This is a genomic window from Amycolatopsis sp. lyj-23, assembly GCF_046549135.1.
Lineage (GTDB): Bacteria > Actinomycetota > Actinomycetes > Mycobacteriales > Pseudonocardiaceae > Amycolatopsis.
On record NZ_JAJPWN010000019.1, the window covers coordinates 1 to 57671 of the forward strand.

The window sequence follows — 57671 nt, forward strand, 5'->3', positions numbered from 1 at the left end:
TCATCGGTGTTCAGAATGATCGTCCCGCCGTGCGGGACATCACCGAGGTTCGCCTTCAACGCCGCCGGGTTCATCGCCACCAGCACGTCCGGCCGGTCGCCGGGGGTGAGGATGTCGTAGTCCGCGAAGTGCACCTGGAAGCTCGAGACGCCGGGGATGGTGCCCTGCGGCGCCCGGATCTCGGCGGGGAAGTTCGGCATCGTCGACAGGTCGTTGCCGAACGCGGCGGCTTCGGACGTGAACCGATCGCCGGTCAGCTGCATGCCGTCACCCGAGTCGCCCGCGAACCGGATGACCACCCGGTCCAGCTTGCTGATCTCGGTCGGCCTGGTTGCGGCGAGCGAGCCGTGGCCAGCGCCGTTGCCGTTCGCACTCGTGCTCATGGGTCAGGGATTCCCTCTCTCCCGACGGTACGGCTTCCGTTCGCCTGCCGGTGCCGCGGCTGCGCTCACCAGGTCTACTCCCGAGGTTAGCTCGCCCTCAACACCGATGTTGGTAGTGTTCCGGGTACTGGACGACCTCATCGGTGCTCTTCAATCCCTCTCCGCAGGTACGCCGGATACCTGTAACCGATGGTAACGGGTACTCGCCGGACTGCGTTGTGATGCGTGTCTCCCGGCAGGTTAGAGCCTCCCGCTTGAGTCACGGCCGAGAACGGATTCGGTCCCGCACCAGGGAAAGCCGCTCGGCGAACTCCGGAGACGCCAGCGAGGCCAGCTGCGGGGTGATCTCGACGTCGACGGCGGCACGGTGCTCGGCCAGCCCCGCGGTGGTGCGGAGGCTGCGTTTGGTGGCGATCAACGCCTCGCGCGGCGCGGCGACAGCGGGGTGAGCCAGCTCACGCGCGGCGGTCAGCAGCTCGTCATGGCCGCCGTCGACCACGCGCAGCGCGAGCCCGGCGCGCACGGCCGCCTCGGCGTCGAGCGGCTGCCCGAACAACGTCATCGCGGCGGCCTGCTGCGGGCCGGCCAGCCGCTGCGTCATCCACGTCATCCCGCCGCCCGGGTGCAGCCCGAGTTCGAGGAACCGCGCGATGAACTTCGCCCGCGGACCGGCCAGCCGGACGTCGGCGGCGAGCGCGAGGTTCAGCCCGGCCCCGACGGCCGCCCCGCCGACGGCGGCGATCGTCGGCAACGCGCACCGCGCCACCGCGAGGAAGCCTTCGTAGATGGCCCGCAAGCCGGCTTCGTCTGCCGCGGCGAGCGCGGAGAGGTCGGCCCCGGCGCAGAAAGCGGGCGGCGTCCCGGTGACGACGACGGCGTGCACGGACTCGTCCCGTTCGGCGGCCTCGACAGCGGCGGCGAGCTGCGCGGAGAGGTCGAGGGTCAGCGCGTTCCGGCTGCCGGGCGCGTCGACGGTGAGGAGGGCGACGCCGCCGTCGTGCTCGCTGACGATGCTGTCGGTCATGCGGCTCAGCCTGGCACGCGCGGGTGATGGGCCGGGATGCGGGCGGCCCGGCTACCGCGCCGCGCGGCGGAACAGCCGGTTCGCCCAGTGCGCGGCCCGGCGGGACCCGGCCAGGACGCTGTCGAGCCGGTCGCCGTCGACGTCGTGGGGGAGCTCCGTGCGGGCCTGCAGCCAGCCGTCGCGGCGGGCCGCTCCGCCGTCGCTGGAGTACACCCTGGTGGCGCCGGCCTGCCGCAGCCGCGCCAGCACCCGCCGGTCGTACGCGCCGAACGGCAGGGAGTACCGCCGGACCGGCCGCCCGCACAGGTCGCCGAGCAGCTGCGGTGCGTCGCGCAGCTCGCGGCCGGCGTGCAGGTCGTCGAGCCGGCGCCAGTCGCGCGGCTCCCAGCCGTGGGAGCCGATCTCCATGCCGGCGCGCACGAGTTCGCGCAGCCCGTCGCGGTCGAGGTAGCCGCGCTGGCCGAGCCGGCCGGCCAGCGGGAAGAACTCCGCGGTCAAGCCGCGGTCGGCCAGCCGGGGCAGCACGATCTCGACGTCGGAGTCGTTGCCGTCGTCGAAGGTGAGGCGGACGTCTTCGTGCTCCGCGGCCACGTCGAGGACGCGCTCGAACTGCTCGACGGTCAGCCAGCGTTCGTCCTCACCGGGGTCGAGCTGGCGCGCCGGCCGGCCGACCCCGTGCATCGCGAGGATCACCGTCACCACTCCCACCGCCTGCCACCGCGAGTAGTCGATTTGTTACTTCGATTAATCGCGGTGGCAAACGGGTGAGTTACACGATTTTGCCGTTATTTAGCCTTTGCGGATCTCCAGCGTGCAGCACTTGGGGCCGCCGCCGGCTTTCCGCAGCTCAGAGATGTCGACGTAGACCGGCTCGTAACCGCGGGCCTCGAGAAGTTCACCCAGTCGAGTGGCCTCGACGGGCAGCACGACGTTGCGGCCGTCGGAGACGCCGTTGAGGCCGAAACACTCGGCGTCTTCCTTCGTCGCGAGCACCGCGTCCGGGAACACCCGCTCCAGCACGCGGCGCGAGCCGGCCGAGAAGGCCTCGGGGTAGTAGACGATCTGCGCCCGCGTCGAGTCCGTCGCCTCGGCGAGGACGAACAGGGCCGTGTCGAGGTGGTAGTAGCGCGGGTCGACCAGCTGCAGCGAGACGACCGGGACGCCGAGGACCTCCTGCGCCTCGGCGTGCGCGGCCGGGTCCGTGCGGAAGCCGGTGCCGGCCAGCAGCAGGGAGCCGGTCCAGGCGAAGTCGCCCTCGGCTTCGTTGATCTTCTCCGGCATGGTGATGTCGCGGTAGCCGTGCTCGACGAACCAACGGCGGAAGTGCTCGGCCTCGGCGGCGCGCTGCGGGGCGCGGAACCGCGAGCCGAGCACGCGGCCGTCGACGACGGTGCCGGAGTTGGCGGCGAAGACCATGTCGGGCAGGCCGGGCTGGGGCTCGATCTCCTCGACGGTGTGGCCGAGGCGGCGGTAGGTGTCGCGCAGCTCGGTCCACTGCGCGACGGCGACGTCCGCGCTGACCGGCTGGGTCGGGTCCATCCAGGGGTTGATCACGTAGTCCACCGCGAAGAAGCGCGGCGGGCACATGAGGTATCGACGGGTGGTCGGTACGCGCATCGCCTGCATGAGTGCAGGGTAAGGGGCGCCTAATTCCGCAATCAATCGCTGTTCGCTGCGCGTATCTGTGCTAGATGTTGCGTGTGAACACCATCGACCAGCGAATCGTTTCGTGTCTCGTGGCGAACGCACGATCGAGCTACGCGGAGATCGGCAAGGTCGTCGGCCTGTCCGCGCCGGCGGTGAAGCGGCGGGTCGACCGGCTGCTCGAAACGGGCATCCTCCGCGGCTTCACGGCGGTGGTCGACCCGGAGGCCCTCGGCTGGGGCACGGAGGCGTTCGTCGAGGTCACGTGCCAGGGCAACATCACGCCGGCCCGCATCCGGGCCCGGCTCGAGCCCCTGCCGGAGGTGGTGGCCGCGTACACGGTCTCGGGCGCGGCGGACGCGATCGTCCACCTCCGGGCCGCGGACATCCACCACCTGGAGACGGCGCTGGAGCGGCTGCGCGGGCTGGAGATCGTGGACCGGACGGTGTCGACCGTGGTGCTCTCGCGGTTGCTGGAGCGGCCGCCGACCCCGGAGCAGTGAGCGTCCCGGCGAGCGGGACACCGCCCGAACCGGTTCCGGCCCCGCCGCCGCGGTGAGCAGCGTTTTCGTCAACTCCGGCCACCTGATGGGAAATTCCCGGACCCGGAGGTCTTGAACGCGCCCGTGCGCCGGTGCATCCTGGTGCCCCGCCGCCCGTAAGGAAAGTTTCCTAACTAAAGGGAGCACCAGGAATGCGGAAACTGATCCTGCTCGCGACGCTCGCGCTGGCCGCGGCCGTGACGCCGTCGGCCCTCGCGTCGGCTTCGCCCGCCCCGGCCAGCGCGTCGGCCACCGCCCCGGCCGCCGTCGAAGCCGCCCCCACCGCGGCCGAGCTGCTCGCGAAGACCACCAGCTGCAACCAGATCTCGAACGGCAAGTACAAGACCGACGAAGACGTTTCGAGCAAAACGGTCGCGATCTGCGACGCCAACGGCGCGGTGTTCTGGAAAGCCGACATGGACATCGACTGCGACGGCCAGCGCAGCACGCAGTGCAACGAGAACACCGACTGCTGCTACCAGGACGACACCGCGTTCCACCAGTCCGACGGCAAGCCGCTCAACGCCGCGAAGCTGCCCTACATCGTCGTGCCGAGCTCCAGCAGCATCTGGAAGTACTCCTCGTCCGGCCTCAAGGGCGGCGGCTCCTGCGCGGTGATCTACAACGGCAAGGTCGAGTACGCGGTCATCGGGGACACCGGGCCGTCGCAGATCATCGGCGAAGCCTCCTACGCGACGGCGAAGGACCTCGGGATCAACCCCGACCCGTCCAACGGCGGCACCGACTCGGGTGTCACGTACATCTGCTTCAAGAACTCGACCGTTTCGCCCATCGAGAACCACTCCAACGCGGTGAGCAAGGGGCAAAGCCTCGCCACCACCTTCGTGAACAACAACTGACACCGATTTTCGGTTCGGCGGCGGACCGTGGTTCTCGGCCACGGCCCGCCGCCGGATCGAGACCCGATTTTCACCTCGATCCCTTGCGTCTCACGGCCGTTTCACGCCGTCCCCCGTTCGCCAGGCCCGCGGTAACGATCCAAGGTCGCCCGCCGACCAACTTGAGGGTCGCGCGGAATAGCGGAGGTTTTGGCGTGAAGATCAGTGTCTTCGGGCTCGGTTACGTCGGCTGTGTCTCCGCCGCGTGCCTGGCGGGGCAGGGACACCGGGTGGTCGGCGTGGACGTCAACCCGGTGAAGATCGACCTGATCACCCAGGGCAAGGCCCCGGTGGTCGAGGAGCGGATCGGCGAGCTGACCGCCGACGTCGTCGCGAGCGGCGCGCTGAGAGCCACCACCGACGTCGCCGAAGCCGTCGCCGACAGCGAGATCTCGCTCGTGTGCGTCGGGACGCCGTCGGCGCCGAACGGCAGCCTCTCCACGGTCTACCTCGAGCGCGTGGCCGAGGAGATCGGTGAGGCGCTCGCGAAGAAGAGCGAGCGGCACACCGTCGTCTTCCGCAGCACCATGCTGCCCGGCACCTGCCTCGACCTGCTGGTCCCGATCCTGGAGAAGTCCTCCGGCCGCACCGCCGGGGTCGACTTCGGCGTCGCGGTGAACCCCGAGTTCCTGCGCGAGGGCACCAGCGTCCGTGACTTCTTCGACCCGCCGAAGACGGTGATCGGCGAGATCGACACCGCCAGCGGGGACGCCGTCGCCGGGCTGTACGAGGGGCTGCCCGGCCCGGTGTTCCGCGTGCCGATCCCGGTCGCGGAGATGACGAAGTACGCCGACAACTCCTTCCACGGCCTGAAGATCGGGTTCGCGAACGAGCTCGGCGCGATCTGCCGGGCGCTCGGCCTCGACTCGCACCAGGTGATCGACGTCTTCCTCGCCGACACCAAGCTCAACATCAGCCCGGCCTACCTCAAGCCCGGGTTCGCCTTCGGCGGGTCGTGCCTGCCGAAGGACCTGCGCGGGCTGGTCTACGCCGCGCACCGCAACGACGTCAGCGTGCCGATCCTGTCGCACGTGCTCACGTCGAACGCCGACCACCTGCAGCGGGCGTTCGACCTGGTCGCGCGCACCGGCAAGCGCAAGGTCGGGCTGTTCGGGCTGTCCTTCAAGCCGGGCACCGACGACCTGCGCGAGTCCCCGCTGGTCGAGCTGGCCGAGAAGCTGCTCGGCAAGGGCTACGACCTGAAGATCTACGACGCCAACGTCAGCCTCTCGCGGCTGATGGGCGCCAACCGCGAGTACATCGAGAGCCGGCTGCCGCACCTCGGCCAGCTGCTCGCCGGGTCCGTCGAAGAAGTCGTGAACCACGCCGACGTCCTGCTCGTGGGCACCAAAGACCCGGACGTGCTGGCGGCCCTGCCGCACGGTGGCGACCGGGCGATCGTCGACCTCGTCCGCCTGCCCGACGCCGCCGAGCGTCGCCTTGAAGAGGGATACGCCGGCCTTGCCTGGTAAAGCGCTCATCCTCGTCGAGAACCTCTCCGTCCCCTTCGACCGCCGGGTCTGGCAGGAGTCCACGACCCTGCGCGACGCCGGGTGGGAAGTCCACGTGATCTGCCCGCAGGGTACGAAACGCGACACCGAGGCCGAAGCCGTCGTCGACGGCGTCCACATCCACCGCTACCCGCTCCAGGCGGCGACCGGCGGTCCCGCCGGCTACCTGCAGGAGTACGGCAGCGCGCTGTGGCACACGCTGCGGCTGGCCCGCAAGGTCGGGCCGGTCGACGTCGTGCACGCCTGCAACCCGCCGGACCTGCTGTACCTGGTCGCGAAGTACCTGAAGCGCTCGGGCGCGAAGTTCATCTTCGACCAGCACGACCTGTGCCCGGAGCTGTACCTCTCGCGGTTCGACCGCGGGCAGGACCTGCTCTACCGCGGCGTCTGCGCGCTGGAACGCGCCACCTACCGCGCCGCCGACGTCGTGATCTCGACGAACGAGAGCTACAAGCAGGTCGCGCGGATCCGCGGCGGCAAGCGGCCCGAGGACGTCTTCGTGGTGCGCAGCGCCCCGGTCGTCGAGCGGTTCCACGAGGTTCCGGCCGAGCCGGAGCTGAAGAAGGGCAAGCCGTACCTGCTCGCCTACCTCGGCGTGATGGGCCCGCAGGACGGCGTCGACTACGCCCTGCGCGCGCTGGCGAAGCTGCGTGACGAGGTCGGCCGCACCGACTGGCACGCGGTGTTCGTCGGCTCCGGCGACGCGTTCGACGACATGGTGGCGCTGTCGGCGAAGCTCGGGTTGGCCAACCAGGTCGAGTTCACCGGCCGGATCTCCGACGAGGACCTGGTCCGCTACCTGTCCACCGCCGACGTCTGCCTGTCGCCGGACCCGCTCAACCCGCTCAACGACGTCTCCACGATGAACAAGGTCATGGAGTACATGGCGATGAGCAAGCCGATCGTCTCGTTCGAGCTGCGGGAGGCGCGGGTCTCCGCCGGGGAGGCGGCCGTCTACGCCCCGGCGAACGACGAATCGGCGTTCGCGAAGCTCGTCGCGCAGCTGCTCGACGACCCGGAGGAGCGGATCCGGATGGGCAAGCTCGGCCAGGCCCGGGTCGCCGGACCGCTCTCGTGGGAGAACTCGGCGAAGGCGCTGCTCGCTGCGTATGAGCACGCTGTGAAGTCATGATCGCCGTTCGGTCAAGAACCCACCGAACGTGTAACCAATGCTCCCGGTCTTGCGACGGTTGGGGTAACCGGCCGATCAACTGAACCCGTTCGGCGTACCCGGCTCAGGAATGGAGACCTGCCGTTGAGTGACGACACGGTGCGCCTGGCCCTGGTCGGGCAGGTCCTGCGACGGCGGTGGCGGCTGCTGGCCGCCCTCGCCGTCCTGGGCGCGCTGGTCGGCGCCGGAGCGTCGATCCTGTTCTCGCCCGGCTACAAGACGACCTCGGGTGTCCTGCTCCAGGGTCCGCGCCAGGCCGACGAGCTGCTGACCCAGGCCGAGATCGCGACCTCGTCGGTCGTCCTCGACCGCGCCGCGGCCGTGCTGCCGTGGCACCCCAGCGGCGCCGACCTGAAGAAGCAGGTCAGCGCGACGGTGGCGCAGAGCAACGTCGTGACGATCACCGTCTCCGCCGACACCGCCGAACACGCCCAGCAGCTCGCCGACCAGGTCGCGCAGCAGTACGTCAAGTACTCCGTGCAGCTGGCGACCAACTCCGCCGACGCCTCCGTCCAGCTCGCGCAGGAGCAGCGCGAGTCGCTGCGCCAGCAGGTCAAGCTGACCACGGACAAGATCAGCGACCTCGCCAAGAACGTCGGCGGCGGCCTGACCGTGGAGAGCGTGCAGGTCCGGACCCAGCTCGAAGGCCTGAAGACGTCGCTGGAGCAGGCGATCAACGACCTGAACCAGGCCGACCTAGCCACCGGCGTCGGCAACACCGTGGTGCTCGGGCCGTCCCAGCGGCCGACGTCGCCGGCCGCGCCGACGATGACGCACTTCGTCGCCGGGGGCGCGGTGCTGTTCTTCCTCGCCGGCGTGTTCGGCCACCTGTTCAGCGCCCGCACCGACCGGCGGCTGCGGGGCGAGCCGGAGATCGCCTCGGCGCTCGGGGCGCCGATCCTCGCCGGCGTCGACGTCACCACCCCGCAGGGCGACCGCGTCCCGGCGACCGGTTTCCTCGGCAAGGTGCGGCACCTGCTCGGCGGCGACCGGCCGTGGGTGCTGCCACCGGTCGCGACCTCGGCCGACGAGGTCAACCGCGACATCCGCTACCGCCGGGTGCTGGCCCGGCTGGCCACCGGCCCGGCCGACGTCCTGCTGCTGGTGGCCGACGACGACGAGACCGGCCGCCTGGCCGCCGCGCAGCTCGCCGCGCTGGCCGACCGGCTGTCCGTGCCGCTGCGGATCTTCGAGTTCTCGGCTGACCGGCCGACGGTGCCGGACGCCACGTCGAGCTCCGGCGTCCTGGTCGTGCTCGGCGCCGGCACGCGCACCGCGTGGCAGCTCGTCCGGCTCGCCGAAGCCTGCGCCGACGGCAAGCAGGAGATCGTCGGCGCGGTCCTCACCCACCCCGTCCGGCCCGCGCCGGAGAGACCCGGACCCGCGGCGGAAGCCCCCGAGAAAGCCCTGGCAGGTTCGGCGTGACGACTTCTCCCGAAACCCCGGCCGCGCCGCTCGTCGACCTCCAGCGGCTGTTCGTCGCGATCCGCCGCCGCAAGCGGATCTGGCTGGCCACCGGGCTGCTCGGGCTCATCGTGGGTGCGGCGCTCGCGTTCGTGCTGCCGGCCCCGCCGACCGCCGTCGCCAAGGTCATCGTGGTCCACCAGGACGACTCGCCGACCGACAGCGGCACGCTGATGCGCACCGACGTCGCCGTGCTGCAGACGACGCAGATCGCCGAAGCCGCGCTGAAGAAGGTGCGCAGCACCGACTCGCCCGAAGACTTCATGAAGAACTACGCGGGTCTCGGGCTGACCAACAACGTCCTGCAGATCACCGTCAAGGCCAAGACCGACCAGGACGCCGTGGCGCGGGCCCAGGCGCTGGCCGAGACGTTCATCGCCGACCACGTCAAGCGCAGCCAGGCGGCCGCGGCCGCCCAGTCGCAGGCCATCCTCGACCAGCGCAAGAACGCCCAGGACGAACTGGGCAAGGTCGAACAGCAGATCGTCGAGGAGGAGGGCAAGGGCCGCGAGGCCAGCCAGCCCACGCTGGAGAACCTCTACAGCCGCCGGGCCGCGCTCACCGCGCAGATCTCCGACTTCACCTCGCGCGCCCAGCAGGCCGGCATCGGCAGCCCGCAGGTCGCCGCGGGGACCCAGGTCGTCGACGCGGCCCGCGTGCTGCCCAGGGCCGTCCTCAAGACCACCGCGACCAACGCCGGCATCGGGTTCGCGCTCGGCCTGGCCCTCGGGCTCGCGTTCGTCGCCGTCGGCGCGGTCTCGCGGGACCGGCCGGTGCTGCGCCGCGAGATCTCGACCCACCTCGGCGCGTCCGTCATCGCCCAGCTGCCGTCGAAGCTGCGCGGCCCGGCGCGGCTGTGGCGGCGCTCGCGCGCGGTCTCCGAACGCAAGCGCGTCGCCACGACGCTGGTCCGCCTCGTCAAGCAGGACCCGCGCGAGGTTTCGCTGCTGGAGCTCGGCGCCGCGGACGTCGCCGCCGCCCTCGTCCTGGACATCGCCGAAGAGCTGGCCGCCGAGGGCGCCGCGAGCGTCGTCGACGACCTGCCGGGCGAGAACGTCCGCAAGCTGGCGCAGGAAACCGGGAGCGACGTCCCCGTGGTCGGCGCCGGTGACCCGCCGGCGAAGCCCGGAGAACACCGCGTCGGTGCCGGCACGGTGTCGCCGGGCACGGCGTGGACCGATCTGGAGCACCTCGGCCAGGAGACCGTGCTGGTCGTGAAGGCCGGGCACGCGAACACGCTGTGGCTGCACACGGTCGCGCGGCAGCTGGCCGACCAGGAGATCCCGGTCATCGGCATCGTGCTGGTCGACCCGGACCCGCGGGACAAGTCCGACGGCACGCTGTGGGACGGCCTGCACACGGCCTTGCGCGGCCGCCCGGCGCCGCCGGCCCCGGCCGAGCGCGAAGACCACCTGGACGAGCTGGTCGCCCGCGTCGCCGAGCGCGTCGCCACCGAGCAGCCGACGCGCCGGTTCACCCCGGTCCGGCCGGTGCTCCCGCCCGCGCTCACGACCCCGAGGCCTCCGGCTTCGCCCCTCCCGCCACCCGGCGGCGTGAGCGTCCCGGACCACCTGAACGCGCCGACGAAGAAGTTCGCCCCGGTCAAGCCGCCGAAGCGGCCGACGCCGTTCAAGCGCGACCACGCCGAACCGAGCCACAAGGGCGAACTCGACGCCGGCCTCGGACCCGAAAAGAGCACTGTGCCAACCGGGGCTTCGCCCCGAACCGGGGGCTCCGCCACCCAGACCCCCGAAAAGAGTGCGTGAGTCTCCTGACCCGCGCCGCGACCGAAGGGGAACGCACCCGAGATGTGCGGCATCGCAGGCACCTACCTCTGGCCGGACGGCGGGCCGCTCACCGACCGGCTGACCAAGACGCTGGCCCACCGCGGCCCGGACGGTTCCGGCCGGTACGAGCACCGCGCCGGCCCCGGTGAAGTCCACCTGGGACACCGGCGGCTCTCGATCATCGACCTGTCCGAGACCGGCGCGCAGCCGATGGTCCTCGACGGGCTCGCGCTGAGCTACAACGGCGAGCTCTACAACGCACCCGAACTGCGGGCCGAGCTCGAATCCGCGGGCGTGCGCTTCCGCGGGACGTCCGACACCGAAGTGCTGCTGCAGGCCTGGCGGCGCTGGGGCACCGACTGCCTGCCCAAGCTGCGCGGGATGTTCGCCTTCGCGCTCTTCGAGGAGGGCACCGGCGAGCTGTTCCTGGTCCGCGACCAGCTGGGCATCAAGCCGCTGTTCTTCGTGCAGCGGAACGGCGGGGTGGCGTTCGCTTCCGAGCTCAAGGCACTCGCCGGCGAGCTGGGCGGATCGCTGCAGGTCGACAACGCGGCCCTGATCGCGTCGCTGCTCTACTACTGGGTGCCGGACAGCCGGTGCGCCTACCAGGGCGCGGAGAAGCTGCAGCCGGGTACGTGGCTGCGCTGCCGCCCGGACGGCCAGGTCGACCGCGGCCGCTTCTGGTCGCTGCGGGAGGTCGCCGAGGAGGGCGCGGCCTTCGACGGCGAGGTCGACCTGCACTCCGTCATCGCGGAGTCGACGGCCAAGCACCTGCTCTCGGACGTCCCGGTGGCGACGTTCCTTTCGGGCGGCCTGGACTCCAGCTACCTGACGGCGCTGGCCGCGCGGTCGCAGCCCGGGATCTCCGCCTACACCATCGGGTTCCGGGCCGAGGACGCCAAGTTCGAGGCCATGCCGGACGACCTCAAGTACGCCCGGATCGTCGCCCGGCAGTTCGGCGTCGACCTGCACGAGATCGAGATCGCGCCGCAGGTGCTCGACCTGCTGCCGAAGATGACCTACCACCTCGACGAGCCGATCGGCGACCCGGCGGCGATCAACTCGTTCCTCATCTGCTCGGCCGCGCGCGAGGCCGGCGTCAAGGTGATGCTGTCCGGGATGGGCGCCGACGAGCTGTTCGCCGGGTACCGCAAGCACCTGGCGAACCTGATCGCCCTGCGCTACCACAAGGTGCCGGGCGCGGTCCGGCGTCCGGTCGAGTCCGTTGTGGACCGGCTGCCGGTGGCGTCGGCCAAGCGCGGGTACCGGTCGGTGCGGTTCGCCAAGCGGTTCCTGTCCTTCGCCGGCCTGCCCGAGGAGACGGCGTTCCGGCGCAGCTACACGATGTACGACCGCGCGGAGCTGCTCTCGCTGGTCAACCCGGACTTGGCTTCTTCCGTGGACGACGTCCTGACCGAGCACGCGGACACCTATAACGATCAGGCACTGGACGACTTCGTCAACCGCATGTGCCTGGCCGATTCGCGGATGTTCCTGCCGGGGCTCAACCTGACCTACACGGACCGCTCGACGATGGCGGCGTCCACCGAGGTGCGGACGCCCTTCGTCGACGTCGAGGTCGTGCGCGCGGCGTTCAAGATCCCCGGCAACAAGAAGATCGTCGGCCGCGTGGGGAAGGTCGCGCTGAAGAACGCGGCGCTGAACATCTTGCCCAGCGAGATCGTGCACCGGCCGAAGGGCCTGTTCAGCGCGCCGCTGCGGGCCTGGATGAGCCGCGACCTGGCGCCGCTGGTGCGCGAAGTCGTCAACGAAGGCGTGCTGGTTTCGTCGGGCTTCCTGCAGCGCGAGGCGCTGCAGCGCATGGTCGCCGAGGACGCCGCCGGCCAGGAAGACCGCGGCAAGCACCTCTGGCACGTCTTGACCCTCGAGTATTGGTACCGGAACGCGATGTCTGGAGCGGGAGCGAAGTGAAGCAGGTAGTCCAGAACTACAAGAGCGGGGAACTGGCGCTCCTCGAGGTCCCCGAGCCCGCCTGCAAGCCGGGTGGCGTGCTGGTGCGGACGGTGTACTCGCTGATCTCGACCGGCACCGAGATGATGAAGGTGTCCGAGGCCAGCATGTCGCTGGTGGGCAAGGCGAAGGCCCGGCCCGACCAGGTCGCGAAGGTCATGCAGAGCGTGGCCACGAACGGCCTGTCGGCCACCTACCGCAAGGTGACGTCCAAACTGGACTCCTACACCCCGCTCGGCTACTCGCTGTGCGGCGTCGTCGAGCAGGTCGGCGAGGGCATCACCGACGTCGCGGTGGGCGACCTGGTGGCCTGCGCGGGCAACGAGCACGCGCTGCACGCCGAGCTGAACTGGGTGCCGAAGAACCTCTACTCGCCGGTGCCCGCCGGCGTCGACCCACGGCACGCGGCGTTCGGCACCGTCGGGTCCATCGCGATGCAGGGCGTCCGCCGCGGCGAGCCGCAGATCGGCGACGTCGCCCTGGTCATCGGCCTCGGCCTGATCGGCCAGCTCGTCGTGCAGCTGCTGACGTCGTCCGGCGTGCGCGTCGTCGGCGTCGACCCCGACCCGGAGCGCTGCAAGCTCGCCGAGAGCCTCGGCGCGCTGACCTGCGCGCACCCGGCGTCCGGCATCGTCGACACGGCGGTGGACGAGCTGACCCACGGCGCGGGCGTCGACCAGACGTACCTCGCCGCCGGCGGCAACACGAACGACCCGGTGGAGCTGGCCGCGAAGCTCTCACGCGACCGCGGCCGCGTGATCGACATCGGCAAGTGCAAGCTCGACCTGCCGTGGAACGCCTACTACGAGAAGGAACTGGACGTCCGGTTCTCCCGGTCGTACGGGCCGGGCCGCTACGACCCGTCGTACGAGCTCGAAGGGCGTGACTACCCGATCGGCCAGGTCCGCTGGACCGAGCGCCGCAACCTCGAGTGCGTCCTCGACCTGATCGCGCGCGACCGCCTGGACGTCGAGCCGCTGATCACGCACGTCTCGGACTTCTCGGACGCGGTTTCGACGTACCAGTCCTTGAACGACGGCGCTTTGAAGGCCGTGGCGGTGCTGTTCCGCTACCCGGACGCGGTCGCCCGGACGGAGCCGGTCGTGACGTCGGCGCGGGTCGCGGTGGCGTCTTCGCCGGCCGCCGCGCTGCCCGCGGGACAGCCGGTGCGCCTGGGCTTCATCGGGGCGGGCAACTACGCGTCGTCGATGCTGCTGCCGCACCTGGTGGAGCGCGCGGACGTGCAGCTCGAGCACGTCGCGACGACGTCGGCGCTGTCCGGTGCGAACGCCAAGCGCAAGTTCGGTTTCGCGGAAGCGTCGACCGACATCGACAACGTCCTCGGCGACTCGGCGATCGACGCGGTGTTCGTGGTGACGCGGCACAGCTCGCACGCGGAGCTGACCCGCCAGGCGCTGCTGGCGGGCAAGACGGTGTTCGTGGAGAAGCCGCTGGCGCTGTCCCCTGCGGAGCTGCAGAAGGTCCTGGACGCGATCGAGGAGTCCGGCAACGACCGGCTGCAGGTCGGCTTCAACCGCCGGTTCGCCCCGCTGCTGCACGAGGCCCGCGAGCAGTTCGGCCCGCGCGTCGGCCCGGCGAGCGTCCGCTACCTGGTCAACGCCGGCCGCCTCGACCACGGCAGCTGGTACAACCAGACGGCCTCCGAGGGATCCCGGTTCGTCGGCGAGGGCGGCCACTTCATCGACACGGTGAGCTGGCTGCTCGACGCCGACCCGGTCTCGGTGTTCGCGACGGGGGACCTCCAGGTGACCCTCGGCTACGCGGACGGCTCGACTGCGGTGATCACCTACGCCGAGACCGGCTCGTCCGGCTTCCCGAAGGAGACCCTGGACCTGGTGGCCGACGGCAAGGTCCTGAAGTTCGACGACTTCGTCCGAGCCTCGGTGTACGCCCGCAAGAAGTGGGCGAGTTCGCGCATCCCGAAGGGCCGCGACAAGGGCCAGGCGGCGGAGGTCAACGCGTTCCTGGACGCGGTCCGCACGGGCGGCCCGATGCCGATCTCGATCGCCTCGCTGGCCGCGACGACGCTGGCGACCCTGGCCGCCCAGGCGAGTGTCGCGAACGCGGGCCCGGTGCGGATCGAGCTGCCGCAGAAGGCGGGTGCCCCGGCATGACGGGGATGGTGCCGCTCCGGTCGGCCGCGCCGCACCGAGGTTCGCGCGGCGCTGCCCCGGCGCTGCGGGCGGCGGGTTTGGGCATGTCGAGCGCCGCCTCGGTTGCGGGCCGGCGTTGTTCGGCGGTGCCGGGCGCCGCCTGGAGCCGGCCGGAGCTGCCGTCGTCGGCGGGAGGCTGGCCGTGATGGGGCCCGGCTGGTACCTGCGCCGGCTGTCCCGGATGGGGCCGGCGGAGGTCGTCGGCCGTGCTCGGCACGCCGTCGTGCAGCGGCAGTGGCGGTCCGCGCTACCGACGCCGCCCGACTGGCCTGCGCACCCGCGCTTCACCGCGACGCTGCCCGCCGGCGTGGTGGGAAAGGTGTCCGGCGAGGCGGTTTCGCGGCTCCTGGCCACGGCCGACGAGCTGATGGCCGGCCGCGCGGAGTTCTTCGGCGTCGAGCGCACGGATTTCGCGGCGCCCGACTGGTTCCTCGACCCGAAGACCGGGCGCCGGGCGCCCTCGGACGTGTACGCGTTCGACGTCCCGTACCGGTCGGAGGACACGGTCGGCGACATCAAGCAGATCTGGGAGCCGTCGCGCCACCAGCACCTGACCGTGCTGGCGGCGGCTTACGCGGTGACCGGCTCGCCGGCCTACGCCGAGCGCGTCGCCGAGCACCTGCGGTCGTGGTGGGCGGCGAACCCGCCGTTGCGCGGGCCGCACTGGGTGAGCGGCATCGAGCTGGGCATCCGGCTCCTGTCGTGGGTCTGGACGCGCCGGCTGCTCGACGGCTGGCCGGGCGCGGCCGAGCTGTTCGAGCAGAACCCGGACTTCCAGCTCCAGCTGTGGCACCACCAGAACTGGCTGGCGACGCTGCGCAGCCACGGTTCGTCGGCGAACAACCACGTGATCGCGGAGGACGCCGGGCTGCTGGCCGCGGCGTGCGCGTTCGGCTGGTTCCCGGAGTCGGCGGCCTGGCGAGCCGCGGCGATGCGTTCGCTGGACGTCCAGCTGGGGTGCAACACGTTCGCGAGCGGCCTCAACGCCGAACTGGCGTCCGAGTACCACGGCCTGGTGCTGGAACTCGGCCTGGCGGCGGCGATCGAGGCCGACGCGGCCGGCACGCCGGTACCGGATTCGACCTGGGACGTCCTGCTCCGCATGACCGACGCCCTGGCGTCCATTGTGGACAATAGGCTGCGCCCGCCTCGCCAGGGCGACGCCGACGACGGCTTCGGCCTGATCGTCGACGGGACTTCGACCGACCGCTGGGCGTCCCTGCTGGCGTCGGGCGAGGCGCTGTTCGGCCGCCCGGACTGGTGGCCACCGGTCCCCGGCGACGACGTGCGGACCCCGCTGCTGGCGTCCTTGGTGTCGCGCACCCCGCGCGCTTCGGGCGTCCGCCCCGGCCGCCGCCCGGCGCACCTGCGTGACGCGGGCATGACGATCCTGCGTTCGGGCCCGGTGTGGGTCCGCTGCGACGGAGGGCCGCACGGGTTCCTGTCGATCGCGGCGCACGCGCACGCGGACGCGCTTTCGCTGGAGGTACGCCACGACGGCGTCGACGTGCTGGCCGACCCGGGTACGTTCTGCTACCACGGCGAGCCGCAGTGGCGGTCGTACTTCCGGTCGACCCTGGGGCATAACACGCTCGAGCTGGCCGGCCGCGACCAGTCGGTGTCGGGTGGCCCGTTCCTGTGGACCCGCCACGCGGTGACGAAGGTCCTGGAGGTGCACACCCCGGACAACGGCCCGGCCCGCTGGTCGGCCGCCCACGACGGCTACGCCCCGGCGGTCCACCGCCGCACGGTCGAGCTGGACGGAGCGGTGCTGAAGATCGTGGACGAGGTCCTGGGCGAGGAGACGTCGGGCGAGGCCCGCTTGGCGTTCCACTTCGGCCCATCGGTGACGGTGATGCTCGACGGCACCACGGCCCGCCTCCGCTGGCCGGCCGCGCTCGAGCCGCCGGCCACCGACGGCGACCCCGCCGCGGCCGGTGCCCCTGTCGAAGGGGCGGACCGCTCGGGTCTCGCGACCGACGGTCGCGGTGCCGCTGGTTCCGTCGCCGAGGTGGCGGGTGGCTCCAGCCGTGCGGCCGACTTCCCTGCCACCGGGAGCGCGGGGCGGCTCAGTCCCGCGGCCGGTGCCCCAGTTGCCACGGGGGCAGGCCACCCGGGCCGTGCGGCCGGGGGCGGGCGTGCGGCTTCTGTCGCCGATCCGCTTGTCGGGCGGGTTTCCGGTTCGCTCGCCGGTGCTGTGCGCACCGCCGTCATGGAGTTGCCCACCGGGCTTTCGTGGAGCGTGCACCGCGGTGATACCGAACCGCCGCTCGGCTGGTACTCCGCGGGCTTCGGGCGCAAAGAACCCGCCACCACCCTTGTCGGCTCCGGGACGCCCGGACACCTCACCACCCTGCTCCGCTTCAGTTAGGACCCGCCCGTGACAGCCCGCCGCTTCCGACTTCGCCGTTCCGTTCCGCTGCTCGGCGTCCTGCTCACGGTCGCGGCGTGCTCGACCGGGCCGGACACCGGGGGCGGGGCCGCCCAGGCGACCGCGGCCGCCAGCGGGTCGGTCGCCGCCGTCTGCGACAAGCAGCCTGCCGGGCCCGCCGCCGCGCCGGCGGGTGCCGTCGTCGTCGACCCGGCCGTGCCGGGGGACCTGGCGTCGAAGACGCGTTCGGCGGGCTCCGGGACGACGTTCTGGCTCAAGCCCGGCAAGCACGTCCTCGGCGACGACAAGTACGACCAGGTCTCGCCCAAGGACGGCGACGTCTACATCGGCGCACCCGGCGCGGTCGTCGACGGCCGGAAGATCAACCAGTACGCCTTCACCGGGCACGCGGCGAACGTCAAGATCACCTACCTGACCGTCCAGGGCTTCGCGGCCCCGCACGACGAAGGCGTGGTCAACCACGACTCCGGCGACGGCTGGGTGATCGAGCACTCGACCATCCAGGACAACGACGGCGCCGGGCTCATGGCGGGCGCGCGCCAGCAGGTGCGCGGCAACTGCCTGCGCCGCAACGGCCAGTACGGGATGAACGCCTACTCCGGCGCCACGCCGATCACCGCGCTCGTCGTCGAGGGCAACGAGATCGCCGGCAACAACACCGGCAACTGGGAAGCGAAGATCGAGGGCTGCGGCTGCAGCGGCGGCGTCAAGTTCTGGGCCGTGAACGGCGCCGACATCCGCGGCAACTGGGTGCACGACAACCACGGCACCGGGCTGTGGGCCGACACGAACAACAACGACTTCCTCATCGAGGGCAACCTCATCGAGAACAACGACAGCGCCGCGCTGATCTACGAGATCAGCTACAACGCCGTCATCCGCGACAACACGATCCGCAAGAACAACTGGGTCGACGGCCGCCGGTACGCCGACAAGAGCGACAACTTCCCGACGTCGGCGGTCTACATCTCCGAGTCCGGTGGCGAGCCCCGGATCAAGGCCCGCACCGCGAAGATCGACATCTCCCGCAACTACCTGGAGAACAACTGGTCCGGGATCACGCTCTGGGAGAACGCCGACCGGTTCTGCAACAGCCCCGCCAACACCTCCTCGGGCGACTGCACCCGGCTGGTCCCGGGCGTCAAGCAGTGCTCGGCCCCGGCGATCACCAGCGGCCCGCTCCTGGCCGACTGCCGCTGGAAGACCCAGCACGTCGACATCCACGACAACAAGTTCGTCCTCGACCCGGCGGTCGTGGGCTGCCAGGCCTCGTGCGGCCGGATGGGCCTGCTGTCGAACTTCGGCAGCTACCCGGACTGGTCGCCCTACCGCGGCGACGTGGTCCAGGAAGCGATCACGTTCAAGCAGGACAATCGCTGGCACGACAACAGCTACTCGGGTCCGTGGACCTTCATCGCCCACTCCGCCGACCGCGTCCTCGAGATCGGCGAGTGGGAAGGCGCGCCGTACTCGCAGGACAGCGGCAGCACGTTCACCGCGCAGGGCGGGGGCTGACATGGCGGCACACCCCGGAACGGCAGGCATCCGCGGCGACGCCGCGCCCGAACCCGCGTCCTCGACCCCGAAGTGGGCGGGCGTGGCGTGGGCCCTGCTGATCCTCAACACGCTCGGCTCGACCGGCGCGAAGACGGTCCTGCCGCTGCCGCGGTCGGTCAGCCAGCTGGTCACCATGGGCTCGCTGATGACGGCGTTCGTGATCGCGCTGGCGCTCAACAAGCACCTGCGGATCCGCCCGAGCGCGTACCTGCTGCTGCTGACGGCGCTGCTGGCGACGAGCATCCTCTCCAGCGCCGACCTGAAGGAGGGCGCCGGCGCGTTGTTCCGGTGCTTCCGGCTCACGGTGTTCGTCTCCACGCTCTGGCTGCTGACCCGCTGGTGGGACGGCGGGTTCAGCTTCGTCCGGTACCACATCCGCACGTACGCGGTCGTGCTCGCGTCGGTGGCGGTCGGCCTGGTGATCTCGCCCGGCAACGCGATGCCGGAGGAGTACGGCGGCCGGCTCTCGGGCGCGATCTGGCCACTGACCCCGCCGCAGATCGGCCAGTACGCGGCCGTCATCTCCGGGCTCACGCTCCTCCTCTGGTTCGGGCGCCGCACCACCTGGCGCAGCGCGCTGGTGATCGTGGTGCCGGTGCTGGGGCTGTTGATGCTCACGCACACCCGGACGGCGACGCTGGGTCTCATCGCCGGCCTCGCGGTGGCCTTCCTGTCGATGGTGCTGACCAGCGCCCGCGCCCGGAAGGTGTTCGCGTGGACGGTCGGTGTCGGCGGGCTCGCCGGCGTGGTGCTCGCGGGGGCGCTGCAGACGTGGTTCCTCCGCGGCCAGAGCGCGGACAACTTCTCCAGCCTGACCGGCCGCGCGAAGGTGTGGGACGCCCTGCTGGAGGCCCCGCGCTCGACGGCGGAGTACATCTTCGGGGTCGGGCTCACCGACAAGTCTTACGACGGCCTCCCGATCGACAACAGCTGGCTCGCGATCTACCACGAGCAGGGTTTCGTCGGGATCGCGCTGGTGGCGGGGTTCCTCCTGACGTTGGCGGTGGTGGCCGTGCTGCGGCCACCGTCATTGGCTCGCGCGTGCGCGATCTTCTTGATCACCTACTGCGTTTCGGCCTCCTACACCGAAGCGGGGCTCGGCGACGCGTCGCCGTACCTGCTGCACCTGGCGCTCGCCGCGTCGCTGCTGGTCCGCGGGGTGCCGCAGTCCGACGAACAAGCATTCATCCCGGCGAAGGGGGCAGACGTGCGAGGTGCAGGCGCGTGAAGGTGCTCGTGGTGCACAACCGATACCGCTCCGAGCAGCCGAGCGGCGAGAACAACGTCGTCGACGCCGAGGTGACGCTGCTCGCCGAGGGCGGTCACCAGGTGTCGTTGTTCGAACGCCGCAGCGACGACATCGCCGCGATGCCGCTGCCCCGCAAGGCCGCGGTGCCGCTGATGGTGCCGTGGAACTCGGCGGTCCGGAAAGAACTCGCCGGCCGGCTGCGAGCGTGGCGCCCGGACGTCGTGCACATCCACAACACGTTCCCGCTGCTGTCGCCGTCGGTGGTCGCCGCGTGCGCGGACGCGGGCGTGCCCGCGGTCGCGACGCTGCACAACTACACGATGGTCTGCCCACCCGGCACGCTCCACCGCGACGGCCGCATCTGCACCGAGTGCGTCGGCGGTGCACCGCTGCCGGCGGTGCAGCACGGCTGCTACCGCGGTTCGAGCGCGGCCACGCTCCCGATGGCGGCGAGCATGGTCGCCAACCGGCGCCGGTGGTGGACGGGCGTTTCCCGGTTCTTCTGCATTTCGGCGGCTCAACGTGACCTCCTGGTGTCGGCCGGCATGCCCGGCGAGCGGATGGCGGTGAAGCACAACTTCGTCACCGACCCCGGCGTCCGCCGCACCGGCGAGGGCAAGCACGTGCTGTTCCTCGGCCGCGTCACCGAGGAAAAGGGTGTCGGCCTGCTGATGCGGGCGTGGGAGCGTCTGGACGGCGCCCTCGGTCTCCCGCTGGTCATCGCGGGTACGGGTCCGATGCAGGACGAGGTCGCGGCCTGGGCCGCGGGCCGCCCCGACGTCTCGTACGTGGGTCTCCAGAACAAGGCGGAGTGCCGCGCGCTGACGGCCGACGCGGTCGCGGTGGTCGCGCCGTCGACGTGGCTTGAGGCCTTCGGCCTGGTGGTGGTCGAGGCGATGGCCGCCGGGGTGCCGACGGTCGCGGCCGCGCACGGAGCGTTCCCCGAGCTGGTCGACGACGGTGTCACCGGCCTCCTGCACGTGCCGAACGACGAGGCTTCGCTCGCCGACCGCCTCCGCGCGGTCGTCGGCGACCGCAACCGCGACATGGGCGACGCCGCCCGCGTCCGGTACGAAAAGGACTTCACCCCGGCGGTCGGCCTCGACCGGTTGATCGCCGGGTACGAGGCGGCGATCGGGGCGTGAGGCAGCTGGTCCGGATGGCGCCCCCGGCCCTGCCGGCCGTGGTGCGCCCGCCACTGGCGATGACGGCTGCGCTGGCGACGGCGGTGCTGGTCGCGCTCGGCATCCTGCACTTCCGCGACTCGAGCCTGACCGGCATCGACGCGGCACTCCTCCCTTCGATCGACGGGGTCCGGCCGCCGTGGCGGTACGTCGCCCTGGTCTTCGACTTCGGCGGTGAGCCGGTGGGGTCGGTGATCCTGATCGCTCTCCTTTCGGTGGTGTGCTGGTTGCTGCACCGCGTCCGGACGGCCGTGCTGACGGTGCTGGGCGTCGTCGTGACGGTGGCGGTGACGACGGGGTTGAAGCCGCTGGCCGGCCGCACCATCCACGGCGAGTTCCTGTCGTACCCGAGCGGTCACACCGCCATGGCGACGGCGCTCGCGCTGGTCATCGCCTTCCTGCTCATCGAACGGCTCGCGCTGGGGCGCGCGGCCGCGGTTTCGCTCACGCTGGGGTTGGCGTTGGTGGCCGGTGTGGCGATGGGGTGGGCGGAGGTCGCGTTGGGCGCGCACTACCCGACGGATGCTGTGGGTGGGTTTTGCGCGGCGCTGGCTGCGGTTCCGGCGACTGCTTGGGCGTTGGACAGGGTGGCCGACCGGCTCTGAGCGGGCGGGTGGTCAGTTCCCTGCCGGAGGAGTTGCTCGCCACGGTGGCCGGGGCGCCGACCCGGCCGCGCGGGCGCCGGGGGTGGTCGGGGCAGCTGACCTGGCTCGCTGCTGGGCTGGTTCGGGCCGGGTATCGCTGGCGGCTCGGAGGCCTGGGCTCGTTGATGAGCCGGTCCGTACCGGGGATCGTCGACGGCCCGAAGACCCGGGCTTGTCGCTGGGCTGGGTCGGGCCGGGCGGGAGTCGCCGGCGGCTCGGAGACCCGGGCTTGTTGCTGAGCCCGTCCGCACCGGAAATCGCCGGCGGCTCGGAGGCCTGAACTCGCCGCTGAGCCGGTTCGGACCCGGGCTCGCCGACCGCTCGGAGACCTGGCTCGCTGCTGAACCGGCTGGGGAATCGAATCCCGGGCGGTGTCGGTCCGGGCCGGATCCGTTCGTCGGTGGGGGACCTACCTGTGAAGGAGACCCCCATGGTCCAGGATCTGATCGCCGCCGAGCGGCGGGAGCTGGCCGCGTTGCTCGATGAGCTGCCGCCGTCCGCGTGGACAGCGGCGACCCTCTGCGCCGGCTGGCGGGTGGCCGACGTGGTGGCCCACATGACCATGCCGTTCCGGTTCTCCACCGGGCGGTTCGTGCGAGAGCTGGTGAAGTCGGGCGGGCGCTTCAACGCCATGGCCGACCGCGTCGCCCGGCGGGAGGCTGCCGAGTTCTCCCGCGCGGCGCTCATCGCCTCGCTGCGCGACAACGCCGACCACCCGTGGCGGCCGCCGGGCGGCGGTGCCGAGGGTGCGCTGAGCCACGACGTGATCCACGGTCTCGACATCACGACCGCCCTGCAGCTGGACCGCCGGGTGCCGCTCGAACGCCTGGAAGTCATCTTCGCCGCCATGAAACCGAAGCAGGTCAAGTACTTCGGCACCGACCTGAGCGGGGTCGCCCTGCGCGCCGATGATCTCGACTGGTCGTACGGCACCGGTACGCCGCTCACCGGGGCGGCCCAGGACCTTCTCCTCGTGCTCTGCAATCGGCGGTTGCCCGCCGGGCGTCTTCGGGGTGAGCCGAGCACGCGGTTCACCATGGTCTGAACGGCTCGTCCGATGTGGACGGTGGAGTGCGTCGAAGCGGTCATGTCTCCGACGGTACCGAACATGCGTGCGAACGCCATCGCTGAACCGGGTGATCCGGTTGCTGTCCGAAATTCTCCGTTCGCAATTTTTCCTTTGTGTGCCAGGAGAAATCGTGGTGATCGGTCCGGCCTGCCTCAAAAACTGTCGGACCCCGTCGGCAAGCTCGTGATCAGCAGCCGGCGGGCCCACCGCCGAACGAAGAGCACTCGTCCTGCGAGTACGGCTTTGCCCGCCAGCCCGCAGCGTCGACCGTCATGGAGGTGTCATGCACCACGAAAGTCCACGGCCCGGAGTAGGAGTTGTCGTGCCACCGGTTCGCCTGGTGGAAGGTGATGGCTTCTTCGATCACCGTTCCCTTGTAGGGCGACCAGTCCGGGAACGTCCCGAAGTTGGACAGCAGGGCCATCCGCCCGCACGAGGTCTGGCAGCCGACGCGGCCGGCGTCGAACCGGAAGGTGTTCCCGTGGATCTCCACCCGCTGCGTCTTCCAGCGGCAGTCGTCGTACGCCGGGGCCTTCTCGATCGTGCCCGCGGCGCACGAAGACTTGGCCGCCGCCTTGGTGCAGTAGCCCGTCGAGGTGTTCGCCGGGCTGTTGCAGAAGCGGTCCGCGTTCTCCCACAACGTGATCCCGGCCCAGTTGTCCTCGAACGTGTTTTCGCTGATGTCGACGGCCGACGTCCGGGCCGGTACGCGCGGATCGCCGCCCGACTCCGACAGGTACACCGTCGCCACCGGGAAGTTGTCGCCGCGCGTCGCGAACGCGCGGCCCTGCACCAGCGTGTTGCCGCGGAACGCGTTGCCGCGCAGCACGAGGTTGTAGCTGGTCTCGTAGAACAGCGCCTCGGCGTCGTTGGCCTCGAACAGGTTGTCCTCGACCAGGAAGTCGTTGTTGTCCGTGTCGGCCCACAGCCCGGCGCCGTGGTTGCCGTGGACCCAGTTGCCGTGGATGTCGGCGCCGTTGACGGCCCAGAACTTGGCGCCGCCGCTGCACCCGCAGCCCGGCACCTTGGTTTCCCAGTCGCCGGTGTTGTTGCCGGTGATCTCGTTGCCCTCCAGCACGAGCCCGGTGATCCCGTCGCCCGCTTGGTAGGCGTTGAGCCCGTACTGGCCGTTGTCGCGCAGGCAGCTGTGCCGCACGACCTGGCCGGCGCCGGCCATCAGCCCCGCGCCGGCGTTGTCCTCGATGGTGGTGTTCTCGATCAGCCAGCCGTTGCCCGAGTCGTGGTTGACCACACCCTGGTCCTGCAAGGCGGCGAACCCGCGGATGGTGAGGCCGCGGATCTGGACCTTGCTCGCCTGCTGGGTGAAGGCCGCGCGGTTGACGCCGCGGCCGTCGACGACCGCGCCCGGCGCGCCGAGGTAGACGTCGCCGTCCTTGGGGGCGACCTGGCCGTACTCGTCCTTGCCGAGCGTGTGGGTGCCGGGCCGGAGCCAGAACGTCGTGCCGGCCGGGCTCGCGGCCGTCTTGGCCGAGAGGTCGCCGTCGACGCCCGGATCGACGGCGACGGCTCCGGGCGGCGGGGACGCGTACTCCGCGGGTTGGTGGTCGCACACCGGCCCCGGCCCGTCCGCACCGCGCGCGAGCCCGGGGCACGCCACGGCGAAGAGGAGCGAGCAAGCAGCGACCATTACCACACGAGATCTGCCCATGGCAGGAAGTTACGCACGAACGGGCCGGAAAACAGTCACCCTCAAGTGTCCTCATCGGACCCAACGGGTGAATCCGGCCCGATCGCGGGGGGATCAGGCGTATTTGCGGAACACGGGCTGCACCGGGCGGCCGCCCATCCACGGCGTCGGGTCGTTGGCGTCGAGCGCCTTCCGGTACACCGTGCAGGCCTGGGCGACGACGTCGATGGTCTTGTCGATGTCCGCTTCGGTGAGCGCCGCGCTGACCACGAAGGACGGTCCGAGCACCCCGCCGCTGATCAGCTCGCGCAGGAACAGCGTCCGGTACGGCTGCGACGGGCGGCGGTGCTCGTCCAGCGTGCCGAAGACCAGGTTGCTGGCGCGGCCGCGGACGACCACGTGGTCCTCGACGCCGATCCCGGCCGCCACTTCGCGGACGCCGGCGGCGAGCCGGTCACCGAGGGCGTGCAGGCGGCCGATGACGTCCTCTTCGTGGTAGACGTCCATGACCGCCATCGCGGCGGCCAGCGAGTGGGTCTCCGCGCCGTGCGTGGTGGAGAGCAGGAACACCCGCTCGCGGCCGGTGCGCAGGCCGCCGATCTCCATCAGCTCCCGCTTGCCCGCCAGTGCCGACACCGCGAAGCCGTTGCCGAGCGCCTTGCCGAACGTCGAAAGGTCCGGCGTGACGCCGTAGAGGCCTTGCGCGCCGTGGGCGGACCAGCGGAAGCCGGTGATCATTTCGTCGAAGATCAGGACCACGCCGTGCCGGGTGGTGAGCTCGCGCAGGCCCTGCAGGTACCCCGGCGGCGGTTCCACCGCCGCGGCCGCCTCCAGGATCATGCACGCGATCTCACCCTCGTGGCGCTGCAGCAGCTCCTCCGCGGCCTGCAGGTCGCCGTACGGGAAGGACACCGTCGCTTCCGTCGTCTCGTCCGGGATGCCCGCGTTCATCGGCGTGGTGCCGATGAACCAGTCGTCGGTCGAGAAGAAGGCGTGGTCGGCGCACTTGGCGACGAGCTTGCGGCCGGTGGCGGCGCGGGCCAGCCGCACCGCGGCCGTCGTCGCGTCCGAGCCGTTCTTGGTGAACTTCACCATGTCGGCCGTCGGCACGTTCTCGAGGAACCGCTCGGCGGCCTCGGCCTCGATGATCGACGGGCGGATGAAGTTGCTGCCCTTCTCCAGCTCGCCGCGCACCGCTTCGATGACGCGCGGGTGGGCGTGGCCGAGGCTCACCGCTCTCAGCCCGGCGCCGTACTCGACGTACTCGTTGCCGTCCACGTCCCAGACGTGCCCGCCGCGGCCGTGGGAGATGACCGGGGCCATCCCTTCGGGATACTGGTCAGAGCCTTTGGCGTAGGTGTGCGCACCGCCGGGGATCACCCGGTGCAGCCGCTCGTCCGCCTGCGTGGAGCGGGGCAGGTTCGTTCCCATGTCCTGGCTCACCTCGTTGGTTTCAACGCCTCTCGGAGAGAGGGCGCCCGTTCGTCCCGGTCACTGACCATTGTGACCGGCAACGGCCAGGGAATGTCCAATTCAGGGTCTTTGTACGAAATCGTAATGTCTTCTTCAGGATCGTGTGGCCGATCGATACGGTACGAAACGTCCGAGGGATCCGTGAGTGACTGGAAGCCGTGCGCGCACCCCGCGGGGATGTACACGGAAACCTGGGTATCACCGGACAGTTCGAAGGTTTTCACATTCCGGTACGTCGGCGAATCCGGTCGGAGATCCACGACGACGTCGAAGATCGCACCGTGGGAACACCGCACCAGCTTCGCCTCGCCGGCCCCGCCGCGCAGGTGCATGCCGCGCAGGACTCCCTTGCGGGACCGGGAAAGGCTGTCCTGGGCGAAGCCGTCCGGGTCGATGCCCACCGACGCGACGACGTCGCGGTCGAACGTCCGGCTGAAGAAGCCGCGCCGGTCCGCGTGCGGAGTGGGTTCGAACAAGTACGCGCCGTCGATCTCGGGCACCGGAACGGCCTTCATCGCGCACCCCCGAAGAGGGCCGCCGAAAGGGCGGCGAACTGGTCCTTGAGGCGCTGCGCGTTCATCTCGTTCCGTTCCAGGAGCGTCTGGCGAAGTTCTGCCGAACGGTTCTCGAGTTCGGTGAATTGTTCGACGAGCCGGTCGAAGCTGACGGTCTTCGCGCGCTGGGTGAAGCCGTCGAGGCCCATCTCCGCCATGAGGACGTCGTTCTTCGGCGCGTAGCCGATCGCCACGGTCGGTTTCGCGACCTTCAGGGCGCAGAGCACGTTGTGGTAGCGCGTGGCCACCACGCTGTCCACCGCGGCCATCTCGTGCATCAGCTCGTCCAGGGTCTCCGCCGAAGCCGCCGTCACCAGCGGGGAAGCGGTCTTCTCGATGATTTCGTCGACGACCTGCCGGTCGATCCGGTCGCCGATGAACAGCCGGACGGGTCTGTCCTGGTCAACGAGCCACGCGACGAAACGGTTCATCGTGTCCACGTAGTGGCGGTAGATGCGGTCGGCGTCGGCCCGGTCGTCGTTGCCGCCGTAGTAGGCCATCACGCCGACGCCGACGGTGCCCGGTGTGCCGTCGGCGGCCGGGGTGGGAAGGGAGAACGCGAGGTCGGGGTAGACGTGGTCGGCACTCGTGTCGACGCCCATGGCGCGCATGGCGTCACGCGAGATGTCGTCGCGGTAGGAGCGGTAGGCGGCGAGCCGGCCGGACCAGCGGACCAGCGTCCGCGTGGCCCGGGCGCTGATGTGGTTCGCGCCGACGCAGACGAGCGCCACTTTGGTGCCGAAGAGGCGACCGGTGGCGGAGAGGAGGAAGAGCGAATACGGAAACCCCCAGGGACGCAGCGGCAGCGTCGCTTCGAGCACGCCCATGCCGGGCACGATGACGACGTCCTGCTCGCGGACCCAGGCCGCGGTGCGGGCGATGTCCACCAGCTTGCCGAAGCCCTTGAGGGCGACCGAACGCAGGCCGGACGCCGTCTCGTACTCGGACTGGTTCCAGTGCAGCGGCGTCGCGTCGAGGCCGTACCGCTCGCGGACGATCTCCGGGCCGCCGACCAGGGCGCTCAGCTTCGCGTCCGGGTACTCGGCGCGCAGGTAGCCGAGCACGGCTTCGAGGGAACCGTCGTTGCCGAGGTTCCCCGAGCCGAGCAGCCCGAACACGCCGACGCGTGGCGCACGCTTCACGCGAGCCTGCCTTCCCGGCCGGCCACGATCTCGTTGACCGTGGCGACGTCCGAGGCGGTCGGCGCGCGGTCCTCGACGCGCTCGCCGTGGCCGGAGCGGGCCCGGTTGGTCAGCCACGCGCCGAGGTGGCCGAAGCACTCGCGCTTGTCGGCGGCCGAGATCGGCGCGCGGCGGATCAGGTCCGCGAACCCGTAGACGTACTCGCCGAGCAGGCGGACGGTGGGATTCCGGAGCCGGTTCGCGCGCCGCGGGTCCAGATTCGCGCACCGGCTCCGGATGGTCGGGTTGGCCCGTTCCGCGCGGCCCGGGTGGTCGCGGCGGAAGTAGAGCAGCTCGGGCACCTGGTAGAACGGGCCGTGCAGGGCCATCTCGGCCGAGTACGTCCGGTCGGCGTGGTGGTAGCTGTCGAGCGGCTTGACGCGGCGGAGGACGTCGGCGCGGATGACGCCGTAGAAGTCGTCGCCGCCGGGCTCGAAGAGGATGCTGCGGAACCGGTCCGGCGCGTGCCGGGAGCCGGTGTCCAACGTGTACTCGAGCGGCTGGACGATGCGGCCGTCGCCGTCGATGATCGCCTGGTCGCAGTGGGCGAGGATGACGTCCGGGCGCTCGTCGAGGGCTTCGACGCACCGCTTGAGCAGGTCGCGGGCGTAGAGGTCGTCGTGGGAGACCCACTTGAACAGCTCGGTGCGGGAGACGTCGAACACGAAGTTGTGGTTCGGTGTCGCGCCGATGTTCTTGGGCTGGCGGACGTAGCGGATCCGCGAGTCCTTGTCGGCGTAGCGGCGGCAGATCTCGTCGGTGCCGTCGGTCGAGGCGTTGTCCGAGATGATGAGCTCGAAGTCCTCGAAGGTCTGGCCGAGCAGGGCGTCCAGCGACTCGGCGAGGTACTCCTCGCCGTTGTACACCGGGAGGCCGAGGCTCAGCCGCGGGACGGTGGTCATGGAGTCCTCATTCCTTGATCGGCTCTTTGATCGGCTCGAACACCACGGTGGGCTCGTCGGCCCCCGGCGGCACGTACTCGCGCAGCCCGAGCCGCAACTGGAACCACCAGACGACGGAACCGCTGAGGGTGGCCGTCGCGACGCCCCACGCGGACCCCGCCGCGCCGCCGAGGAAGGCGCCGGCGATGCCGAAGGTGACGTAGAACAGGGAGGCGATCAGCTGCGAACGCAGGCTGCGGGGTGCGGCACCGAGCGCCCGGAGGCCGGCCGCCGCCCCCGTGGCGAAGCTCGCGCCGACCACGGCGAGGGTCACCGGCAGGATCAGCGGGGACGCCGAGTCCCACACCGAACCCATCACCCAGCGGCCGGCGCGGTCGGGCACCAGGAGCAGCAGGCCGAGGCCCCAGCACAGGGCGGCGCCCGCCTGACCGCCGCCGAGGATCATGCAGAAGTGCTTCAGCCGGTGCGGCGCCCGCTGGAGCACCCGCGCGCCCTCGGCGACGGTGACCAGGGACAGCCCCATGAGCAGGGCCAGGAACGGGCCGAGGAGCTGCTCGGCCCCGCGGACCGCGCCGACGGCGGTGATCCCGGCGATGGCGCCGAGGCCGTACGCCCGCAGCTGCGACGCGCCGCTGTTGCTGACGTTCTCGACGAGGTACCGGACGCTCAGGTCGCGCTGGGAGCGGAGCCAGCCGGCCAGTTCGCGCGGGTGCGGGAGGATCCCGGTCTGGAACCAGCCGTAGACCGCGGCGAGCGCGGCCGCGATGCCCCAGGCCAGCACGAACGCGACGACCGTGCCGACCCGGCCGGCGACGAACAGGGCCGGGACCAGTGCGATGCCGCAGACGAGGTCGTTGAGGAACGCCCTCTTGCCCTCGCCGCGCGCGAAGAACGCGAAGCGCCAGGCGTCCTGCAGCAGCAGGCCCGGCAGGACGACGGCGAGCGCGACGAAGGCGTTGCCGAGCGGGCCGCCCGCGGCCAGCCCGGCCACGAGGCTGATCAGCCCGGTCACGCAGCCGACGCCGATCGCGGTGCCGGACGCGCTCGCCACGCCCGCCCGCCAGCGGTCCTCCGGCACGGCGCTGAACCGGACCATCAGGGGGTCGGTGGCGAGGCCGCGCGAGATGTTGAGCACCACGCCGTAGGTGACCCAGGCGAGGCTGAAGATGCCGAACGCGAACGTGCCGAGCGAGCGGGCCACGTACAGGCCGACGGCGAAGTTGGTCAGGCTGGACACGGCCTGGTCGCCGAGGCCCCAGCTCAGCCGTCCGGCCATCGCGCGAACCGCGCCCGACCGGAAGATCGAGCGCGGTGCACGGCGGTGGTTGGCCACGTCGTTCACTCCTTGACCAGACCGGCGTCGAGGAGCGCCCGGGCCGCGACGTCGACGATGTCGAACGGCAGCCCGGCGCGCTCGGCGATGTCGAGCAGGCTGTGGGAGCCGTCGGAGAGGTTGAGCACCCACAGCATCGCCATCTGGGCCTGCTTGGCGTCGCTGCGGCCGCCGAGCGAGTCGTACAGCCCGCGCTTGCCGAGCTGCGGCTCGCCGTACGGGCTGAGGTTGACGTACCGGCGGTTGCGGTCCAGGACGCCGAAGGCGTCGCGAAGCGCGCCGAGCGTGTCCTCCATGGCCGCGGGTGAGACGAAACCCGGGTTGTCGGCGGAGGTGTGGTACTCGGGGTAGCCGGCGTACGGCGTCCGCGTCAGGGACCCGACGCCGAGGTTGAAGCCCGGCGAGCAGAACTGGCGCTCGTCGTAGCCGTACGGCGAGAAGTCGACGACGCGATGCTCGCGCGAGCGCAGCACGTGCTGCATCACGCGGTCGATCTCGGCGTCGTCGCGGCGGGACTTCTTGTACGTCAACGCGCCCGGGTCGCCCGCGCACGCCAGCACCAGCCCGTGCTTCACCTTCTCGATCCGGGAGGCGTTGCGGGCCAGCCAGGTGATCGAGCCGATCGTGCCCGGCATGAACAGGAAGCGGTAGGTGTAATGAGGGTCGACGAGCTGCTGGGCCAGCGAGACAGCCACCGCGATGCCGGCGAGGTTGTCGTTCGCCAGCGACGGGTGGCACACGTGGCAGGACACGATGACCTCGTCGGTGACGCGGCCCGGGACGACGTGCTCGCCGTAGGTCAGCGAACCGTCGGCCAACGTCGAGTCGATGACGACGTCGTAGTCGCCGTCCGGGAGCGCGTCGAGCTTCTCCTGCGCGAGGCAGAAACCCCAGGCCGGGGCGTAGTAGCTGGTCCGGTAGGGCACCCACGACGGCTGGTCGGGCAGCGTGTGCAGGTGCTCCCGCAGCTCGCTCAGCGGCATCCGCTGCCGCACCGGGACGCTGTACCCGACGACGTGCAGGTTCAGCTCCTGGAAGTCGATCACGCGCGAGCCGTCAGGAGCAGCGACGTACGCGTCCCGGATGTTCCACTCCTGCGGGATCGTCCAGTCCAGCACCGCGGTGCCGGTCGGGACCTCGTGGCGTTCCAGAGAGATGTGCTCGCCGATGATGTCCAGGGTCTGCCGCACGCCGTCGCCGGTGATGCTGCGGCAGATCGGGTACAGCCGCTCGACCAGTGCGTGCAGTTCCGCCCCGGTCCGCAGCTGCGGGGCCGCCACTACCGCCGCCGCAGGGTGTCGTCGACGCGGCCGGCTTCGCCCTCGCTCTTCAGCCAGGCCAGCCGGGTGAACAGCTGCTGGAACGACTCCCGGGTGAGCCCGAACTTGCGGTAGGCCTCGATGAGCTCGACCGCGCCGTCCTTGACCGACCACTCGCAGGCGAAGCCGGGGATCGCCGACCGGAAGCGCGAGAAGTCGACGCGGTAGGAGCGCGGGTCGGCGCCCGCTTCGCCGGTGATGTTCAGCGTCGAGCCCGGCACGGCCTCGACGACCTCCTGGGCGATCTCGGCGACGGTGACGTTGTTGTCCTCGGTGCCGATGTTGAACGCCTTGTTGTGCACGGCCTCCTTCGGCGCCGTCAAGGCGGCCGTGAACGCGCGCGCGATGTCCTGGGCGTGCACCAGCGGCCGCCACGGCGTGCCGTCCGACAGCACCAGCACCTCGCCGGACAGGTGCGCGTGCGCGGTCAGGTTGTTCAGCACGATGTCGCCACGCAGGCGCGGCGAGTAGCCGAACGCCGTCGCGTTGCGCATGTACACCGGCGTGAAGTCGTCGTCGGCGAGCTCGTGGACGTCGGCCTCGACGCGCACCTTCGACTCCGCGTACGGCGTCACCGGCCGCAGCGGGGCGTCCTCATCGACGAGGTTGTCACCGCCGGCGCCGTACACCGAGCAGGTCGACGCGTAGAGGTACCGCTGCACGCCGGCGTCCTTCGCCAGCTTCGCGAGCTTCACCGACGCGTGGTGGTTGATGTCGTACGTCAGCTCCGGCGCGAGCGAGCCCAGCGGGTCGTTCGACAGCGCGGCCAGGTGGATCACCGCGTCGAACCCGGAGACGTGCTCAGCGGTGACGTCCCGCAGGTCGACGACGTGCCCGGCCGGGTCGGCGGGAGCGGGCCCGAGCAGGCAGTCCTCGAACAGCCCGGAGTCCAGGCCGGTGACTTCGTGGCCGGCGGCGGCGAGCACCGGGGCCATCACCGTCCCCAGGTAGCCCTTGTGCCCCGTCAGCAACACCCGCATCGGATTCAGCCCTTCAGATCGAGAGTGAGTTTCTTGACGAAAAACGCTTCGGCGTACCTCGCGGCGGCTTCGATCCCGCGGATCCGGGCCAGCCCCAGGAAGGCCTCGCGGTCGTACCAGGGCCGGTGCCGCTGCGACGCGTAGTGCTCCTGCAACAGCCGGACCTTCGCTTCGGCGATCTCGTCGGACAGCGGCTGGTACACCGACGGGCGGCCGAGGTCGCCGTCCCACTTGACGATCTCGTAGCCGAGCGCCAGGTGGTCGCGGAACGCCGTCGGGACCAGCTTCGCGAGACCGCGGTGGTCCTGGTGGGCGTCGTCGGTGCGCGGGGCCAGGATGACGTCCGGGTCGGTCCGCCGCCGCAGGTCCTCCAGCGCGTTCTTGGCCTCTTCCCAGTGGGCCGGGAAGCGGCCGTCCGGCAGCTTCAGCACCGTGACGTCGACGTGCGCGCCCGGGCAGAACGCCGCCAGCGCCGCCCGCTCCTCGTCCTCGCGGGGCGTGCCGCCGCCGGAGAGGACCAGGGCGTCGACCCGCAGGCCCGGCCGCGACTCGCACAGCGTCAGCAGCGTGCCGCCGGCGCCGATCGCGATGTCGTCGCAGTGCGCGCCGAGTGCGACGACGCCGGTGAGCCGGTCCGGCCGGAGCCCGATCACGCGGTGCTCACGGCTGCGCGCTCCCACAGCGCCCAGGGCCGGTCGCCGTGGCTGTAGGCGTAGTCCAGCGCCGCCCGCTCCTTGACCGTGTCGGTCGGCTTCCAGAACCCGCGGTACGGGTAGGCGAGCAAGCGGCCGCGCTTGGCCAGCTCGCCGCAGCCGTCGGCGACCAGATCACCGTTCTCGGGGATGTGGTCGAACACTTCCTGCCGCAGCACGAAGTAGCCGCCGTTTTCCCACAGCGGCATTTCGCTCACCGCGGTGATCGAGCCGACCTTGCCGCCTTCGTCCATTTCGACGCAGTGGAACGAGGACTGCGGCGGCACGACCATCATCGACGCGCCCGAGTCGGAGTTCGAGAACCGCTCGATCATGTCGGGCAGCGGGACGTCGGAAAGGACGTCGGCGTAGTTCGCGAGGAACATCTCGTCGCCGTCGAGGTACGAGCGCACCCGGCGCAGCCGCTCGCCGATCGGCGACTCGATGCCGGTCTGCACGAAGGTGATCGTCCAGTCCGCGATGTCGGTGGACAGCAGTTCCGCCTGCCCGTTGCGGAGGACGAAGTCGTTGGAGATGGTTTCCTGGTAGTCCAGGAAGAAGTTCTTGATGTGCGCCGCGCCGTAGCCGAGGCACAGGATGAATTCGGTGTGGCCGAAATGCGCGTAGTACCGCATCACGTGCCAGATGAGCGGTCTCGGACCGACCATCGCCATCGGCTTCGGGACGTCGTCGGCCGCGCCGTTGCGCATCCGCATCCCGTAGCCACCGCAGAACAGAACGACCTTCACGTCACTGCACCTCGACGATTTCCAAGTGGGGAATCGGGAACACGAGCTTGCCGCCCCACGACCCGATGTAGGAGAGCTGTCCGGTCAGTTCCTCCCGGAGGTTCCACGGGAGGACGAGCACGTAGTCGGGCCGGTCCGCTTCGATCCGTTCCGGCGGCAGCACCGGGATGCGCGTGCCCGGGGTGAACCGGCCGTGCTTGTACGGGTTGCGGTCGACCGTGTACTGCAGCAGGTCCGTCCGGATGCCGCAGTGGTTCAGCAGGGTGTTGCCCTTGCCCGGGGCGCCGTAGCCGACGACGGTCTTGCCTTCGCCCCGCGCCTCGATGAGGAACTTCAGCAGGTCCAGCCGCACGCGGGTGACGCGCTCGGCGAACTCGGTGTACCCGGACAGCTCGTGCAGCCCGGCGGCCTTCTCGCGCTCCAGCACGTCGGTCATCCGCTCGCTGGGCTCGCCCGCCACCTCGTCGGGACGCGCCCAGAGCCGGATCGACCCGCCGTGCGTCGGGACGAGTTCGACGTCGACCACGGTGAGGCCGCCGGTCGCCAGCGCCCGGCGGGCGGATTCGACCGTGTAGTACTGGAAGTGCTCGTGGTAGATCGTGTCGTACTGGTTCTTCTCGATCAGCGTGAGCAGGTGCTGGACCTCGATGGAGACCCAGCCGTCGTCGGCCACCAAGGCGCGCAGGCCCTTGGTGAAGCCGAGGACGTCCGGGATGTGCGCGTAGACGTTGTTCGCGGCCACGAGGTCGGCCGGCCCGTGCTCCTCGCGCACCTGCCGTCCGGTCTCCTCGGAAAGGAAGGCCGTCAGGGTGGGCACGCCGGCGTCGCGCGCCGCCTGCCCGACGTTCACCGAAGGTTCCACGCCCAGACACCGGATGCCGTGCCCGACGACGTGCTTGAGCAGGTACCCGTCGTTGCTCGCGACCTCGACGACGAACGACTTCTCGCCCAGCCCGAGCCGCTCGACCGCGCCGTCGACGAAGCGCTTCGCGTGCTCGACCCACGACGTCGAGAAGGACGAGAAGTACGCGTACTCGGTGAAGGTGTCGTCGGGGTCGATCAGCGGCGGGATCTGGGCGAGCCAGCAGTCGGTGCACACCTTCAGGTGGAGCGGGAAGGTGGCTTCCGGTTCGTCGAGTTGCTCCGCCGTCAAAAATCGCTCACACGGGGGAGTCGCACCGAGGTCGACGACGCCGGCCGTGTTTGTCGAACCGCAGAGTCGACATGTGGTCATCTACCAGGCTCCTTGGCTCGCGGTCGCGATGTGCACCTGACACGTCGACCGGCGCCGGGAGGTCGTTACAGCGACGCGGGAGCCGGTGGTGGACCGATTCGGAACCGCAACCTGAACGGAGCAACTGTGGCGGGGATCACCTACCGTACCCGTCCGAACCCGTAACGTCCACAGTGGACCTGCTCTTAGGCTGGCGAGATGACTTCGGATCCGGCTCCCCGCCTGAGCGGCCTCTCGGGCGTGGTGCTGACCGTCCGCTTCCTCACCGAGCTGGCGCTGCTCGGCGGCCTGGCCCTGGCGGGCACCCCGCTCGGCAGCGGCGTCGCGCTGGCGGTGGTGGACGCGGTGCTGCTGCCGGCGGCGGCCGCCGCGCTCTGGGGCCTGTTCGTCGCGCCCCGAGCCCGCCGCCGCCTGCCGGAACCGGCCCGTTTCCTGCTGGAATTCGCGCTCTTCGCGGGGGCCGGGGCGGTGCTGGCGCTGGTGGGCTGGTTGGTCGCGGGCATCGCGCTCGCCGTCGTGGGAATCGGCGTAGCCGCCTTGACCCGGGTGGTCGCAAAGGACGGCTGAACGCGGGCGAGCCCTCCCCGCCGTCCGGCGGAGAGGGCTCCGGCGAAGAGCGGGTCAGCCGATCTTCTCGGCGGCCGGGATGACGTCGGTGGCGAACTTCTCCAGCACCTCGGGCCGGTGCACGTGCGGCACGACCCCGAGCGCGACCTGGATGCCGAGCCCGTTCAGCCGCTCCAGCTCGGCCACCAGCTCGCCGGCCTTTTCGCCGTGCTCGCCGACGTCCAGGATGTGGTAGACGGTCTTGACGATCGAGTCGTAGTCGCGGCCCTCGTTCTCGCAGTGCTGCCGCAGCACGTCGAGCTTGCGCTCCAGATCCGGCCCGTTGAAGAGGTTGCACGCGTCGGCGTACTTCGCGACGAGCTTCAGCGTCTTCTTCTCGCCGCCGCCCCCGATCATGATGAGCGGACGCGGCCGCTGCAGCGCCTGGGGCACGTTCAGCAGCCGTTCGGCGTCGAAGTGCTTGCTCTTGAACGGCGCGTCGCCCTCAGCCCACATCTGCAGCACGTACTGGAGGTTCTCCTCCAGCAGTTCGAACCGCTCGCTCACGGACGGGAACGGGAAGCCGAGCCCGCGGGACTCCTCTTCGTTCCAGCCCGCGCCGATGCCGAGGATCGCGCGGCCGCCCGAGAGCACGTCCAGCGTCGTGATCGCCTTGGCCAGCAGGCCGGGGTGGCGGTAGAGGACGCGGTGACGACGGTGAGCAGCTTGGCGCGCTCGGTGTGCGCGGCGATGAAGCCGAGGGTGGTGTACGCCTCGAGCATGTCGTTTTCGGTCGGGCCGACGGCGCCGATCTGGAAGAAGTGGTCCATCACGGCGATGGAGTCGAAGCCCGCCTGGTCGCCCGCGCGGACGACGGCGGCGAGGTCGGCGCCGAGCGCGGATGCACCGTTCGGCCAGGTGAAGTCCGGGATTTGCAGTCCGAGTTTCATGCTTCCCGACCGTATACCTGGAGTGGCACCGGGTCAGAAGTCGCGGACGAAGAAGACCCGGCCGTGGAGCGGGTCGGTCACCCACACCGTGCGCGTCCGCTGGTCGACGGCGACGTCGCCGGGGTTCACGCCCAGCGACAGCTCGCCGCTCAGCGTGCCCGCCGTCCCGTCGACGCGGGTGAGCCCGTTCTGCCCGCCGTTGGTGTAGACCGTGTTCGTGCCCTGGTGCACCGCCAGCGCGGAGGATTCGCTGCGCAGCAGCACGGTCTTGCGCTCGGTGCGCGTGGCGGCGTCCACAATGGACATGTGGTGGATGCCGGAGTTCGCCACGTACACCGTTCCGCTCGCGTGGTGCACGGCCACGTCCGTCGGGTTGCGCCCGACCTTCACGGAAGCGACGAACTTCCCGCTGTCGATCGAGAACACCTCGACCGAATCGGTGGCGGCGCTCGCGCAGTAGGCCAGCTTGCGGCCGGGGTCGACGCCGATCCCGGCGAACCCCGGCTTCGGGCCCGGGACGAGCGCCGCCAAGGTGCAACTCGCGCCGTCGAGCACGGCGAGCGTCCCGGTGGTGCCGCTGGCCGCGTAGACGCGGCCGGCCGGCTCGTCGACCGCCAGCGCCGAGGCGCCCGCCCCGGCGCCGACCACGCTGACCAGGTCGTGGGTGCGCGTGTCGAGGACCACCACCGTGCCCGCCGGCGGGTTGGCGACGTAGATCCGGCCCGCCTCCGGGTCGATCGCGACGTCGCCGGGTTCGCCACCGATGTCGATCACGTCGGCGACCGAAGCGCCGCGCGGGTCCACCGCGGTGACCGTCCCGGCCTGGGCGTCGGTGACGTACCCGAGGCCGGTGACCGGGTTCACGGCGACCGCGGCCGGGCTGCCGCCGACGTCGACCGAGCGGACGCCCTCGGCGCGCGCCGCGCGGGGGAGGACGAGGGCGCCGGCACCCGCCGTGACCAGCGCGAACAGGGTTCGCCGACGTAGCTGGCGAGCTCCCATCGGCGCCTCCGCTCGTGATCTTTCCCCGGTCGAGCGTAACTCCCGCCATCCTCACGTGAAGGAACTTCGCGTCGCCCGATCGCGTTGTTTCCACTGGGTAAACCCACTCGGGACAGCGGACGGAGGCGAGCGCACGTGCACGGGCACCAGAACGGACTCAAGACGGCATTGCTGCTCGGCCTGCTGTCGGCGATCATCGTCGCGATCAGCGGGCTGTTCGGCCGCGGCGCACTGGTCATCGGGCTGGTCGTCGCCCTCGGGATGAACGCGTTCGCCTACTTCAACTCCGACAAGCTGGCGCTGCGGGCCATGCGGGCGCGGCCGGTGTCGGAGGTGGAGCAGCCCGCGATGTACCGGATCGTGCGCGAGCTCGCGCAGGTCGCACGGCAGCCGATGCCGCAGCTGTACATCAGCCCGACCGTCGCCCCCAACGCGTTCGCGACCGGCCGCAGCCCCCGGCACGCGGCGGTGTGCTGCACCACCGGCATCCTCGACCTGCTCGACGAGCGGGAGCTGCGGGCCGTGCTGGGCCACGAGCTGTCGCACGTCTACAACCGCGACATCCTGATCTCGTGCGTGGCCGGCGCGCTGGCCAGCCTGATCAGCGTGCTCGCGAACATCGCGCTGTTCTTCGGCGGCAACAACCGCGACGGGAACCCGCTGCTCAGCCTGCTGCTGGTGTTCGTCGGGCCGATCGCGGCGGCCGTCATCCGGATGGGCGTGAGCCGGTCGCGGGAGTACCAGGCCGACGCGTCCGGCGCGGAGCTGACCGGCGACCCGCTGGGCCTGGCCTCGGCGTTGCGGAAGCTGGACGCCGGGACGCGGGCGCGGCCGCTGGTCGCCGAGCCGCAGCTGGTGTCGCAGTCGCACCTGATGATCGCGAACCCGTTTCGCCCCGGCGAGGGGCTGAGCAGGCTGTTCTCGACCCACCCGCCGATCTCCGACCGCATCGCGCGGCTCGAGGAGATGGCCCGGCGCCCGTTCTAGGCCGACGCTCCCGCCGCCACGGCGACGGCCTTCACGTAGTCGCCGTAGCCGGACTTCGCCAGCTTCTCGCCCAGCGCGTAGCACTCGTCGGCGTCGATGAAGTTCATCCGCAGCGCGATCTCCTCGAGGCAGGCGATGCGCACGCCGGTGCGGTGCTCCAGCACCTGCACGAACTGGCCGGCTTCGAGCAGCGAGTCGTGCGTGCCGGTGTCGAGCCAGGCGAACCCGCGGCTGAGCTCGACCAGCGTCGCGCGGTCCCGGCGCAGGTAGGTCAGGTTGACGTCGGTGATCTCGAGCTCACCCCGCGTCGACGGCTTCAGCGCGCGGGCGATGTCGACGACCTCGTTGTCGTAGAAGTACAGGCCGGTGATCGCCTTGTTCGAGCGCGGCTTGAGCGGCTTCTCCTCGATGGTGAGCAGCTTGCCCGCCGCGTCGACCTCGCCGACGCCGTAGCGCTCGGGGTCCTTGACCGGGTAGCCGAACAGGACGCAGCCGTCGAGCTCGCGCACGGCCTGTTGCAGGCGGCTGGAGAAGCCCTGGCCGTAGAAGATGTTGTCGCCGAGGACGAGCGCCACGTCGTCGTCGCCGATGAAGTCCGCGCCGATCACGAAGGCCTCGGCCAGCCCGTTCGGGCTCGGCTGCTCGGCGTAGGAGAACGAGACGCCGAACTGGTCGCCGTTGCCCAGCAGCCTGCGGAACATCGGCAGGTCGGTGGGGGTGGAGATGACGAGGATCTCGCGGATCCCGGCCAGCATCAGCACCGAGATCGGGTAGTACACCATCGGCTTGTCGTAGACCGGCAGCAGCTGCTTGGACACCGCCTGGGTGATCGGGTGCAGGCGTGTCCCGCTGCCTCCGGCCAGCACGATGCCCTTCATGGACGGCCTCCCTCACGACGTGGCTCGAGACCTCCTCACCCTACGGGCCGCCCGTCGCCGGCGGATCCCTTACCGAAGTAGGCCTTGCACCCGGCGTCGTCCTCGGTGGCGATCTCGAGCACGTTCCGGCCGTCGTCGACCGGCAGCAGCGTCGAGGAGTAGTTGGGGCAGAAGTAGTTGGCGACGCCGTTGATGTGGACGGGCGCGGGCAGTTCGTACCAGTGGCCGCGGCCGAAGTCATCGTTGGCCAGCAGCACCTGGCCGTTCCCCGGCTGCGGCACGCCGTTGGCGTCGGTGTAGATCTGCCCGACCATGACGATCCGCACGCCGTTCGGGCCGCCGGGGAACAGGGTGATCGTCTGTGCGTGCTGGAAGTAGTTGCCGGTGGCGGTGTCGACGCGGGTGCCGGGGTCGGCGGGGTCGCCCCAGTTGGCGCCGTCGCCGGAGATCTTGAAGTACGGGTCGCAGTAGCGGTCGCGGAAGTTGCAGATCTCGTAGGCGAAGTAGTACCGGCCGTCCGGCAGCCGCCGGATGACCGGCATGCCGGGGCGGACGCGGTCCGGCGGGATCGCCACGGTGAGCTGCTTGGTGCCCCACGTCACGCCGTCGGTCGAAGCGACCCGGTTGAGCACCTGCGCGTACTTCGGCGCCTGCGTCTCGTCGGCGAAGTGGAGCCAGAGGGTGCCGCCGGCGTCCACGGTGAACTCGGGTTCCCACATGCCGTCGAAGTTGTGCGACCGCGCCGCCTCGGACAGGAAGCTCCAGGAGCGGCCGCCGTCCTTGCTGGCCCAGACGCGGATCCCGATGCGGCGCTGCGGCCCGGCGTCCTGCCGGTAGGAGGCGGCCCACAGCAGTGTGCCCGCGCGGAGCCTGCCGATGCGCTGCGGCAGTTCGTAGACGGTGCCGCAGCACATGCCGGACCGGCCCTCGGGGTCGCGGATCGCGCCGATCCGGTGGAACGACTCGCCCTCGTCGGTGCTCTCCAGGACGGGTGTGAACTTGCCTTCGGCGTCTTCGCTGGTCAGGGTGGCGATGATGCGGCCGCGGCCGTGGTCGAGGCGGATCAGGCGCGGGTACGCACCGAAGCCGGGGATGAGCTGACGGCGTTCGGCGGCGCGCGCCGGCGTCAGCAGCGAGGCGACGGCGGTGAGCGTCAGCACGAAGACCAGCCAGCGGCGCAACCCGACCCCCTCCACGCGGTGACCGCGCGATTACAACACGGCCGGGCGCCGCTCACGGGACGCATTCACGCGTTCGGGTAACGCCGGCGCTGCCGGGGCCGAAAGAGCACCCGAGGGGGAACAGTGAAGATGCGGCTGGGGTTGCTGGTGGTCCTGGTGTGGGCGTCGGCGTGCGCGCCGCCGACCGGCTACGGGACGATCGTCGCGGATCCGCCGTCTTCGGCGGCGGCGCCTCCGACGGCGCCCGCGGCCCCGCGGGACGTGCCGCCGGAGACGCACACGGGCACGGAGAGCGGCGAGTTCGAGACCACGTGGCCGGCGGACCAGCTGGGCTTCTTCACGTTCGAGTGCCCGAAGTGCACGTCCAACGTGATCATCGACACCGACGGCGGCGACCACGGCCTGGTGAACGCGATCGGCGCGTACCGGGGCACGAAGTGGTTCAACACGGACCCGCGTCGCCCGGTGAGGCGGGTGACGGTCCACGCGAACGCCCCCTGGACGGCGACGATCGCGGACCACCGCAGCATCCCGGCGGCGTCGAGTGGCGTGGAGGCATCGGGCCGCGGCGACGCGGTCCTGCAGCTCCCGGCGGGGGTGACGCGGGTCAGGTTCACGGCCGAGACGCGCGGCAACGTGGGGCTGTGGGTGCTGTCGCCGGAGAACCGCGACCTGATCCTCAACCAGATCGGCGACGCGGCGGTGGAGCGGGAGGTCCGCGGGCCGGCGTTGCTGCAGGTGGAGGGGTACGAGGCGAGCTGGAGGCTGACCCCGTCGTGAGCGGGCACCCGGTTGTCGGGTGCCCGCGGCGGCGTCACCGGTAGTTGGTGAACTGCAGCGCGATCTCGAAGTCCTTGCCCTTCAGCAGGGCGATGACCTCCTGCAACTGGTCCTTCTTCTTGCCCGACACCCGCAGCTGGTCGCCCTGGATCTGGGCCTGGACGCCCTTGGGGCCTTCGTCGCGGATGAACTTCGCGATCTGCTTCGCCTTGTCCGAAGCGATGCCCTGGAGGATCTTGCCGGAGATCTTGTAGATCTTGCCCGACAGCGCCGGCTCGCCCGCTTCGAACGCCTTCAGGGAGATGCTGCGCTTGATCAGCTTCTCCTTGAACACCTCGACCGCCGCGAGCGCGCGCTCTTCGGTCTCGGACTCGATCGTGAGCGCTTCCTCGCCGGCCCAGTTGATCGTCGTGCCGGTGCCGCGGAAGTCGAACCGCGTGCCCAGCTCCTTGCTCGCCTGGTTGAGCGCGTTGTCCACCTCCTGGCGGTCGACCTTGCTCACGACGTCGAAAGAGGGATCCGCCACGTGTCCTCACACCTCGTACTCGCTTGTCAGTGGCCTCCCAGCCTAGCCCCTGCCGGGGGACGGGTATCCCGGTTGACCCCTGCTCGGGGGCGCCGGGTAAGCTTTCCCCCGGCCGGGACGACCGGCCCTGGCGGGTTACCCGAGTGGCCAAAGGGGACTGGCTGTAAACCAGTTGGCATTGCCTACGGGGGTTCGAATCCCTCACCCGCCACCGCAGTGAAGCAGCCCTCCGGCGCAAGCCGGGGGGCTGCTTTGCGTATGCGGGTCGCGCGCGGACGGCCCAACCGCTTAGCCGATTCGGTGTGGTCAATTCTGCAGCCCATCGCGCTCCGTATTTCTGGCCGGAGAGAATTGATTTCCGAATTCTGGACGGCCGTATAGGACCCGCTGGTCACCTATGCGCCGGATGGGCGATTTCGACTACTCGTCCCGGCAAACCCGCACGTCGGAGGACTCTGCTCGCCGGATCGGGGCAACGAACGCTGGGCCTTTCGATCGGTTTCCGGAATCACTCGTAACGCATTTCTTGAGCGACTCGACCCCAGTCTCGGGATGCAGGGCTGCCGGGGGTTCCACCGAGTCGTTGGAGGCACAACCATGTCCATTCCCGTGACGACGCGGCCCGTCCGCGAGGAGCTGGTGCGGGTGCAGTACGCCGAGCCCGCGCTCGTTGCCGGCTACGCGGACGACCACGCCGGATGGGGACCCACCGCGCGCTACCACCATTCGCGGCGCTACGCGATCGACCAGGTGCTGGCCGGCTGCTCCGGTGGCGACCTGCTCGACGTCGGCTGCGGGCCCGGGATGATGGTGCGGCACCTGCTCGACACCCGGCCCGGCGACTTCCGCATCACCGCGTGCGACCAGTCGCCTGCCATGATCGACGCCGTGGCCGCGCGGGCCGGCGACGGCGTCGAGCTGGCCGTGGGCGACATCCAGGAGATGCCCTTCGGCGACCGGCGGTTCGACGTCGTCCTCGCCATGGGCGTTCTCGAATACACCGACGCCGCGCAGGCCCTGCAGGAAGTCGCCCGCGTCACGCGGCCCGGCGGGCTCGTCGTGACGACGATGCTCAACCCGCGCAGCCCGTACCGGCTCTTCGAATGGGGTGTCTTCTGGCCCGCGCGCCGCACCCTCGGCGCGTTGGAACGGCTCGTCGGCGTCCCGCCGTCCAGACGGCACGGCGCCCGCCGCACCGGGATCGTCGCGCTGACCCCGCGGCGCCTGCGGGAACTGCTGTGGCGCGCCGGCCTGCAGCCGGGCGAGGTCATCGCCTACGACGTCACCGCGTCCGTGCCGCCGGTCGACCGGCTGGTCCGGCGCCGGGACCGCTCGTGGCGCGAGCGTCCGGAATCGACGATCGCGCGCGGGGCGAAGCGGTGGCTCGGCACCGGCTACCTCGTCGCCGCCCGGCGGGTCGGCGCGTAGGGGAACGGCCGGTTTCCCCCGCGGGAGGGGGAAACCGGCCGTCCGGCGGCGGCCCTGGAGGGTTACGCCGCCTGGGAAACCGGCGTCGAAGCCGGGGTCAGTGCGAGGTCGAGGACCTCGCGGACGTTCGCCACCGCGTGCACGTCCAGCTGGGCCAGCACCTCGGCCGGGACGTCGTCGAGGTCCGGCTCGTTGCGCTGCGGGATGATCACCGTCTTCATCCCCGCCCGGTGCGCGGCCAGCAGCTTCTGCTTGACGCCGCCGATCGGCAGGACGCGTCCGGTCAGGGACACCTCGCCGGTCATCGCGACGTCGGCGCGAACCACGCGGCCGGAGAGCAGCGACGCCAGCGCCGTCGTCATCGTGACGCCGGCCGACGGGCCGTCCTTCGGGACCGCGCCCGCCGGGACGTGCACGTGGATGCCGCGCTTGCGCAGGTCGCCCACCGGCAGCTCCAGCTCCGCGCCGTGCGAGCGCAGGTAGGACAGCGCGATCTGCACCGACTCCTTCATCACGTCGCCGAGCTGGCCGGTCAGCTGCAGCCCGGACGCGCCGGACTCCTCGTCGGCCAGCGACGCCTCGATGTAGAGGACGTCACCGCCCGTGCCGGTCACTGCCAGGCCGGTGGCCACGCCCGGGGTCGCCGTGCGCTGCGTCGACGCCGGCAGCGACGACTCCGGGATGTGCCGCGGGCGGCCGAGGTAGGTCTCCAGATCACCCGCGTCGATCGACAGCGGCAGCGCCACCTCGTCCAGCGCCACCTTGGTCGCGACCTTCCGCAGCACCTTCGCGATCGTCCGGTTCGCGTCGCGCACGCCCGCCTCGCGGGTGTACTCGGCGGCGATCCGGCTGAACGCGGCGTCCGTCAGGACGACGTCCGAAGCGCCCAGCCCGGCGCGCTCCAGCTCACGGGGGAGCAGGTGGTCGCGGGCGATGGTGACCTTCTCGTGCTCGGTGTAGCCGTCCAGCGTGACGAGCTCCATGCGGTCCAGCAGCGGGCCGGGGATGGTCTCCAGCGCGTTGGCCGTCGCCAGGAACACGACGTCGGACAGGTCCAGCTCTACCTCGAGGTAGTGGTCGCGGAACGTGTGGTTCTGCTCCGGGTCCAGCACTTCGAGCAGCGCGGCGGTCGGGTCGCCGCGGTAGTCCGCGCCGACCTTGTCGATCTCGTCGAGCAGCACGACCGGGTTCATCGAGCCGGCTTCCTTGATGGCGCGGACGATCCGGCCGGGCAGCGCGCCGACGTAGGTGCGGCGGTGGCCGCGGATCTCGGCCTCGTCGCGGATGCCGCCGAGGGCGACCCGGACGAACTTGCGGCCCATGGCCTTCGCGACGGACTCACCCAGCGACGTCTTGCCGACCCCGGGAGGGCCCGCGAGGGCGAGCACCGCGCCCGAACGACGGCCGCCGACCGGGCCGAGGCCCGACTCCGCACGGCGCTTCCGGACGGCCAAGTACTCGATGATGCGTTCCTTGACGTCGTCGAGGCCCGCGTGGTCGGCGTCGAGCACCGCCCGCGCGGCCGCGATGTCGTAGACGTCCTCGGTGCGCTCGTTCCAGGGCAGCTCCAGGACGGTGTCCAGCCAGGTGCGGATCCAGCCGCCCTCGGGGGACTGCTCGGACGTGCGGTCCAGCTTGTCCACTTCGGCCAGCGCGGCCTTCTTGACGGCGTCGGGCAGTTCGGCGGCCTCGACGCGGGCGCGGTAGTCCGTCTCGTCGGCGGTGCCGTCGAGCTCGCCGAGCTCCTTGCGGATGGCTTCGAGCTGGCGGCGCAGCAGGAACTCCTTCTGCTGCTTCTCCATGCCCTCGGCGACGTCCTTGCGGATCGTGTCGGTCACCTCGAGCTCGGCCAGGTACTCCTTGCTCCACTCGAGCGCCTTCTCCAGCCGCGCGGTGACGTCCAAAGTGGACAGCAGCTCGAGCTTCTGCTCGGTGGACAGGTACGGCGCGTTGCCGGACAGGTCGGCGACCGCGGAGGGCTCCTCGACCTGCTGGACGGCGTCGATCAGCTGCCAGCCGCCGCGCTGCTGGAGGATCGAGATGACGACGGCCTTGTACTCGGCCGCCAGCTTCGCGGTCTGGTCGTTGGTGGTCTCGGGGGCGTCTTCGGCGTGCACCCAGCGGGCGGCGCCGGGACCGTCGGCGATCCGGCCGACGACCGCGCGGGCGGTGCCGCGCAGCAGGGCGGCGGCCTTGCCGCCGGGCACGCGGCCGATGCGCTCGACCGTGGCGACGGTGCCGAACTCGGCGTACTCGCCGTGGACGCGCGGGACGATCAGCACCTCGGCCTTGGTGGCCGCGGAGGACCGGATGCCGGGGAAGGACGCCTGGGTCGGCGTCTTGGCCTGGGCGGACTCCACCGCGGCCCGCGTCTCGGTGTCGGTCAGGTCGAGCGGGACGACCATGCCCGGCAGCACGACGTCGTCATCGAGCGGGAGCACGGGCAGGAGGCGGGTGTCGGACATGTGCACTCCTCGGATAGTTGAGTCTGCCTAGCTCAACTCTCCGATGGGTGCGTTTGTTTCCGATGGTGCGTTCGCCCAGAGCGATCGGGGAAAGTGCAGGTCAGGCGGGTTTCTCCGCGACGGCGCACCACGCGAAGGGCCGCGCCTCCGCTTCGAGGGCGTTGATTTTCCGGTCCGGCCGCCAGTCCGGCAGGTGCACGATCCCCGGTTCGAGGAGCCGCCAGTCCCCGAAGAGCGGCTCGATCTCCTCGCGGTTGCGGAGCCAGACCGGGTTGCTCGTCTTCCGGTACTGCTCGACGAACCAGCGCAGCCCCTCCAGGTACGGGCCGTCGCCGTCGCCCTCGCTCATCTGCGAGATCGCCAGCCAGCTGCCCGGCGCGAGCGCGTCGCGGTACGCCGCCAGCAGCCCGTCCGGGTCGTCGTCCGGGCCGACGAAGTGCAGCACCGCCGCCATGATCAGGCAGACCGGCTGCGAGAAGTCGATCAGCCGCCGGGTCTCTTCGGCGCGCAGCACGGACTTCGCGTCCCGCATGTCGGCCTGGACGATGCCGGCCCAGTCGGTCGCCACGCTCTCTTCGAGGATGAGCGTCGCGTGGGCGACGGCGACCGGCTCGTAGTCGACGTAGACGACCTTCGCGTCGTGGTCCTCGGGCAGCTCCGCCTCGACGACCTCGTGCACGTTGCCCGCCGTCGGCACGCCGGAGCCGAGGTCGATGAACTGCCGGATGCCGGCCCGCAGCGCCGCCCGGACCGCGCGGTTCATGAACTCGCGGTTCTGCTTGGACCCCGGGCGCACCAGCGGCCACTGCTGTTCCATGCGCCGGCCGAACTCGCGGTCCACGGCCCAGTTCTGGGTACCGCCCAGGTACCAGTCGTAGATCCGGGCCGCGGACGGCTTCTCGGTGTCGACACCCTCGGGCGCTCTCGGCGCGGAATCCCGCTGGTCGGTCACTTCAAGGCTCCCCTCGCTGGCGGCGAGGTCAGCCTATAAGCACAGCGCACCCGCGGTAATCCTCCAGTGGTCACCGAACAGCCGGTCGACGCTGCCAGTACGTCCACAGCGGCCGGTAGCCCTGCGCGTACCAGAACGGCGTCGACAGCGGGTTCGCCGCCGCGTGGTGCAGCAGGACGACGTCGGCGCCTTCCTCGTCGAGGACCTGGTGGGCGTGCGTCGCGAGCGCGGTGCCGACGCCGGACGACCGGGCGGCCTCGGCGACGGCCAGCGACGACAGGTACCCGACGCGCGAAGCGGCGACGCGGCTGCTGATCCAGCCGGTCTCGCCCGGGTGCTGGACGCTCACCATGCCGAGCGGGCGGCCGTACAGCTCGGCGATCCACAACGGCGGCTCCGGCCGCTTCAGCTGCTCGGCGAGGTCCTTGGCCAGGATGTCCTCGACGCCGGTGCGCCAGTTCACCGTGCCGTACTGGGCGTCGTAGGAGTGCAGCTCCATGCCGAGCGCCACCGCCGTCTCCAGGTCGCCGGGCTCGGCGCGGCGGATCTTGACGCCCGGGGTGCCGAGCGGGGTCGCCGGGACCAGGCGCTGGGCGGGCCGGACCGCGATCACCCGCAGCGGCGCGAAGCCGTGGTGGAGCATTTCGCGCGCGCCGGCCGCGTCGCGGCTCGCGCGCGGCACGATCGCCGCCGTCTCCGTGTCACCCCGTTCGGCGACCGCGCGCAGATGTTCATCCCATCGGGTGAGGAGGGCGTCCAGGACGGCCGCCGGCTGGGGGCCGGCCAGCTGGAGGTCGAGCCGGTGCTCGGTCAGCGCGCGCCACGGCGCGTTGGGGGCGTCGCGGTCGACCTGGACGCGGGACGCGAGCCCGGACGCGGCCGAGCCGCCCGTCGCCACCTCCAGGACCACGGCGTTTTCCGCCGCCTCGAAGGGAGTCGAACCGGGGAGCAGGGGATCCACCGCCGCGAGCCGTGCCGCGTGTTCGGTGGCAATCACGTCGCTGTGCATGGGCCTTATTGAAGCGCTACCCGAGCCGCTGTGCGTAGGGAACCGGTGGAGTTACGACACCTGCCGTTTCACCCCTTGGTCCACGCAGGTCAGCGCGTTCGAGGCATTGTTAACCCTGGGGTGATCTCCTACTGTCTCGAAAGGGACGCGGGTACGCCCTACGGGGTACGGTATGGCCCCTGTCCACACCCGAAGTCACGGATCAGCACCGGTGGACAAGCCGGGAGGGAAGGTCGGATGCCGGACACCAACGCCCACGGTGACGCCGTCGCGCAGGCGCAGCCCGGGCCGGGAGCCGCTTCCGGGACACCGCCCGTCTCCGCCGAAGCCCGCACCGACGAACGCCGGTTCCGCGTCTACACCTTCGCCGTCCTGAGCCTCGGGCTCGTCGCCGCGTTCGCGGTCGGCTCGTGGCTGCCGTTCGAGTGGAACGACCGGCTGCTGTGGATCGGGCCCGTGCTCGCGGTGGCCTTCCTGCTCGCCGAACAGCTCGGCATCAACGTCGACGTCCGCAGCGGCATCTCGTGGACGATCTCCTTCACCGAGATCCCGCTCGTCATCGGGTTCTTCATCGCGCCGTTCGAGGTCGTGCTGGCCGCGCACCTGGTCGCCGGCATCGGCACGCTGCTCGCGCGCAAGGTCGCCGGCCGCGTCCTCTACAACGCGGGCGCGTTCCTGCTCGAGATCACCGGCGCCTTCGCGGTCGCCGGGCTGGTGAAGCACCTCGTCGGGACCGGCGACAAGATCCCGTGGGTCGCGGCGCTGGCGGGCACCCTGACCGCGCCGCTGGTGAGCACGCTGCTCGCGCTGGCCGCCGTCCGCGTGCTGCGCCGCCGCATGCGGGTCAGCACCGCCGTCCGGCTGACCGGACGGATCCTGGTCGTCGGCTTCGTCAACGCGTCCGTCGGCCTCTCCGGCTACCTCGTCATCTCCAGCACGCCCAAGGCGTGGCCGCTGGTGCTCGCCGTCTTCCTCGGCCTGACCGCGCTGTACTGGGCGTACTCCGACCTGCTGCGCGAGCAGCGGGACATGGAGGCGCTCTCGGACGTCAGCCTGATGGTGGCCCGCTCGGGCCAGCAGGCCGCGGCCCGCCCGGCCAGCCGCGCCGACGAGCTCGTCGGCGGCGTCGACGTCCGCGAATGGGCGACGATCGCCGAGCGCATCAAGGACCAGCTCGCCGCCGGCCGCGTCGTGCTGAGGCTGCGGCTGGAGCCGAAGGACACCATGCGGGTCGTGGTGGCCGGCGACGACCTGCCGGTCGCGGACCCCGAGGCCGACGACCCGCTGCTGCGGCTGCCCGGCGCGCACGTCCGGCACTTCCGGATCACCGAGGCCAACCCCGACGTCCGTGCCGCGCTGCTGGACCGGGGCGCGCAGGAGGCGCTCGTCGTCCCGCTGCGCAGCGCGAACCGGCTGCTCGGCGTGGTCGAAGCCCACGACCGGCTGTCCCGCTGGCGCGGTTTCGGCAAGTACGACGTCCAGCTGCTCGGCACGATGGCCAGCCACCTCGCGACGTCGCTGGACAACCGGCGCCTGCTCGCGACCCTGCGCCACGACGCCTACCACGACCCGCTCACCGGGCACCTCAACCGGCCGGGCTTCCGGCAGGTGGCGAAGGAACCGTTGCGGGACTTCGCCAACGCCGTGGTGCTGCGGATCGACCTCGACGTCTTCTCGACGGTCAGCGACGCGCTCGGCTACGCCTGGGCCGACCGGATGGTGGTCGCCGCGGGGCGCCGCATCCGCGACGCGCTCGGCCCCGACGTCCCGCTCGCCCGGCTCGAAGGCGCGTCCTTCGCGGCGCTGCTGGTCGGCTGTCCGCCGGAGGAGGCCCACCAGGCGGCGGAACGGCTGCGCCAAGAGCTCTCGGCGCCGTACCCGGTCGACCGGCTCTCGGTCGAGGCGAACGCGATGATCGGCTACGCGACGACGTCCGCGGACGAGCCGGGCGACGTCGTCGACATCGAAGGCCTGCTGCAGCGCGCCGACGTCGCCGTCCGCGCGACGAAGGGCGGCGAGGAGGTCCGCGGGTACGTCCCGAGCATGGGACAGATCTTCCTGCGCCGCTTCCAGATGGTCACGCAGTTCCGGCAGTCGCTCGAAGACGGCCAGGTCAGCGTGCACTACCAGCCGAAGATCACCCTGCCGAACCGGCAGGTGCAGGGCGTCGAGGCGCTCGTCCGCTGGGTGCACCCGGAGTTCGGCAGGCTCGGGCCGGACGAGTTCGTCCCGGCCATCGAGGCGGCCGGCCTGATCGGCGTCCTGACCGGGTTCGTGCTCGGCGAGGCGCTCAAGCGCTGCCGCAAGTGGCTCGACGAGGGCCTGCGGATCTCCGTGGCGGTCAACCTGTCGGTGCGCAACCTGGCCGACGAGGACTTCCCGAACAAGGTGGCCCGCGAGCTGGAGCACCACGGCATCCCGCCGGAGCTGCTGACGTTCGAGCTGACCGAGTCCGGCGTGATGTCCGACCCGCAGAAGGCGCTGCCGATCCTGCGCGAGCTGCACTCGCTCGGCATCACGCTCGCGGTCGACGACTTCGGGACCGGGTATTCCTCGCTGGCGTACCTGCGGCAGCTGCCGGTGGACCAGGTGAAGATCGACAAGAGCTTCGTCCTCGGCATGGGCACCGACCTCGGCGACCTCGCGGTGGTCCGCTCGATCGTCGAGCTGGGGCACTCGCTCGGCCTGACGGTGGTGGCCGAGGGCGTCGAGGAGGACGTGGCGCGCGACCAGCTCGAGGCGATGGGCTGTGACGTCGCCCAGGGCTACCTGATCTCGCGGCCGCTGCCGGAGGACCGCCTGGAGGCGTGGCTGCAGGCCCGCACCGCGCGCTCGCCCGGACGGCACTCGGAGACCGTCCTGACCCTGCTGACCTGAGGTTTTGCGGTTTGGGGACCCCGGTTGCACGGCCGGGTGACGGCGCTTGCTAATCTTTCCAAGTCCTCGCGAGAGGCCAGGCCCCTTTAGCTCAGTCGGCAGAGCGTCTCCATGGTAAGGAGAAGGTCTACGGTTCGATTCCGTAAAGGGGCTCCGCGAGTGGGCGAGCTATGCTCGGGAAAAACCCGAGCCTAGCTCGCTTCGCGGTGTCCTTTGGGGGCCCAGCCCCCAAAGCCCCGCCGGGGGCAAGCCCTCGGACCCCCGGGGTGGGCACGATAGGGCGGTGTAGCTCAGTTGGCAGAGCAAGCGGCTCATAATCGCTGTGTCGCCGGTTCAAGTCCGGCCACCGCTACGCGGTAAGACGGGGCTGGCCCCCGGGACCTGAGAGAGAAGGAAACGCTGTGGCTGCCACCGACGTGCGACCCAAGATCACGCTGGCGTGCGAAGAGTGCAAGCACCGCAACTACATCACCAAGAAGAACCGGCGCAACAACCCGGATCGCCTGGAGATGAAGAAGTTCTGCCCGAACTGCGGTACGCACCGGACTCACAAAGAGACCCGCTGAGTAGCGCGTTCTCACCAGCTCGAAGAAGCCGCCCGGGATTGCCCCGGGCGGCTTCTCGCTGTTGGTAGCCTCGTCGGCGTGCCCTTGGACCAGTCGTTCACCGGGCGGAGCTATCCGCCGGAGACCAGTTACGAAGTGAGCCGGGAGAAGATCCGGGAGTTCGCCGACGCGATCGGCGACGCCAACCCGGTCTACCGCGACCCGGAGGCGGCCCGCGAAGCGGGTCACCCCGACGTGATCGCCCCGCCGACCTTCCTCACGATCATCAACCTCGCCTCGATCAACGCGATCGTCGCCGACCCCGAGCTGGGGCTCGACTATTCGCGGATGGTCCACGGCGACCAGGGCTTCACCTACACGCGCCCGGTGTACGCCGGCGACGTGCTCGAGGTGACGACCCACATCGACGCGATCATGGCCCGCGCCGGCAACGACTTCATCAACCTGCGCGCCGACATCACCGACGCGGCGGGCCAGAAGGTCTGCTCCACCCGCGCGCAGCTGGTGGTCCGAGGGGAGACGGCGTGAACACCGGCGACGAGCTGCCCGTCCTCGAGGTCCGGATCACCCGTGAACAGCTGGTTCGCTACGCTGGCGCGGCGCTGGACTTCAACCCGATCCACTGGAACGAGGCGTTCGCGAAGGACGTCGGCCTCCCGGACGTGATCGCGCACGGGATGCTGACGATGGCGGTGGCCGGCCGGGTGGTTACCGACTGGCTGGGCGACCCGGCCCGGCTCGTCGACTTCAGCGCCCGCTTCACCCGCCCGGTCGTGGTGCCGAACACGCCGGAGGGCGCGCTCGTGGAGATCACGGGCAAGGTGGCGGACGTCAAGGACGACGGGATCGCGCGGATCGACCTCGTGGTGAAGTTCGACGGGAAGACCGTGCTGGGGAAGCCGCAGGCCCTGGTCCGCTACTGACCCCCCGACCCGTGCGCCCCAAGGCGGCCTTCGGTGCGTTGAATCAACACTGCGGCGCGAAGCGCCTCCGTTGAGGGTGGCGGCGGGGGCATGGATGGAGCAACCAAGGCCGCCTTCGGTGCGTTTGGTGCTACGGGAGCTTCAGCACCGTGAGCACCGCGTCGGCCATGCCCTGCTCTCCCCGGGCGTTCGGGTGGAGCGGGGCGGCCGGCGACGCCGGGAGCAGGCCCTCCACCCAGCGCTTGTCCGACGCCGAGCACACGTCGTGGCCCTTGCCCGGGGTGGCCGTGTCCGCGTAGCCCGCGCGGTGGGCGTCCGCCTGGTCCTCGAGCATCTTGTTCAGCTTGCCGAGCGCGCCGCGGAAGTACTCGATGTCGCCCGCCCCGAACGGGAGCGATGGCCAGCAGCCGTCGCCGTCGGGCAGAACCGTCGGGTAGCCGACCACCACGACCTTCGCCTTCGGGGCCTGCTTGTGGATCCGGTCGAGGACTGCGCCGATCTTGGGGGCGGTGGCGTCGATGCGCTCCGCCAGCTGGTCGTGGCCGCCCGCCGTCAGGCGGTCCCGGCACGGTGACGCGTCCTGGTGCGTCGTCGCACACCCCGACGCGTACGAGAAGAAGCCGACGTCGTTGCCGCCGATGCCGACCGTCACCAGCGTCGTCTCCGCCGTCACCGCGTCGAGCTGCGGCGGGTTCGTGCCGTTGCCCGTCTTCTGCGCCCCGGTCAGGTTCGCCGTCGTCGCGCCGCTGCAGCTGACGTCGGCGAGCTGGGCCGGCTTCAGCTTCGCCGAGACCAGGTGCGGGTAGTTGTCGTCCGAGCGGTCGCAGCCCGGCGGGGTGCCCGCCTGCCGTCCGGTGCGCGGCGCCGACGTGTACGAGTCGCCGAGTGCGACGTAGCGGCCGGAGCCGCCGCCGGTGTCCGCGCCGCCCGGTGGCGCCGACGACGTGCCGTGCTGCCACTTGTAGTACCCGTAGACCAAGAGCCCCACCACGAGCACGACCACCAGGCAGCCGCCGCCACCGCTCTTCTTCGCCACTTCTTCGTTTCTACCGAAGCCACCGCGGCGACGGCCTAGTCAATCCGGGTGATCCGCTGCGCGAGCAGGTCGTTGACCAGTCCGGCGCCCGTCTCCGGGTCGTCCACGCTGACCAGCACCGTCCGGCCGTTCTCCAGCACGAGCGCCAGCGCCGGGCCGCCGCGGACCTTGTACGCCGTCGTGCCGGTGACCGGGTTGAAGCGCAGGCCCAGGCCGCCGTCGCCGAACGTCGACAGCTCGCGCGTGGTCGCTTCCCGGATGCGGGCCAGCTCCAGGTGCCGCCACGGGACGCCCAGGAGGCCGAAGCGGATCGTCACGCCCTTGGCGTCCACGGACGCCGACAGCCGGTAGGTCAGCGCCGTCACGATCAAGCCGACCACGGCGATCCAGCCGGCCGTCACCCACGGGAGCCCGGTGGGCACGAGCGCGATCGCGACCGGGATCAGCGCCAGCGCCCAGAGCATCCCCGGGTTCACCGCCCGGCCCGACCAGAACGCGCGCTCCCCGGGCCGCAGGCCGACGGACGGCCGCTGTCCCGTGGTCGCCGGGACCGGCGGCGACGGCAGGCCGCCGACGAGCGCCGCGACGACGCCGATGACCGCCGTGCCCAGCAGGAACGGCACCACGGCGAGGCCGCCGCGGGCCGCGTGCCAGTCCGGGACGTCGAGGTTCGCCACGAGCACCGCCAGCAGGACGGCGGCGGGCATGGCGGCGAACGCGGCGCCCACCCCGACGGTCGGGCGCGGCAGCGGCCGCCCGCGGCGCAGCGCGGTCAGCGCCGTCGTGGTCAGCAGCAGCACCGCCACGACGCCGAGGCCCAGGCTCACGCCGGTGAACGCCCCGAGCGGGGTGTGCCCGTTCGGGGCGCTGCTCCAGTGCGTCGCGACGGGGTCGGGCAGCCGGGGCGCCCACGCGTTCTCCAGCAGGCCCGCGACGGCGAGCGCGGCGCCCGGCAGCACGGCCGTGGCGATCAGGACCCGGATCAGCTTGGTCATGAGTACTTCTCCTTCAACACCCCGGTGAGCTCCTCGAGGCCGACACCCGCGCGCTTGGCCTCGCGGACCAGGTCCTCGGCCAGTTCGGCCAGCCGCGCCCGCGACGGCGCGCCGCCGATGACGACGGCCCCCCGGCGGCGCCGCAGGTCGATGAGGCCTTCGTCGCGCAGCAGCGCGTACGCCCGCAACACGGTGTGGACGTTGATCTCCAGTGCCGCCGCCAGTTCCCGGGCGGGCGGCAGCTGCTGCCCGGCGGGCGGGCGGCCGTCGGCCAGGGACCGGCGCAGCGACGCGGCCACCTGTTCGAAGAGCGGGACGGTGGAGCTCGGATCGATTTGAACGAGCATAGTTCTAACTATAATAGAACAATGAGGCGCTGCGCGAGAGGTGCGTCACACGAGTGCGGTGTCAGTTCCCGATCAGTTCACCGGCGAGTTCGAGGGCGTGGTCGACGTCCTTCGCGACGTAGTGCAGGTCGACGAGGACCTCGGTGATGCCCAGCTCTCGGGCCACGTCGAGGCAGGGCAGGACGTCGGCGACGGTCTCGACCGCGGTGCCCGGCCGCGGGTTGATCCGCAGCACCCGGCGCAGGGCGTCCGGATCGCGGCCGGCCTGCCCGGCCGCTTCCCGCGCGACCGACCAGAGGCCGGTCAGGTACTGCGGCGGCATCCAGCCCGCCAGCCAGCCGTCCGCGCGGCGCCCGACCCGGGCCAGCGCGGGCGGGGAGAACCCGCCGAGCAGCACCGGCGGGCGCGGCTCCTGCGCGGGGCGCAGGCCCACCGTCGACGGCGCGATCCGCCACTGCGGGCCCTCGTGTTCCGCCGGGTCGCCCGTCCACAGCGCCTCGAGCGCGTCGAGCAGGTCTTCGAGCCGCCGGCCGCGGCCTTCCCACGGCACCCCGGCGGCGAAGTACTCCTCGCGCAGCCAGCCGAGCCCGAAACCGACGTCCAGGCGTCCCGCGCTGGCCAGGTCGAGCGAGGTCAGGGCCCGGGCGAGCAGCACCGGGGAATAGACCGGGCCGGTCAGCGCGCTCGTCCCGAGGCGGGCCGTGCGCGTCACCGCGGCCGCGGCGGCCAGGGTCGTGAACGGGTCGGTGAAGGTCTCGAACTCCCGGGGGTACGGGTGTTCCGGCGTCCCGCCGCCCGGGTAGAGGTCCGACGGGGCCAGGGGCGTCAGGATCCGGTCGCCGACCCACAGCGAGGTGAAGCCGAGGTCCTCGGCCGCCGTCGCGAAGCGCGGCACGGCGGCGGGCTCGGCGAGGGGGCCGTACTGGGGGAGGGCGAGCCCGAGCTGTGTCCCGCTCACCGGCGCGCACCCGCCGACCGGGGGGTGGTCGTCATGGCGGACATCCTGGCATGATCAGGAGGTCGGCGGGGAGTTTTCCGCAGGCCGGCCGGGGTGCGGTGGTCGATCGGGGGGCGCGGTTGCGGGCTCCCGCGAGGCTTGCCGTAGACTTCGGGACTTGGAACGCACTACGGTCATCCCCGCCTGGATGGTGGGGATGCTGGAATGCGTCCTCCGGGGCTCCGAGAGATCGGACCTCACAGGGGTGTAGCTCAATTGGCAGAGCAGCGGTCTCCAAAACCGCAGGTTGCAGGTTCAAGTCCTGTCACCCCTGCGTAACGGAACTGGTGGAGCGGAGGAGTGGTCGTGAGCGACAGCGACGCCAGCGGCGGCGAGCAGGAGCAGGACGGCACCGGGCAGAAGCCCGAGAGCCCGTCCCGTCCCGTCACAGCTGCCGCCCGGCGTGAGCGCCGTGCGACCGCTCGCCCGGCGGGGAAGTCCGCGGCACGTGCGGACGACAAGACCCGCCCGGCCGGGAAGGCGGGGGAGAAGACCGCCCCCGACGCCAAGGGCGCTCCGACTCCGAAGCGGGACCAGAAGCCGAAGAAGGCCTCCGTGTTCGCGCGGCTGGTGCGCTTCATCCGCGAGGTCTGGGCGGAACTGCGCAAGGTCATCTGGCCCAACCGGAAGCAGATGGTCACCTACACCGCGGTCGTGCTGGTCTTCGTGGTGTTCATGGTGGCACTGGTGAGCGTCTTGGACTTCGCGTTCAAGAAGGGCATCGGCGCGATCTTCGGCTGACCCGCCGCCGTGCCGCCCGGGCCGGCCCGGACCGACCCGTAATGATCAACTGAGAGGACGGAACGTGACCTCCGACAACGGCACAGCAGCCGGTCACGACCTGACCGAGCTTTCCGACGAGCAGGTGCACGCGGCACTCGGTGACGAGGAGTCCGCGCACCTCGAGCCCGTCGACGTGCCGGACTCCGAGGTCGACGACGCCGCTTCCGACGATGACGCCGACGCCGACTCCGCTTCCGTCGATTCCGACGAGGACGTGGCCGACGGCGACGTGGCCGACGAGACCGGCGAGGCCGAGCCCGCCGCCGACGACGAGGACCCGGTCGCCAAGCTGCGCGCCGAGCTGCTCGCCGCGCCCGGCGAGTGGTACGTCGTGCACTCCTACGCCGGGTACGAGAACAAGGTGAAGACCAACCTCGAGACCCGGACGCAGACCCTGGACGTCGAGGACTACATCTTCCAGATCGAGGTCCCGACCGAAGAGGTCACCGAGATCAAGAACGGCCAGCGCAAGCAGGTGCAGCGCAAGGTGCTGCCCGGCTACATCCTGGTCCGGATGGACCTGAACGACGCCTCGTGGAGCGCGGTGCGCAACACGCCGGGTGTCACCGGGTTCGTCGGCGCGACCTCGCGGCCGTCGCCGCTGACCGTGGACGAGGTGCTGAAGTTCCTCGCCCCGAAGGTCGAGAGCGAAGCCCCGGCGAAGGCGGCCAAGGGCGAGTCCACTTCGGCGTCGTCGCAGCTCGGCGGACCGACGGTCGAGGTCGACTTCGAGGTCGGCGAGTCGGTCACGGTCATGGACGGCCCGTTCGCGACGCTGCCGGCGACGATCTCCGAGGTCAACGTCGACGGGCAGAAGCTGAAGGTCCTGGTGTCGATCTTCGGCCGGGAGACCCCGGTCGAGCTGTCGTTCAACCAGGTCTCCAAGATCTGAGGCCGGCCTTTCCGGCCGCAGTCCCCGCGTCCACGGCAGGTACGCGGGGAACGTAGTACAGGACAGGAAAAGAAATGCCACCCAAGAAGAAGAAGCTTGCGGCGATCATCAAGCTGCAGATCAAGGCGGGTGCGGCCAACCCCGCGCCGCCGGTCGGCCCCGCGCTGGGTCAGCACGGCGTCAACATCATGGAGTTCTGCAAGGCCTACAATGCCGCGACCGAGTCGCAGCGCGGGGACGTCGTCCCGGTCGAGATCTCCGTGTACGAGGACCGGTCGTTCGACTTCAAGCTGAAGACGCCGCCGGCCGCGCGCCTGCTGCTCAAGGCCGCTGGTGTCGAGAAGGGCTCGGGCGAGCCGCACAAGACCAAGGTCGCCAAGGTCACCTGGGACCAGGTCCGCGAGATCGCCAAGACCAAGGAGACCGACCTCAACGCGCACGACATCGACCAGGCCGCGAAGATCATCGCCGGTACTGCTCGGTCGATGGGCATCACGGTCGTCGACGCCTGACGTCTGCAGCTCCACCCGTGGGAGAGCCGCGTGCTGGCTCGTCACCACACTGATCCGTTTTCGAAGTTAGGGACAGAAGCATGACCAAGCACAGCAAGGCTTACCGCCAGGCTGCGGAGCTCATCGACAAGGCGCGCCTGTACGCGCCGCTCGAGGCCGCGAAGCTGGCGAAGGAGACCTCCAAGACCAAGATGGACGCGACCGTCGAGGTCGCGATGCGTCTCGGTGTGGACCCCCGCAAGGCCGACCAGATGGTCCGCGGCACCGTGAACCTGCCGCACGGCACCGGTAAGACCGCCCGCGTCATCG

The 57671-nt window shown here is 70.9% G+C and carries 52 protein-coding genes, 4 tRNA genes and 1 pseudogene (1 of these 57 running past the window's edge); 30 read left to right on the top strand and 27 right to left on the bottom strand.

What is annotated here, in order from left to right:
• The 4 genes from ACLJPY_RS38370 to ddaH form a co-directional block, all read right to left on the bottom strand.
• The coding region (locus ACLJPY_RS38370; protein WP_410595907.1) for a 2-oxoacid:acceptor oxidoreductase family protein at window positions 1–383 on the bottom strand (383 nt) is incomplete at its 3' end.
• A gap of 259 nt (window positions 384–642) precedes the next feature.
• Window positions 643–1407, bottom strand: coding sequence for an enoyl-CoA hydratase (locus tag ACLJPY_RS38375; protein WP_410595908.1), 765 nt, complete (start codon window positions 1405–1407; stop codon window positions 643–645).
• Window positions 1408–1458: 51 nt separating this feature from the next.
• Window positions 1459–2115: a polysaccharide deacetylase family protein gene (locus ACLJPY_RS38380; protein ID WP_410595909.1), complete on the bottom strand. Its 657-nt coding sequence runs from the start codon at window positions 2113–2115 to the stop codon at window positions 1459–1461.
• 81 nt (window positions 2116–2196) lie between these two features.
• Window positions 2197–3024, bottom strand: a complete 828-nt coding sequence (ddaH, locus tag ACLJPY_RS38385) for a dimethylargininase (protein WP_410596059.1) — start codon at window positions 3022–3024, stop codon at window positions 2197–2199.
• An 83-nt stretch (window positions 3025–3107) separates the two neighbouring features.
• Between ddaH and ACLJPY_RS38390 the strand changes: the two genes are divergently transcribed.
• The 14 genes from ACLJPY_RS38390 (at window position 3108) to ACLJPY_RS38455 (ending at window position 22641) form a co-directional block, all read left to right on the top strand.
• Complete coding sequence (locus ACLJPY_RS38390; protein ID WP_033261465.1) at window positions 3108–3554, top strand: Lrp/AsnC family transcriptional regulator; 447 nt, start codon at window positions 3108–3110, stop codon at window positions 3552–3554.
• Window positions 3555–3745: 191 nt separating this feature from the next.
• Window positions 3746–4453 carry a glycoside hydrolase family 75 protein gene (locus tag ACLJPY_RS38395; RefSeq protein ID WP_410595910.1) on the top strand — a complete coding sequence of 236 codons (708 nt, stop codon included), beginning with the start codon at window positions 3746–3748 and terminating at the stop codon, window positions 4451–4453.
• A gap of 194 nt (window positions 4454–4647) precedes the next feature.
• A complete protein-coding gene (locus ACLJPY_RS38400; protein ID WP_410595911.1) occupies window positions 4648–5964 on the top strand; it encodes a nucleotide sugar dehydrogenase in 1317 nt (438 codons plus the stop codon).
• The gene (locus tag ACLJPY_RS38405; protein WP_410595912.1) at window positions 5954–7135 is read left to right on the top strand and encodes a glycosyltransferase family 4 protein; all 1182 of its coding nucleotides are present in this window, start codon (window positions 5954–5956) and stop codon (window positions 7133–7135) included. The genes ACLJPY_RS38400 and ACLJPY_RS38405 overlap by 11 nt, the downstream gene beginning before the upstream one ends.
• Window positions 7136–7258: 123 nt before the next feature.
• Window positions 7259–8599 (top strand): exopolysaccharide biosynthesis protein, encoded by a 1341-nt coding sequence (locus ACLJPY_RS38410; protein WP_410595913.1) that lies wholly within the window; start codon window positions 7259–7261, stop codon window positions 8597–8599.
• Window positions 8596–10404, top strand: a complete 1809-nt coding sequence (locus tag ACLJPY_RS38415; protein WP_410595914.1) for a Wzz/FepE/Etk N-terminal domain-containing protein — start codon at window positions 8596–8598, stop codon at window positions 10402–10404. The genes ACLJPY_RS38410 and ACLJPY_RS38415 overlap by 4 nt, the downstream gene beginning before the upstream one ends.
• Window positions 10405–10446: 42 nt before the next feature.
• The gene (gene asnB / locus ACLJPY_RS38420) at window positions 10447–12357 is read left to right on the top strand and encodes an asparagine synthase (glutamine-hydrolyzing) (protein WP_410595915.1); all 1911 of its coding nucleotides are present in this window, start codon (window positions 10447–10449) and stop codon (window positions 12355–12357) included.
• On the top strand, window positions 12354–14531 hold the full coding sequence (locus tag ACLJPY_RS38425; RefSeq protein WP_410595916.1) for a bi-domain-containing oxidoreductase: 2178 nt from the start codon (window positions 12354–12356) through the stop codon (window positions 14529–14531). The genes asnB and ACLJPY_RS38425 overlap by 4 nt, the downstream gene beginning before the upstream one ends.
• Before the next feature lie 184 nt (window positions 14532–14715).
• Entirely contained in the window at window positions 14716–16941 is a 2226-nt protein-coding gene (locus ACLJPY_RS38430) for a heparinase II/III family protein (RefSeq protein ID WP_410595917.1), read from the top strand.
• A 9-nt stretch (window positions 16942–16950) separates the two neighbouring features.
• A complete protein-coding gene (locus ACLJPY_RS38435; protein WP_410595918.1) occupies window positions 16951–18477 on the top strand; it encodes a right-handed parallel beta-helix repeat-containing protein in 1527 nt (508 codons plus the stop codon).
• 1 nt (window position 18478) lies between these two features.
• On the top strand, window positions 18479–19747 hold the full coding sequence (locus ACLJPY_RS38440; RefSeq protein ID WP_410595919.1) for an O-antigen ligase domain-containing protein: 1269 nt from the start codon (window positions 18479–18481) through the stop codon (window positions 19745–19747).
• Window positions 19744–20913, top strand: a complete 1170-nt coding sequence (locus tag ACLJPY_RS38445) for a glycosyltransferase family 4 protein (protein WP_410595920.1) — start codon at window positions 19744–19746, stop codon at window positions 20911–20913. Before ACLJPY_RS38440 ends, ACLJPY_RS38445 begins: the two co-directional genes overlap by 4 nt.
• Window positions 20910–21557, top strand: coding sequence for a phosphatase PAP2 family protein (locus tag ACLJPY_RS38450; protein ID WP_410595921.1), 648 nt, complete (start codon window positions 20910–20912; stop codon window positions 21555–21557). Before ACLJPY_RS38445 ends, ACLJPY_RS38450 begins: the two co-directional genes overlap by 4 nt.
• 469 nt (window positions 21558–22026) lie before the next feature.
• Complete coding sequence (locus ACLJPY_RS38455) at window positions 22027–22641, top strand: maleylpyruvate isomerase family mycothiol-dependent enzyme (RefSeq protein ID WP_410595922.1); 615 nt, start codon at window positions 22027–22029, stop codon at window positions 22639–22641.
• Between the two features lie 211 nt (window positions 22642–22852).
• Here the strand turns inward: ACLJPY_RS38455 and ACLJPY_RS38460 are convergent, their stop codons facing one another.
• The 11 genes from ACLJPY_RS38460 to ACLJPY_RS38510 all read right to left on the bottom strand — a co-directional run bounded on the left by ACLJPY_RS38460 (window position 22853) and on the right by ACLJPY_RS38510 (window position 34730).
• On the bottom strand, window positions 22853–24334 hold the full coding sequence (locus tag ACLJPY_RS38460) for a right-handed parallel beta-helix repeat-containing protein (protein ID WP_410595923.1): 1482 nt from the start codon (window positions 24332–24334) through the stop codon (window positions 22853–22855).
• A 93-nt stretch (window positions 24335–24427) separates the two neighbouring features.
• A complete protein-coding gene (locus ACLJPY_RS38465; protein WP_410595924.1) occupies window positions 24428–25744 on the bottom strand; it encodes a glutamate-1-semialdehyde 2,1-aminomutase in 1317 nt (438 codons plus the stop codon).
• A gap of 8 nt (window positions 25745–25752) precedes the next feature.
• A complete protein-coding gene (locus tag ACLJPY_RS38470) occupies window positions 25753–26301 on the bottom strand; it encodes a dTDP-4-dehydrorhamnose 3,5-epimerase family protein (protein ID WP_410595925.1) in 549 nt (182 codons plus the stop codon).
• Complete coding sequence (locus ACLJPY_RS38475) at window positions 26298–27482, bottom strand: polysaccharide pyruvyl transferase family protein (protein WP_410595926.1); 1185 nt, start codon at window positions 27480–27482, stop codon at window positions 26298–26300. The genes ACLJPY_RS38470 and ACLJPY_RS38475 overlap by 4 nt, the downstream gene beginning before the upstream one ends.
• Complete coding sequence (locus ACLJPY_RS38480; protein WP_410595927.1) at window positions 27479–28423, bottom strand: glycosyltransferase family 2 protein; 945 nt, start codon at window positions 28421–28423, stop codon at window positions 27479–27481. The genes ACLJPY_RS38475 and ACLJPY_RS38480 overlap by 4 nt, the downstream gene beginning before the upstream one ends.
• A gap of 7 nt (window positions 28424–28430) precedes the next feature.
• On the bottom strand, window positions 28431–29756 hold the full coding sequence (locus ACLJPY_RS38485) for a hypothetical protein (protein ID WP_410595928.1): 1326 nt from the start codon (window positions 29754–29756) through the stop codon (window positions 28431–28433).
• A gap of 5 nt (window positions 29757–29761) precedes the next feature.
• A complete protein-coding gene (locus ACLJPY_RS38490; RefSeq protein WP_410595929.1) occupies window positions 29762–31036 on the bottom strand; it encodes a DUF4910 domain-containing protein in 1275 nt (424 codons plus the stop codon).
• Window positions 31036–32055 (bottom strand): NAD-dependent epimerase/dehydratase family protein, encoded by a 1020-nt coding sequence (locus ACLJPY_RS38495; RefSeq protein ID WP_410595930.1) that lies wholly within the window; start codon window positions 32053–32055, stop codon window positions 31036–31038. The genes ACLJPY_RS38490 and ACLJPY_RS38495 overlap by 1 nt, the downstream gene beginning before the upstream one ends.
• A gap of 5 nt (window positions 32056–32060) precedes the next feature.
• Window positions 32061–32708 carry a PIG-L deacetylase family protein gene (locus ACLJPY_RS38500; protein ID WP_410595931.1) on the bottom strand — a complete coding sequence of 216 codons (648 nt, stop codon included), beginning with the start codon at window positions 32706–32708 and terminating at the stop codon, window positions 32061–32063.
• Entirely contained in the window at window positions 32705–33496 is a 792-nt protein-coding gene (locus tag ACLJPY_RS38505; protein WP_410595932.1) for a glucose-1-phosphate cytidylyltransferase, read from the bottom strand. The genes ACLJPY_RS38500 and ACLJPY_RS38505 overlap by 4 nt, the downstream gene beginning before the upstream one ends.
• A gap of 1 nt (window position 33497) precedes the next feature.
• Complete coding sequence (locus tag ACLJPY_RS38510) at window positions 33498–34730, bottom strand: class I SAM-dependent methyltransferase (RefSeq protein WP_410595933.1); 1233 nt, start codon at window positions 34728–34730, stop codon at window positions 33498–33500.
• Window positions 34731–34928: 198 nt separating this feature from the next.
• Between ACLJPY_RS38510 and ACLJPY_RS38515 the strand changes: the two genes are divergently transcribed.
• On the top strand, window positions 34929–35297 hold the full coding sequence (locus tag ACLJPY_RS38515) for a YrdB family protein (protein WP_410595934.1): 369 nt from the start codon (window positions 34929–34931) through the stop codon (window positions 35295–35297).
• A 54-nt stretch (window positions 35298–35351) separates the two neighbouring features.
• Here the strand turns inward: ACLJPY_RS38515 and ACLJPY_RS38520 are convergent.
• Window positions 35352–36226 (bottom strand): annotated as a pseudogene (locus tag ACLJPY_RS38520) (LLM class F420-dependent oxidoreductase).
• A gap of 33 nt (window positions 36227–36259) precedes the next feature.
• Window positions 36260–37228 carry a hypothetical protein gene (locus tag ACLJPY_RS38525; protein ID WP_410595935.1) on the bottom strand — a complete coding sequence of 323 codons (969 nt, stop codon included), beginning with the start codon at window positions 37226–37228 and terminating at the stop codon, window positions 36260–36262.
• Window positions 37229–37363: 135 nt separating this feature from the next.
• On the opposite strand from ACLJPY_RS38525, the gene htpX reads away from it, so the two are divergent.
• The gene (gene htpX / locus ACLJPY_RS38530) at window positions 37364–38215 is read left to right on the top strand and encodes a zinc metalloprotease HtpX (protein ID WP_410561679.1); all 852 of its coding nucleotides are present in this window, start codon (window positions 37364–37366) and stop codon (window positions 38213–38215) included.
• Here the strand turns inward: htpX and rfbA are convergent.
• Together rfbA and ACLJPY_RS38540 are read right to left on the bottom strand one after the other, a co-directional pair.
• Window positions 38212–39093 (bottom strand): glucose-1-phosphate thymidylyltransferase RfbA, encoded by an 882-nt coding sequence (gene rfbA / locus ACLJPY_RS38535; protein ID WP_410595936.1) that lies wholly within the window; start codon window positions 39091–39093, stop codon window positions 38212–38214. The genes htpX and rfbA overlap by 4 nt on opposite strands.
• A 35-nt stretch (window positions 39094–39128) precedes the next feature.
• Window positions 39129–40274: an exo-alpha-sialidase gene (locus ACLJPY_RS38540; RefSeq protein WP_410596060.1), complete on the bottom strand. Its 1146-nt coding sequence runs from the start codon at window positions 40272–40274 to the stop codon at window positions 39129–39131.
• Between the two features lie 129 nt (window positions 40275–40403).
• Between ACLJPY_RS38540 and ACLJPY_RS38545 the strand changes: the two genes are divergently transcribed.
• Window positions 40404–41054, top strand: a complete 651-nt coding sequence (locus ACLJPY_RS38545; RefSeq protein ID WP_410596061.1) for a hypothetical protein — start codon at window positions 40404–40406, stop codon at window positions 41052–41054.
• Between the two features lie 34 nt (window positions 41055–41088).
• Here ACLJPY_RS38545 and ACLJPY_RS38550 read toward each other — a convergent pair whose 3' ends face one another.
• On the bottom strand, window positions 41089–41580 hold the full coding sequence (locus tag ACLJPY_RS38550) for a YajQ family cyclic di-GMP-binding protein (RefSeq protein WP_176173343.1): 492 nt from the start codon (window positions 41578–41580) through the stop codon (window positions 41089–41091).
• Between the two features lie 129 nt (window positions 41581–41709).
• Here ACLJPY_RS38550 and ACLJPY_RS38555 point away from each other — a divergent pair.
• Both ACLJPY_RS38555 and ACLJPY_RS38560 read left to right on the top strand, forming a co-directional pair.
• Window positions 41710–41791: transfer RNA gene (locus ACLJPY_RS38555), tRNA-Tyr, on the top strand.
• A 386-nt stretch (window positions 41792–42177) separates the two neighbouring features.
• Window positions 42178–43008 carry a class I SAM-dependent methyltransferase gene (locus tag ACLJPY_RS38560; protein WP_410595937.1) on the top strand — a complete coding sequence of 277 codons (831 nt, stop codon included), beginning with the start codon at window positions 42178–42180 and terminating at the stop codon, window positions 43006–43008.
• A 62-nt stretch (window positions 43009–43070) separates the two neighbouring features.
• Here ACLJPY_RS38560 and lon read toward each other — a convergent pair whose 3' ends face one another.
• The 3 genes from lon to ACLJPY_RS38575 form a co-directional block, all read right to left on the bottom strand.
• A complete protein-coding gene (lon, locus tag ACLJPY_RS38565; RefSeq protein WP_410595938.1) occupies window positions 43071–45473 on the bottom strand; it encodes an endopeptidase La in 2403 nt (800 codons plus the stop codon).
• Window positions 45474–45573: 100 nt separating this feature from the next.
• On the bottom strand, window positions 45574–46425 hold the full coding sequence (locus ACLJPY_RS38570; RefSeq protein WP_410595939.1) for an SAM-dependent methyltransferase: 852 nt from the start codon (window positions 46423–46425) through the stop codon (window positions 45574–45576).
• A gap of 70 nt (window positions 46426–46495) precedes the next feature.
• Complete coding sequence (locus ACLJPY_RS38575) at window positions 46496–47434, bottom strand: GNAT family N-acetyltransferase (RefSeq protein WP_410595940.1); 939 nt, start codon at window positions 47432–47434, stop codon at window positions 46496–46498.
• Between the two features lie 237 nt (window positions 47435–47671).
• Between ACLJPY_RS38575 and ACLJPY_RS38580 the strand changes: the two genes are divergently transcribed.
• From ACLJPY_RS38580 to ACLJPY_RS38605, 6 genes are all read left to right on the top strand, one after another.
• Complete coding sequence (locus ACLJPY_RS38580; RefSeq protein ID WP_410595941.1) at window positions 47672–50311, top strand: putative bifunctional diguanylate cyclase/phosphodiesterase; 2640 nt, start codon at window positions 47672–47674, stop codon at window positions 50309–50311.
• Window positions 50312–50391: 80 nt separating this feature from the next.
• Window positions 50392–50464: transfer RNA gene (locus tag ACLJPY_RS38585), tRNA-Thr, on the top strand.
• Window positions 50465–50590: 126 nt separating this feature from the next.
• Window positions 50591–50663: transfer RNA gene (locus tag ACLJPY_RS38590), tRNA-Met, on the top strand.
• Between the two features lie 49 nt (window positions 50664–50712).
• On the top strand, window positions 50713–50877 hold the full coding sequence (gene rpmG / locus ACLJPY_RS38595; protein WP_005152047.1) for a 50S ribosomal protein L33: 165 nt from the start codon (window positions 50713–50715) through the stop codon (window positions 50875–50877).
• 78 nt (window positions 50878–50955) lie between these two features.
• The gene (locus ACLJPY_RS38600) at window positions 50956–51405 is read left to right on the top strand and encodes a MaoC family dehydratase N-terminal domain-containing protein (RefSeq protein ID WP_410595942.1); all 450 of its coding nucleotides are present in this window, start codon (window positions 50956–50958) and stop codon (window positions 51403–51405) included.
• Window positions 51402–51800, top strand: a complete 399-nt coding sequence (locus ACLJPY_RS38605) for a MaoC family dehydratase (RefSeq protein ID WP_410595943.1) — start codon at window positions 51402–51404, stop codon at window positions 51798–51800. Before ACLJPY_RS38600 ends, ACLJPY_RS38605 begins: the two co-directional genes overlap by 4 nt.
• Window positions 51801–51930: 130 nt before the next feature.
• On the opposite strand, the gene ACLJPY_RS38610 is transcribed toward ACLJPY_RS38605, so the two are convergent.
• The 4 genes from ACLJPY_RS38610 to ACLJPY_RS38625 form a co-directional block, all read right to left on the bottom strand.
• Complete coding sequence (locus tag ACLJPY_RS38610; RefSeq protein ID WP_410595944.1) at window positions 51931–52836, bottom strand: SGNH/GDSL hydrolase family protein; 906 nt, start codon at window positions 52834–52836, stop codon at window positions 51931–51933.
• A gap of 35 nt (window positions 52837–52871) precedes the next feature.
• A complete protein-coding gene (locus ACLJPY_RS38615) occupies window positions 52872–53831 on the bottom strand; it encodes a hypothetical protein (protein ID WP_410595945.1) in 960 nt (319 codons plus the stop codon).
• Window positions 53828–54178 (bottom strand): GntR family transcriptional regulator, encoded by a 351-nt coding sequence (locus ACLJPY_RS38620; RefSeq protein ID WP_410595946.1) that lies wholly within the window; start codon window positions 54176–54178, stop codon window positions 53828–53830. Before ACLJPY_RS38620 ends, ACLJPY_RS38615 begins: the two co-directional genes overlap by 4 nt.
• Window positions 54179–54239: 61 nt before the next feature.
• Complete coding sequence (locus tag ACLJPY_RS38625) at window positions 54240–55136, bottom strand: TIGR03619 family F420-dependent LLM class oxidoreductase (protein WP_410595947.1); 897 nt, start codon at window positions 55134–55136, stop codon at window positions 54240–54242.
• A 240-nt stretch (window positions 55137–55376) separates the two neighbouring features.
• On the opposite strand from ACLJPY_RS38625, the gene ACLJPY_RS38630 reads away from it, so the two are divergent.
• From ACLJPY_RS38630 to rplA, 5 genes are all read left to right on the top strand, one after another.
• Window positions 55377–55449 (top strand) — tRNA-Trp (locus ACLJPY_RS38630).
• Window positions 55450–55475: 26 nt separating this feature from the next.
• Window positions 55476–55916 carry a preprotein translocase subunit SecE gene (gene secE, locus ACLJPY_RS38635; protein ID WP_410595948.1) on the top strand — a complete coding sequence of 147 codons (441 nt, stop codon included), beginning with the start codon at window positions 55476–55478 and terminating at the stop codon, window positions 55914–55916.
• 64 nt (window positions 55917–55980) lie between these two features.
• Window positions 55981–56850, top strand: coding sequence for a transcription termination/antitermination protein NusG (nusG, locus tag ACLJPY_RS38640; RefSeq protein ID WP_410595949.1), 870 nt, complete (start codon window positions 55981–55983; stop codon window positions 56848–56850).
• Between the two features lie 74 nt (window positions 56851–56924).
• The gene (gene rplK / locus ACLJPY_RS38645; RefSeq protein WP_003079266.1) at window positions 56925–57362 is read left to right on the top strand and encodes a 50S ribosomal protein L11; all 438 of its coding nucleotides are present in this window, start codon (window positions 56925–56927) and stop codon (window positions 57360–57362) included.
• A gap of 80 nt (window positions 57363–57442) precedes the next feature.
• Window positions 57443–57671, top strand: the start of a protein-coding gene (gene rplA / locus ACLJPY_RS38650) for a 50S ribosomal protein L1 (protein ID WP_103351772.1). 491 nt of this gene lie beyond the right edge of the window; only the first 229 of its 720 coding nucleotides appear in the window; it begins with the start codon at window positions 57443–57445; its stop codon lies beyond the right edge, outside the window.

Coding starts and splice junctions, on each gene's coding strand:
- ACLJPY_RS38430 (WP_410595917.1), top strand. CDS start 14,716: ATGGGGCCCGGCTGGTACCTGCGCCGGCTGTCCCGGATGGGGCCGGCG.
- ddaH (WP_410596059.1), bottom strand. CDS start 3,024: ATGCGCGTACCGACCACCCGTCGATACCTCATGTGCCCGCCGCGCTTC.
- ACLJPY_RS38580 (WP_410595941.1), top strand. CDS start 47,672: ATGCCGGACACCAACGCCCACGGTGACGCCGTCGCGCAGGCGCAGCCC.
- ACLJPY_RS38620 (WP_410595946.1), bottom strand. CDS start 54,178: ATGCTCGTTCAAATCGATCCGAGCTCCACCGTCCCGCTCTTCGAACAG.
- rplK (WP_003079266.1), top strand. CDS start 56,925: ATGCCACCCAAGAAGAAGAAGCTTGCGGCGATCATCAAGCTGCAGATC.
- ACLJPY_RS38495 (WP_410595930.1), bottom strand. CDS start 32,055: ATGCGGGTGTTGCTGACGGGGCACAAGGGCTACCTGGGGACGGTGATG.
- ACLJPY_RS38560 (WP_410595937.1), top strand. CDS start 42,178: ATGTCCATTCCCGTGACGACGCGGCCCGTCCGCGAGGAGCTGGTGCGG.
- ACLJPY_RS38545 (WP_410596061.1), top strand. CDS start 40,404: ATGCGGCTGGGGTTGCTGGTGGTCCTGGTGTGGGCGTCGGCGTGCGCG.
- ACLJPY_RS38470 (WP_410595925.1), bottom strand. CDS start 26,301: ATGAAGGCCGTTCCGGTGCCCGAGATCGACGGCGCGTACTTGTTCGAA.
- ACLJPY_RS38615 (WP_410595945.1), bottom strand. CDS start 53,831: ATGACCAAGCTGATCCGGGTCCTGATCGCCACGGCCGTGCTGCCGGGC.
- rfbA (WP_410595936.1), bottom strand. CDS start 39,093: ATGAAGGGCATCGTGCTGGCCGGAGGCAGCGGGACACGCCTGCACCCG.
- ACLJPY_RS38510 (WP_410595933.1), bottom strand. CDS start 34,730: ATGACCACATGTCGACTCTGCGGTTCGACAAACACGGCCGGCGTCGTC.
- ACLJPY_RS38375 (WP_410595908.1), bottom strand. CDS start 1,407: ATGACCGACAGCATCGTCAGCGAGCACGACGGCGGCGTCGCCCTCCTC.
- ACLJPY_RS38515 (WP_410595934.1), top strand. CDS start 34,929: ATGACTTCGGATCCGGCTCCCCGCCTGAGCGGCCTCTCGGGCGTGGTG.
- ACLJPY_RS38455 (WP_410595922.1), top strand. CDS start 22,027: ATGGTCCAGGATCTGATCGCCGCCGAGCGGCGGGAGCTGGCCGCGTTG.
- ACLJPY_RS38460 (WP_410595923.1), bottom strand. CDS start 24,334: ATGGGCAGATCTCGTGTGGTAATGGTCGCTGCTTGCTCGCTCCTCTTC.
- ACLJPY_RS38395 (WP_410595910.1), top strand. CDS start 3,746: ATGCGGAAACTGATCCTGCTCGCGACGCTCGCGCTGGCCGCGGCCGTG.
- ACLJPY_RS38465 (WP_410595924.1), bottom strand. CDS start 25,744: ATGGGAACGAACCTGCCCCGCTCCACGCAGGCGGACGAGCGGCTGCAC.
- asnB (WP_410595915.1), top strand. CDS start 10,447: ATGTGCGGCATCGCAGGCACCTACCTCTGGCCGGACGGCGGGCCGCTC.
- ACLJPY_RS38480 (WP_410595927.1), bottom strand. CDS start 28,423: ATGACCACCGTCCCGCGGCTGAGCCTCGGCCTCCCGGTGTACAACGGC.
- ACLJPY_RS38440 (WP_410595919.1), top strand. CDS start 18,479: ATGGCGGCACACCCCGGAACGGCAGGCATCCGCGGCGACGCCGCGCCC.
- ACLJPY_RS38575 (WP_410595940.1), bottom strand. CDS start 47,434: ATGCACAGCGACGTGATTGCCACCGAACACGCGGCACGGCTCGCGGCG.
- lon (WP_410595938.1), bottom strand. CDS start 45,473: ATGTCCGACACCCGCCTCCTGCCCGTGCTCCCGCTCGATGACGACGTC.
- ACLJPY_RS38525 (WP_410595935.1), bottom strand. CDS start 37,228: ATGGGAGCTCGCCAGCTACGTCGGCGAACCCTGTTCGCGCTGGTCACG.